Consider the following 47,522-nt stretch of genomic DNA (forward strand, 5'->3'; position numbering starts at 1 on the left):
GCTCGACGCTGGGGCGGATGGCGGGGGTTGGGGCGATCCGCATGTACCCGACTCAGGCAGCTGCCGCGAAAGACGTAGCGGCCGCGGTGCTCGGCGCGCGGTGGGTGTCGATTCTGGCGGCCCGAGGAAACGAACTGGTGTCCGGAAACCTGGATGGCTTGTGGGACAAAGTCGCGGCTAAGGAGCGAGTAAGTATCGTTCTACCCGATTTCACTCGGACGGATTCCCCTTCGTGGCTCACGCATCACGAGGAGGAAGCCGCTCGTTACGACCCGGGATTTGGTGGAAACTTACTGGCAGAACAGGTGAAGAGCAACAGCGAGTATCTGAGGAAGCGCACTCGCGGACGCACCAACGTACATTTGGTAAATGTCGACTTTCCCACCGTCGGCCGTTTAGTGATCACGGATAGAATCGCTTTTATAACGCTGTACAGCGAGAGTAGCCACGGCCGTGACGCACCCTGTCTGGCGGCAAGCCCGAGCAGTCCGTTCTATCACTTTGCGGTCCGCTTGTTCTCGATGGCTTTACGCGCTGATCAGTACAGCAACCATGTATCCGACGGCAAGGTTTGTTCGACGCAGGTCCGCGGAAGGATTTCCCGGCTTCCCGAGGCCGAAAGCCTGAGAAGGGGGATAGTCGATGATGACCTATAACTCCTCTACCGCCGGCTTCGGTCCCATCGACCTTCTATCCCCTGACTACTGTCAGGATCCGCATCCTTGGCTGGCTGCAGCGCGACAGCGCGGCAGCGTTTTGTATGCGCCAAGCCTTGACCTATGGATGGTGTTGGGTTACGAGGACGTTCGCGACGTTCTCATGAGGCCATCGGAGTTCTCTTCGGCCGGCACCTCACAAGACCCTGTCGTGCCCCTGTGTGAATCCGCTGAGGAGGTCCTGAACCAGGTTCACCTCGACACGGCGCCCACCATCTCAAGTTCAGACGGGGAGGGCCATGCGAGACTCCGATCAGCATTTGTTCGGACTCTCTCTCCCAAGCGAATCGCCATCATGCGGGAACGCGCGAAGCTGGACGCATCCAACCTGGCGGCCGCGATGCATGATTCTTGCGGTTTCTCCGAGTTTATCTCGCATTTCGCCTCACCCTTCACCTCGGAGGCAATCTTCTCGCTTATTGGATTCCCTAGAAATGATCACGAACACTTGCGGCGCTGGTGCCATGACCGGCTCATGCTGACCTGGGGTAGATTGGATGATGCGGGACAGGTGGCGGCCGCAAAAGGTCTCGCCAATCTGCGCGAATACTGTAAAGCATTCGTCGAAGATAGGTGGGTATTCGGCACCGGCGATCATCTTGTAGATGATCTCGTACAGCTCTCCAGAGCCAACCCCGACAAACTTGGCAAGTCGGAGGTGGTGGCTATCATCTCGTCGCTGTCGTTCGCGGGGCATGAGACGACAGCCCGGCTCCTGGGGAACATTGTCCTGTTACTTGGGACCACCGCAGGCACATGGGCAAGGATCGCCACTGATCCCGGCCTTGCCCCCCTCGCCATAGAGGAAGCTCTGCGGCTTGAGCCGCCGATCTTTGCTTGGCGGAGAAAGACCACACGAGTGTGCAGATTGGCGGGCACGACGATACCGGCGCAGGCAACTGTCTTGCTCAGTATCGGAGCCACGGGTCGTGACCCAGCAGTGTTCGAACAAGGACCGAAGTTCGCCATGGAGACCGCGTCGCGGAAACACCTGGCCTTCGGCCGGGGCATTCACTCATGCCCCGGCGCATCACTGGCTCGCGCCCAGGCGGCCGAGGCGCTTAGCGTTCTCTCGCGCGCATTCCCGACGCTCAACCTCGTCTCGAAAACTCCTCCCTGGACGTCCAATCTGTCATTTCGAGGACCATCTGCGCTTTGGCTGGAGTGGTGAAATCCGCGGATGACCGACGCCCGCGTAAGTGACGACGGGAAGCAACACACCCTTCTGGCGATGAACCAGCGGCGAACCGGATACGACGGTGATCGCCTGCTCGCATCCTGGAGCAAGACGTGCGCACCCGGTGCCGCCTGGCTGATCTACTGCACTGCTGCCAGGGCGACTCGCACCTCGACGCTTGGCCAGCATGATCGGATGCGCAGACATCGGCAGATCCGGTCGGGTCGGCAAGACGGCACGACTCGCGGCAGAAGCACGCACCTGACCTCATCGCTAAAGCTCGGTCCAGTAGCGCCGGACGGGGCCAAATTTGGTGTCCCGGATGCCCTCGAAGACGCCGCCGCACCGCTCGATCGTCTTCGCCGAGGCGACATTGTCGACCGCGCAGACAGCCAGCACCCGATCCAGGCCGAGCACCCGCGCCTCGTCGAGCATCCGACCCATCGCCCAGGTGGCCAGCCCCCGCCGGCGCGCGGACGGCCGGATGCCGTAACCGATGTGGCCGGCCCACAGCACGTAGTCGCTGTTACCGTGCCGCAGCGCGATCCCGCCGAGCACGCGATCGCTCTCCACAATCCATCGATACGCGCAAGGCACTTTGCCGGCGTCGATCGCCCACGCCGGGTCCGACTGGGCTGTCAGCCGCGCCACCCAGGCCGCGAACCCGACCGGTGAGTCCACCTCATCGGACGGCCGCAGCCCGAAACCGTCCTCGTGCTGCCCGGAACCCCACTCCGCGTGCGCCTCGAGCCAGGCGGGATGCAGGCGGACGGTGGGTGCGATCAGCTCGGGCATTCGACGACGATAACGCCAAGAGCATGTACTGACACCGGACCCGGCCCTCGGCCTCACCCTTCGAGGGCAGCCGCACTCATCTCGGCACGACCGGATGCGAGCACCCGCGAGCCGGTTACCGTTACCTCCAATGACGAGCGCTTCGCGGATGTGCTGATCTGACCTTGCCCTCGGATCGCCGGATGCGGGCACCGCGAGAATCGACGCGCGCCCCGCGCTGGCCCGCCTGCTCTGCCAATCCGAGAGCCGTACAGTCGCGTGGTGACCATGGAGCAGGTCCGGCAGGCATATGCGTCCATCGCGGAGCTCTACATCGAGCTGTTCGGTACAAGCCAGCAGGTACACGCCGACGACCTCGCCTTCATCGGGCGACATCTGGCGGGCCGACCTGGCACGGTGCTCGATCTGGGCTGCGGGCCTGGCCATATCACCGATTACCTCCGCTCGCTGGGCGTCAACGCAACGGGAATCGACATAGTCCCCGAGTTCATCGCCCATGCGCAGGCAGCCCACCCGAGTGGTAGCTACCAACTCGGGTCGATGGAAAATCTCGCCGTTGCCAACCACTCCATCGCCGGCATCCTGGCCTGGGGCTCGTTGATCCATCTGCCGCCGCAAGATCTCGACGGCGTGCTCGCTGAGTTCCGGCGAGTAATGGCCCCGGCCGGAACGTTAGTGCTTGGTCTCTTCGTAGGTGACGAGGTCGCCGCCTTCGACCACAAGGTCGTGACCGCCTATCGATGGCCCGTTGACGAGTTCTCCGAGCGACTGGCGCGAGCCGGCTTCACGGAAGTTGAGCGTCTGCAGCGGCCCAGCGAAGGCACTCAACGGCCACACGCCGCCATCGCGGCAATCGCGACCGAAGGGTGAGCTGAGTCGGCGAGCCGCCGTGCAATCACATCGACAGAAGCGGATGCACGGGAGCCGGCGGTTCACCGCGCACCCAGGGGACCGCCACCGCTCAAGCCCGCCTCGATCATGCCAACCCTCAATGCAACGGTGCCTGAAACTGGACCTGGCCCACCCGTGATCGGAACCACCGGTCACGCCAGTAGGACTGCGACCCAGACCGGCCTCGGTCAGGGAGTACGTTGACGCTCACGACATCGCCGGGGCCCTGCAGCATGGGCCCTTCCTCCTCAGTCAGACTGGGAACGTGAATGAGCCGACGCAACCGCTTCCGGCGTATCACTTCGCAAGCGACATCCATGGCGTACGCCACCTGATCGTCGACGACGACAGCGACTGCACAGGATGGCGCATCGAGGTGAGCGAGCCCGGCGGCGCACGCCACATCCCGTTCCGGCGGTCCGTCGTGTTCGGTGACGGCCCCCAGGTCAACCTGCTCGGCTACGGTCCCGCTCGGGAGGCATGGATGGCCGCGATCGGCTGGGCCGCCGTATCGGCGGAAATCCGCCTGCCTGACGAGTCACGTCACCCGGTGCGCGGGTTCGCTCTCTGACATCGGGCCTCGGCGTGACGGTTCATACGGATCGCGCGCTGGGCTGGTCTGCTGTTGCCCGGAACCACGCCGCCCACCTCTCGACGGACCCGCCTCGCACTCGCTATCTGGATGACCAGATCCTCGCCCGGCTACCAGCACCGGCCGTCATCCAGCGGGGCCGATCGGCTCGGGACCTCCTCGAACCCTGTACACGCAATGCCGGCGCGCTCCATCGCGGCCCGCCCAGACAGGCTTCATCGCTGCCAAGGCAGCAGCCATCCACTGGGCAACCTGAACGACAGCCCGAAGGCGCGCTCTGCCTGCTCGGTCGGGTCGGGGCCGGCTGGTGGGCCGTCCGCGGCGACCCAGCACCAGATCAATACCTGATCAGGGGCCTCCCGCTCGAGACGGTCCGGGTCGTCGTTCAACACCGTGATCTTCTCGCCGAGCACGCGCAGTGACGCGATCTCTGTGAGAAACAGGCCCGCATGCCGTCGCCATATGTGCGCGTCGGACCCAACTCGCACCAGGTAGATCCGACCCGGAACTCTCACCGCCGCCCACAAAGGCCGGCGATCTCGTACTTCCGTTGGAGGTTGCACCGTGAGTTGTTCCACCCTGATCGGCGTCACTGCCTCCGGTGGCGCCTACACTGCGCCCGCCGGCTGCACTCAGGCGGTGACCCGCGAAGATGCTGCTCCCGACCGGGTGCGCCTGGGCGGGCCGGGCGTGTTCGCCGGCGACCGGGCGTGGACACCCAACGTCGAAGGGGTCATGCGCATCTCGGTCGGCTTCGCCGGCACCCTGGTCGACATACTTTCCTGGATCACGAAGATCGTCTATATCGAGGCCTCTCGGACGCGAGGGCGCGGCATCCTCATCTAGCCGATGGCAGGACGGCCGGGGGCATGTTCGGCGCGATCTGCCCTCGTAGCGACCGGTTAGGCCTGGACTGGCGGCCCGTTCACCGCTCCCTCCCGTGTTCTGCCTCGACTCGGATGCCTGCGATGAGCAGCCCGAGTCCGTATCCGAACTGGTCGTCGGACCCGGTCACTGGCAGGGCGTCGTCAGGCAACGCGTCCGGCAGCGCGGCGATCGCGGCCCGTAACTCGCGCCAACGCGCGTCAGGTTCCCCGGCCTGTAGGCTCATCGCGAGGGCCGCCGCCAGATACGCAATGAGCGCCTGCGTCGCCCGGATCACGTCCGCCGGCGGCAGCCCGGCCTCCGCGAGTGCCCCGATGATCGCCGCAGCGAGTCGGCGACCATGACGCTGTAGAGGCGGGCGCCCGGCGATGTGAGCGGCGATGCCTGGATGGCGCAGCGCCGCCGACCGAATCGACGTGAGTACAGCGACGAGCCGCGCCTCCCACGACTCGCCGGGGTCGGGATCGCGGGCGTCGGCGAGGGCCAGGTCGGCGACGGCATCGAGCAGCGCCTGGCGATCCGGGAAGTGCCGGTAGAGAGACATCGGGTCGCAGCCGAGTTCAGCGGCGATGCGGCGCATGCTCATAGCCTTAACGCCTTCGCGGTCCCCAACCTTGAGCGCCGCTGCCGTGATGAGATCGGCGGTCAAGGTGGCGGGTCGAGGCATACGTCCATTCTGCCAGAACGCATCTACGCCGTAGACATAGCCGTGAACTTTTGTCTACGCTGTAGACATGACGACGCTCATGATCGGGCGGATCGCCGCCGTCCTGCTCAGCCTCGGCACATTCGGGTTCCTCTTTCCGACGAACTCCTGGCGCGCCGACAACCCCTTCCTCGTTCCCGACCTGATCCTGTGCGCAGCGCTGCTGGTCGCGGCCGCGCTGCCCGGCCGGATCGCCGCGCCGGCGCTCCTCGGCGCCTACTGCTTCGCTGCTGGAGTACTCGTCACCGCTGTCGCGTCCTACGCCGTCGACGACCGGATCGGCATCGGCAGCCTCATCGGCGCAACCGGCTCACTCATCATGGCCGCGGTGTATCTCCGCGCCCGACCCGGAGACCCGGCGTGACCCTCCGCCTGCGAGTCGTAGTCACACGCACCGGCGGGCTAGACGTGTTGGGCGCTCACGCCGATGACGCGCCCGAGCCCGCTCCAGGCCACCTGCGGATCCGCGCCGCCGGCGTCGCCCGCGCCGACCTGCTGATGCGCGCCGGCCGCAATCCCGGACGGGCGCCCGCGCCGCCGTTCACCCCTGGGTGGGACGTTACCGGCGTCGTCGATGCCGTCGGCCGCACGTCCCGACATGGTGGCGCGGCCGCCGGGTGGTCGCGCTGACGCTGGCCGGCGGCTACGCCAGTCACGTCTACGCACCAGCCGCCAGCGTGGTCGAACTCCCCGACAGCGTTCAGGCGATGCTGGCTGCCGGCCGCCGGTTCCGGCGGCGAGTCCGGGCCGGCGCATTCGCTGGCGCTGGCCGCGATGCGCGCCAAGGCGCCAGGGTTGGGGCTGGTGGGGTCTGCGGGTCGACCCTGACCGCTCGGGACGAGCCTCGGGCCTATATCGGGGCGACGCCGAGCAGACTGGCCCGGAGAGGCGTAGGCTGGGGGCTATCCCGGAATCGACGACATCCCCTCCCGAGGTGCCCGCCACGCCGGCTCTGCCCGAGGGGATGCCAGGTCCGTACCCGGCCGCGCCCGATCTGCAGTGGCCCGCCCGACCGCCCTCCCACCTTGAAAGCATCAGGACCGAGTCCCCACCTCCCACCGGCTCGGGTGCCGTTGGCCCGCGCCGGCGCAGCCCGGATCGGTTTCCGGGCTGCGGCGCTCGCGATCGTCGCCATGGTGATCGGCACCGTCCGCATCACCTAGCTGCACCGGCTCCACCGCTGAGGCTGGGCTGAGCAGTCGACGACCCGGCCCGGGTGGGGCCGGCGAACTGGCACCCCGCTCGGCGCATGACGCGATTCCGCGCACGACCCCACCGCTACGCAGCAGTCACGGCGATAAGGATCGGACATGACGCCACGTTCAAACCCCCACGTTCCCCCATCGCCGCCATCGACGTCGCGCCTACGGATCGAATCAACCCGGTCCCCGCGCACGCTGCTCGACGGGGGCTGGTGGCCCCGCTCGACTGATCCGCTCGTGGAGCTGCCCGGCCTCGTCCTCGCCATAGACCTGCTGCACGGGCCGATCATCCGGCTGGTCCTCAACGCCGGGATCTGGGACGGCAAGCCGCGCCTCCTGGCCGTCGGCGGCAGGGTCCTGCGGTTGGGCTACTTCACCAGTCAGCCCGCCAGCCTGCTGACCGCGATCTGCCTCAACGACGACCGGGTCGACCTGCTGATCGTCCCGCCGGAGACCGCGGTCGACCTGGCCGAGGCGGCGATGGCGCTCGCCGCCACCACCGGCAACCTGGTCCATACTCCGCAGCTGCTCGCCGCCGCGGGCAAGCTGTCCGACGCCAGGGTCGACAGCGCGGGCAGGCGCACCTGGGAGGGCGAGGGCGGCCGCCTCCGCACCGCCACCGCCGCCGTTGGCGCCGTCGCTGCCCCCATGACAGACGGTGCACGGGCCGGGACGTCTACGCCGGTGGAACCGGCGCCCGCGCCGACAGCACCTCTGCCGAGACAGCGGAGGACCCGCGATCTTTTCCACCATCATCACGAGGAGCAGACCATGACAATCGCCCGGCACACGATCGTCTCTGCGCTGCGTCGGCGCGGCCAGCACACCAGGGCCGACTGGGTCGAGCGGGAGCTGCCGGAGCAGGTCGACCCAGCTCGGCACGCCGGGCTGCTCGCGACCCTGCGTCTCGATCCGACCGAGCTCGCCGAGCCGACTACCCAGTGAAAGTGGCCCTGCTGGGACCGGTGGCCTGGCGGACCCCGCCGCCGGCACTACGGCCCGTGGGACCAGGTGACCGGTCTGCTCGCAGATTGGCTCGCCGCGCGGGGCGTACCGGTGACGCCCTTCGCCACGTTGGACTCGATCACCTCCGCCGCTCTCGACGGCGTCTACCCACGCGGGTACGTCGAGGATCAGAGCATGAACGGGCAGGTCTGGGAGGCGATGCAAGCCCCCCACGCGCTGGCCCGGTCTTCGGGCTCACTCACCGGACGGCAGTCATGGGATGCACGCCGCAGCCGTGTGGCCCGGCCCGCCGGTCGTCCACCTGGTCGCGTCGTGGCTTGAGCACGCTCGTCAGGTGAAGCTGCGCGTCTTCCGGAGCGCTGCTCATCGGCACCTCGTAGGTCGCCACCCGCTCCAGCCGGTCATGGGCAAGGTGGCCCCGGTCCGGATCGCCGACGAGGCCCCGAGCGCCCTTCGCCACGACGCGGGCGAGGAACGGCAGCATCCGGGCCGCCACAGACGGGTGGTAGAGCACGTCACCGGCCAACACCACATCCACGCCGTCGCCGTCGCCGTCAAGCAGGTCACTCGACGACAGGGTCAGCTCGACGCCGTTGGCGTGGGCGTTGGCGTTGATCGCCGCGATCGAGTAGGGGTCGATGTCGTTGGCGGTGACCCCGGCGGCGCCGGCGATCGCCGCGGCGATGGCGACCAGTCCGGAGCCGGATGCGACGTCGAGGACATGGCGACCGGCCACGATGTCCGGATGATCGAGGATGTAACGCGCAAGACCCTGCCCGCCGCTCCAGGCCGACGCCCAGAACGGCGGCGGGAGGACGTGCCCCGCCTCGGCTTCGAGCCGTGCCCAGAGGACGATCGCGTCCTCAGCCGTGAGCAGTCGCACCTCTGGCACCAGCGGCACCGGGGCCAGCCGGAGCCGGTCGATGCTGGCGGTCCCGGCCGCGCACTCGGGGGCGGACAGCGCGTGCAACACCAGCGGTTCGAGGCCTGGGAGGACCGCGGTATCGGAACGGACCGGCAGTCGCCGGTCTGTGGTCTCAGCCACCGCCGTGGCGACGGGCGAGGCCTCGCCGCCACGGCTTGGCGGAGTCAACGTCAGATCAGACGGATGTTGGCGGCCTGAAGGCCCTTCTGGCCCTGCTCGACGTCGAACTCGACCCGCTGGTTCTCGTCCAGGCTGCGGAACCCGCTCGATGAGATGGCGGAGAAGTGGGCGAAGACGTCAGCGCCGCCACCATCCTGCGCGATGAAGCCGAAGCCCTTGTCCGCGTTGAACCACTTGACTGTCCCGGTTGCCATGTCTTCTCCTCTGAGTAGCTGATGGAGCACGTACGGGCCCTCGGTTGTCGCCGCTGCTGTTCCGGAAGAACCGGCAGAACAAAAAGCGCCTGGCGGGTTAGATACCCACCAGGCGCTGGCAAAGTATGCGACAAACCGAAGGTTGCAACCCCGTGAGGCTAGCACGGACGCGCCGCCAGCGCGTGTCTTCGCTGTCAGCGCTGACCGCGCCGACTACCAACCCGCGTGCCGGAAGAGAATGCGGCCGCGCCCCGTGGCACGGATGTGGTTCCCGCACTCGCCCGACGACTTTCCGAGCCTCTCCCGCGCACTGCGCTGGCGGTCGATCCGCCCGTCGCTGTGCGGAGATCCGAGCGCCGCGTGGCGCTGTGGCCTCCTCCGTGATTCGGCGCCGTCGTCGCTACGGGAGGCGCCACGAAGCGGCGCTCGCCCGGGGCGAGTTCGGTGAGCAGCGAGTCGCCGGGCCCAAGCCGGGTGATCGTCGGGTTGATGCCGGCCTGGCGGGTGAGGTCGCGCACGTCGGTGACCTGGTCGTCGGTCATCAGGGTGACCACGGTGCCGCTCGCCCCGGCACGCGCGGTCCGCCCCGAGCGGTGCAGGTATGCCTTGTGCTCGGCGGGCGGGTCGGCGTGGATCACGAGAGCCACATCGTCGACGTGGATACCGCGCGCCGCGATGTCGGTCGCGACAAGCGTGCGGGCGTCGCCGGCGGAGAACGCCGCCAGATTGCGGGTACGGGCGTTTTGCGCCAGGTTGCCGTGCAGCTCGACGGCGGGGCACGCCCGAGGCGACCAGTTGACTGGCCAGCTTCTTGGCGCCCCGCTTGGTGCGGGTGAATACGAGCGTGCGCCCCGGGGCGGCCGTCAGGTCGATCAGGACGGGGAGCCGGTCATCGTGACGCACCCGGAGCACGTGGTGGGTCATCGCGGCGAGCGGGGGCATCGCCGAGTCGACGCTGTGGGTGACTGGGTTGGAGAGGTACCGCCGCACGAGGACGTCGACGCCCGCGTCGAGCGTCGCCGAGAACAGCAGCCGCTGGGAGCGACGCGGCGTCTTGTCGAGGATTCGCCGTACGACCGGCAGGAAGCCCAGGTCGGCCATGTGGTCCGCCTCGTCGAGCACCGTGACCTCGACGGCGTCGAGGATCGCGTGGCCGGTCGACACGTGGTCGGCGAGCCGGCCGGGACAGGCGATGAGGATATCGACTCCGGCACGCAGTGCACCGACCTGTGGCCGCGCGCTCACCCCACCGAAGATCGTCAGGGTCCGCAGCGACAGCGCGGTGGCCAGCGGTGCGATCGTCGCTTCGATCTGGGTCGCCAGCTCGCGAGTGGGCGCCAGGATAAGCGAGCGCGGGCGGCCGGGCAGCCGCGGAGACGTGGCGGCCGAGAGCCGGGCGAGGACCGGGAGAGCGAAGGCATATGTCTTGCCCGATCCCGTCCTGCCACGACCCAGCACGTCGCGTCCAGCGAGTGAATCCGGGAGCGTCTCGGCCTGGATCGGGAACGGCGCGCTGATACCCGCCTGCTCGAGCGCGGCGACCAGGCGGCCGGGCACGCCGAGGTCGGCGAAGGAGGTGGGTGTGACATGGGGTGTCATGCTGGGGCGACGTGCCGCCATGGGAGTCTCCGAACGTGGAAGGGGTCGCCCTGCACGGCGCTGACCGATTGGTCGCGGCGCGTGGTGGTCGATATCAGATGCAGGCCGTGGTCGGAACCGGCGGACTGGTTGATCAATCTACCCGCACCCGACCCAAGCCATACACGATGGCCTTTTGGGTTAGGGTTCGGCGGGCCGAGCGAAAGGGATCCAACGCCCCCGGCGAGCGGCCGGATACGCCCCGCTCATTTTCCGCACCCGCGTGCATGTGCGAGCGGGTGAGTCGCGCGTTGGCGCGCAAACTTGGAGCAGCTGTTGACTGATGTAACCGCGCATGACTCGAATTTGTTCCGTGAAGCACCGGGAGCAGATGCGCCTTTCGACCGCACACCGGCCGTCGACGTAAGTTCGGCTGCGATGACCCGCCTGCGCACTCCGTTCCGTGTCGAGGGTGACGCCGACCGGAAGCCGACGACCGCGCCCATCGCCGCTCGTTAGGCATCACGACGCCACGGAGCCCAGCCGGTAAGGGCTACCACGCGTGCCGGTTCGGCACGTCGCAGGCACCGACGTCCTGTACGGGTGGATCAACACGTGTCCACGACCGGACCACCGGATGGGGCGGCCGGCGGTGGACGGCCGCTCGGCCTTGCCCCCATACATCGTCGCGCCGGCCATCCCGATCAACGTGTCCCGTCGAGGGTGCTGCCGCGACCCGCGATCGCCGCACCATCGTGACCCCGGCCGGGATGGTCGCCCCAGTGCAACAGCCCACGGTGTGGGCGCTGCCCGTCTCGGCAGCGGCGATGAGAGTCGGACAGTTCATGACATGACCTGCTTGGGGTGTGACTAAATGGCTGGGAGGTACGCGCGCCGAGGCGGCCGAACGTGGTCGCCGTCGGCGCGCTGTTGAATCGCCTCGATCGGTCCGTGGATGCGCTCGCCGGCACCCGCTCAGAGAAGGCATACGCGTGCGTCGCGAAGGCTGCGCTCCGCGGATGCGTCCTGTGCCGGCCCGGTCAGGCCTCCCAACTCTCGTCCACAATTCGTGGTGTCCCGATCACACCGACCGTCTTCCCAAGATCATCTTGGTTCGTCTTTCCGCAGGCGTGCTATACGGTCAGCAGGTGAGAATCGAGCGTCACTGGTGGAACGGGGACCGGAGTCCGCGGGGGCGTCGCGACGTCTACATCCGCACCGACGGCCAGCGATGGGAAGTAGAGGCGCAGACCGGCGGCATCGCAGGCCGGTCGAAGCTACACCCCTGTCCGAGTCGAACCTCTGCCGAGATCCTCGCCGACGCATGGCTGGGTGGTCGTCCGGAGTGGCGGGAAATGGTGCGCCGTGACAGTGGACGTCAGGAGCACTCCTGGCAGACCTCCCGGCCGTCGGGCCGCGCGCCGAGCTGACTGCGGTGGTGCACCAGGAAGCAGCGCGCGCACCGGAACTCGTCCGACTGCATCGGCACGACCGCCACGGTCAGTTCCTCGCCGGACAGATCCGCGCCGGGCAACTCGAAGTTCTCGGCAGCCTCGGCCTCGTCGAGGTCGACTCTCGCTGACTGCGACGCCGCACCGCGCGCCTTGAGCTCCTCCAGGCTGTCGCCTTCAACCTCAACGGCGGGTCGGCGCGGTGCGTCGTAATCGATGGGATTGCTCATCGTGATGGCCTCTCCGGTTTGGTTCATGGGTGTCGCGACGGTAGACCGCGGGGGTCGTGTCGTGGCGCTCAAGAGAGCGGTGGAAGGGTAGCTCGCCCGACGAGGCGAGGGGCGCCATCGGCAGTGATCGCCATCTCAGCGGAGAATGACACCGCACTCCCCCGGCCATGGCCGGTCGCGAAGGTCGCTGACAGGGAGACGATGTCCCGGACCGGTCGTTGCCGGCTGTCGCCCTCCGGCGAATAGGTGATCCGTGACCGCGACGCGAAGCTCAGGCCCGCGTTCGTCGCGGTCTTCACCTCTGAATGCATCGACATTCGTGCGTGCCGCTAGCGCCGCAGGCGTACGCGGAGAGACGGGTGCGTACGGTACGGCACGAGTGCCTCGGTGGGCTCCTGATCCACCACGCCCGGCACTGCTGACGAACCTGGCCGTACGTCACGCACTACAACGAGCATCGACACGCACCAGGCTCAATATCAAAGCCCACCCAACGCCGCCACCTGCTCGCTACCGGTCGCCGGCCTCACCACCGTCCGCGAGCGCCGCAGGAAGAACCTTAACAAATTCATCAGCGAGTATTCGGGGACAGCATAGCCAGAACCGGATTTCGAGCGGCAGGCAGAAGGCGCCATTATTCGGTGCCGGTCACGACACCGGCACGGCCTACGGGCATTCGGGCGCGACGCAGAAGGTGCAGTACGGGGCTCGGCAGCGGCAACGGCAGGCCGCGCATCCGCATGGCGCAAGCAGCGACGATCATCCTTTCGGTTGGCTGAGGCCGTTGAAGTGCGGATACCGCGCTGCCCCCCATCCACCATCGCCGTGGACTGGCGGGAGTCGGGTGCCGACGAAGGCTCCATCGACGGATCAGCCGCTTCGGCGGTTACCCCACTGGCGCGGGCTCTGGACCGAGCCCCGGCCGCCGAGGCGCTGGCCCTTTCCATACGGTTGAGGCGAGGCGACCTTGCCCTTCGCGCGTCGGGCAGCCCGATTTGGATAATCGGCAGGCTCGTCGGTCTCAGTCTCGGCTGTGGTTGGCGTGTCGGCATCCTCGGCGTGGTTGTCTTGAACGGGCTCAGGCTCCGGCATCGGTATCTCCCTGGATTAGTGGGGCGCCCTTTGGACCATCGCCAGCCGGCGGACGCGGACTGCTCGACGCCGGTGTGGGCGCCTTGACGGTATCGCAACGCCGAGCCCGTCCGATCGGCGGTCCGTGGGGCCCCGCAGGTGGCAACCGCCATCAGATCTGTGGCAGCCGGTACGCGACCGAAGGCTGGCCGGAAAGGTGACGCCGCACCGGGGTCAGCGCCTTCGCCACCGACTGACCACTGACCTACCGCGAACCAGCATGACGTGTCATGACGGTTCGCGGTGGGTTATCCGGCGCGTGACTCGCGGACGTCCGCTACGGCCGTGGCCAGCCGGGCGAGGGCGACCGCCTCCTGGCTGCCCTCCTCAGCACTGAACACGTGCACGATCAAGCCCGTCTCGCCAGGCGCGGCCGGCACGTGCAGCGTCTCGTAGTCCAGGGTGACCAGTCCGGCGATCGGATGCCGCAGCCGCTTGCGCCCCGCCCCACACATCACCACCCCGCCGGCGGCCCAGATCCGCCGGAACTCGGCGCTGCACGCGGAGAGTTCGGCGATGAGCGCGACCAGTTCCGCGTCGTCGGGGTAACGCCCTGCGGAGACCCGCAGCTGGCCCACGGCCTCCCCTGCCCTGTCCTCCCACTCGGGGAAGACGACCCGGGAGGCGGCGTCGAGGAAGAGGTATCTGGCCTGGTTCCGATCGCGGCGGCCCGGGTCGGCCAGGCCGCCGAACAACTCGGCGCCCAGCCTGTTCCAGGCCACGATATCGAGGCGGTCGTTCGTCGCGAAGGCCGGAAAGTGGGCCATGTCGTCCAGGACCCGCCGCAGCAGGGGGCTGACCCGCGCCCTGGGCGCGGGGCCGCGCCTCGCGGCGGCCAGGGTGGCGAGGTGCTTGCGCTCTGCCGCGTCGAGGTCGAGGGCCCTGGCCAGTGCGTCGAGCACCTCGGGGGACGGCTGGGTGGCTCGACCCTGTTCGAGGCGTACGTAGTAGTCCACGCTGATCCCGGCGAGCTGGGCCAGCTCCTCGCGGCGCAGCCCGCGCACCCGCCGGCGACGGCCGCCGACGAGCCCGACATGCTCCGGCGCCACGCGCCCCCGGCGGGCACGCAGAAAGCCGCCGAGCGCCCGCCGCGTGTCGCCAACCCCGCCAATGCGATCAACGCGGCCGACTTGGTCGAGATTCTCACTGGGGTTGTCGACCCCGTCTGCGCGCTCGATGTGCTCCACGCCGTCCATAGAATCAAGTATGCGTGGCGTTAATGCTGGTCCTCGCAGTACCAGGACCACTGCTCCGCCGGTTGGACCGGGTGCTGGCTACCCGGCCACGCCAGGGGGAACGTGACAGCATGACCGAAGCCACGCCGGAGCAGCGGAAGAAGATCCTGATCGTCACCGCCCACCCCGAGCCCCGTTCGCTCAACGCCGCCCTGGCCGCCTTCGCGGTTGAGGAACTGCGCGCGGCAGGGCACGAGGTACAGGTGTCCGATCTCAACGCGATGAAGTGGAAGGCGGCGGTGGACGCCGACGACTTCCCCGACCACGCCCTGGACCGACGGCTGGACGTGCTGGCCGTCTCAGGACAGGCCACGCTGGCGGGACGACTGTCACCGGACATCGCGGCAGAGCAGGACAAACTGCGGTGGTCGGACGCCGTGATCCTGCAGTTCCCGATGTGGTGGTTCTCGGTGCCAGCGATCCTGAAGGGCTGGATCGACCGGGTGTTCACCTACGAATTCGCCCACGGCCCGGCAGTTCCCCCGCCCTACGGTGAGGGCGCACTGACAGGGCGACGGGCGCTGGTGTCGGTGACGATCGGTGCCCGGGAACCGGCGTTCTCCGACCGGGGCATCCACGGGCGGCTGGCGGACGTTCTCTACCCGATCCAGCACGGCCTGTTCTGGTTCACCGGCATGGTGCCGCTCGAACCGTTCACCGTGTACGACGCGCTCAACGTTTCGCAAGAGCGGTTCGCTGCGGCGAAGCGCGAGTACGGCCGACGGCTCGACCGGCTCTTCACGGACGAGCCGGTCGCGTATCGGTCGCTCGGCGGCGGCGACTACGGCCGCGACATGCGGCTGCTGCCGGGCGTGGAGTCGCCGGGGACGAGCGGACTAGATATCCACCTCCGCCCGCATGGCTGAGCGACCGGCTTCGCCGGCAGGGCACCCTTCAAGATCGACTCGCTCGAAGGGGGGGACCACCGCCTCTACCGCCTTGCCGAGACACTCAACCGGCCTGAGTTCGGGGCCCCTCAGTGGGCATCCGATGCCGGATGGTACCGATCTTGAACTGTTGTTACCGTCGGCCGGCTGAGACGCTGCCGCAGCGCTCCCGGACGATGATCCTCTGGGCGATGACCGACGTTACGTCGCGACGGTTAACCGGTGAGACAACGCCGCCCTGGCGCACCTGACCGAGAACCGCCCGTTCTATCCCGTCCCGACATTGCCGTCGTCGACCAGAACTTTCACCTGCGGGTAGGCGCCCCGAGCTGTTGGGGCAGGGACTCCCACTGGATGGCGGTGGGCAGCGCGAACAGGGGCACATTCGAATGCCCGGCATTGCGCGTGCTTCAGCCACGGCTCGGCGCCAACCTAGGCACTCGGAGTGAACGAGCCGATGGCCGGCCACCTGCAGTGACCGGCCATCGGGGTAGTCAGCCGAACCGATGCGAGCGGACGCCGTCAGCAGCCGGTCAGTCGATGCCCAGCTGGGCGACGTGAAGGGTCACCATCCGCCCGAGGGCCGAGTCACTATCCAGTGTGTCCGGGTCGGACGCGGCGTACCGGCCGGAAACGGCGAAGGTGTAGTCACCGGCTCCCGCGCCGACCGCGGCGAGGTCGATGAGCGCGGTCGCCGTGCCGGCGCCCTGGGTGAAGGTCTCTGTCGTCGTACCCACGACCCGGCCGTGCGGGTCGGTGACCGTGACGACGTAGCTGGCGCCGTTGATCCCCACGCTGGCCAGAGACGGGTGGGAGAGCGTTACCTTGAGTGCGGTCACCCCGGTGCCGACCGGGGCGACGTAGGTGTGGTTGTCAGTGCCGGCCACCGTCGCCCGGGGCGCGTCGTAGGTCCAGAAGTCGGCACGCAGTACCTGGCGGCCGTCCTCGGCGAGGACCCTCGCGTCAGCCTGGGCCGCGGCCGTGGCCAGCTTCTTGGCCCAGTTCTTCCCGGTCACCAGGGCGACCGCGTGGTCGAGGTTGACGTACCCGTAGCCGACCTGCCAGAACGGTAGCCGCGCGGCGCCGTCGTCGGTGGCGACGGGGGAGGCAGTGGCCTGGAGAGCGAGGCGCACCTGGTCCGGGGTGAGCGCGGGGTTGGCCTGCTTGAGGATGGCGGCGGCGCCCGCCACGTGCGGCGATGCCATCGAGGTGCCCGAGGCGGTGGCGTTACTGCCCGGCGTGCAGGGGCCGATGACGGTGCCGAGGGAGTCGCACGTCGAGGAGATGCGGACGCCGGGTGCGGTCACGTCAGGGTGTACGACGCCGATCCGGTCGCCGGTGTAGACGGTGTGGCCGCCTGCGGTTATCCCCGTCGGCTGGGAGTTGTCGTAGACCAGCCCGTTGGAGGAGAAGTCGCCGCGCTTGCGGTCGAGAGTGCCGGCCGCTACGGAGATGACCCAGGGCGCCTGCGAGAACGGGTTGAGGCTCAGCTCCGCGTTGTCGCTTCCCGAGTTGCCGGCGGCGAAGACGACGGTCACGCCCTGGTCGGCGACGGCCTTGGTTGCCACCGCCACCGGGTCACGCGGATCGAACTGCCGATAGCTGTTGCCCCATGAGTTGTTGATGACGTCGACGCCCCACATGCCGTCCTGATCAAGCAGGTAGTCGTACGCCGTTACGACGGCAGTCGTGAACAGGACCTCGCCGATCGCGAAGCAGTCCACGATGACATCCGGCGCCACACCATACCTGCTGCCATCGGTCACGCTGCTGGAGTCGGCGGCGATGATTCCGGCGACGTGAGTGCCGTGGCCACCGCCGATGTCGGTGTTGCTGTAGGGACCTTTGTCCATCGGGACGACGATCGTGTTGGACGAGTCGGGCGGAATGTTCGCGTACTCCGCGCTCACCAGCGAGACGTTGTGCTCGACGTGGTCGGCGAGATCCGGGTGGGTGGCATCGCAGCCCGAGTCGACGACCGCGACCGTTACTCCTTCGCCGGTCAGCCCGGCCGCGCGCAGTTGCGCGGTGCCCATGACGTCGGTTGAGGCGGTGTCGAGCAACTGGATCGGCTCGTCGGGATATACGTCGGCGGCCACACCGGTGGTCACCGCGGCACGCATGCCGTCCACTGAGCCGCTGACCAGCGCCAGCGGCAGATGGCGCATCGGCTGCACGGTCAGCCCGAGCGCGTTCAGCGCCTGCACCTGCGGGCTCGTCGGGACGGCATCGAACGTCGCGATCCCCCGCCCGGTCAGGTTGCCCGAGGCCAGCAGGCGGGACAGCCCGACCGGCACGGCCGCGGCGTCGAGGCTCAGGGTGTCGTTGCCGGGGGCCGCGCTAGCGGCCGGCATTCCCACGGCCCCCAGGGCTAGCGTGGCGGCACAGCCCAGCGCCGCCAGTCTTGTCTGTCGGGTTCGGAACACGGCTTCCTCCGTGGCTGTGAGATGGGTTGGGGATCGAGACTCAGCGTGTCCGGGAGCGGAACAGGCGGCCGACCAGCAGCAAGCCGGACAACAGCAGGATGAACCTTAGCCCGCCGGCCGCCACGGCGTACGGCGATGGGGGTTGGGTCTTCGTGCTGGACATGACGATGGCCGAAAGGATGGGCTTGGGTCTGAGGTGCTGTCGGTGTTGGGGAGGTCGACGGTGAGCACGTCGAGGCCCCGGGTCAGGTCGGTGGTATAGGCGTATTGGCCTCAGCCCGGTGGCCACCCAGTTCCGGTTGCGCTCCGGGACCCGGTAGGCATCCCACATTTCCGACAGCCTGCCGGTCCTCCGCCGCCACCACCTACCGCGACTGCGTGTACGCGTTCGCCAGAACCTCCTGGGCCAGATCGTCAGCTACCACCAGCTGTCGCCGGTAACGGTCAGTCGGCGGATACCGATATCAGTAACAGCAGGTTCGATGCCGGCGGCAAAGGTGGGTGGCGGTATGTTCAGAGGTCAATCTCGTGGCTCAGTGCGGCGGGCCGGCGCGCTGCTCGCGGCGATCCTGACAATGTCCGGCACCGCTTTGGTCGCGACGCCCGCCCGGGCGGCCGACGACTGCTCATTGGGCCTGGCCACCGCAGGGCAGGTCTCGCCCGTTGGCGGCGGGGGTTACCTCGTGTGTTCCGGGCGCGTGGCGAGCTTCGACGGCACGCCACTGGACGTCGACCTGTCCATCCCGGTCAACGTTCCTGGCCCGCTCCCGCTGATGGTCATGCTGCACGGCTGGGGTGGCTCGAAGGCGGACTACGAGTCCACGTCGCTGGCCGGCAACGGCAGGAACACCTGGCACTGGAACAACGCCTGGTTCGCCAGCCACGGATTCGCCGTGCTCAACTACACCGCCCGCGGCTTCGGTCGCTCCTGCGGCCAGGATCCGGCGCATGGTTACACCTACGCCGCCGACCCGCGCTGCGCCGGCCGGGCGAGTTGGACGCACCTGTCGGACCGGCGTTGGGAAATCCGCGATACCCAGTACCTGACCGGCCTGCTGGTCGACGCCGCCATCGCCAGGCCCGACCAGGTCGTGGTCACCGGCGGATCGTACGGCGGCGGGCAGTCATGGCTGCTCGCCATGGCCCAGGACCGGGTTCTCCAGCCCGACGGCACGACTCGTTCGTGGTCCTCACCGCGGGGAACACCGATTCGGCTGGCCGCCGCCGTGCCGCAGTACGGATGGACCGATCTCGCTCAGGCGTTGATCGACAACGGGCGGGCCGCCGACGGGTTGTCCGGCACTGCGGCCGATCTGCCACACCAGGACCCGGTCGGCGTCGCCAAGCAGTCCTATGTAGACGGCCTATACGCGGCCGGCCAGATCACCGCGCAATACGCGGCGCACGACCCGAGCGCGAACCTGCCTGGCTGGTTCGCCGCCATCACCGCCGGCGAGCCTTACCAGGCCAATCCGCTCGTGGCTCAGGCCATCGCGCAGTTGGAGCAGTTCCGCTCGGCTTACGCCATGCCGGTGCCGCCAGCGTCCGCGCAGGTGCCCGTCTACGCCATCCAAGGGCTGACCGACCCCCTGTTCCCCGGCATCCAGGCCACCCAGATGCTCACCAGGCTGCAGAAAGCCCGGCCGGGCTACCCCGTGTGGGCCCTCTTCGGCGATGTCGGCCACTCCTATGCCGGCAATCCGCCTGAGGTTTGGCAGACCGCCAACGACGCCGCCAACCGGTGGCTGCACGAAATTCTCGCCGGCGCCGAGCCGACGGCACCGAAGGTCACCCTGAATCCGGTGCAGTGTGCGGATAACCGAGACGTCAGCAGCTATTCCGCCGATCGACTTGCCAACCTCGCGAACAGCGTGTGGACGTTCCGCGACGACGCGCGGGTCACGACCGCGAACACCTTCGTACCCGGACCGGAGTCGGCGGGGTTGGACCCGATCCTGAACTCAGGCTGTCGCACGGCCGCCGTCGGCAGCGACCCAGGCGTGGCCACGTGGACGTTTCGCCCGCCGACTGCCGGCACGCTCGTGGGCGCCCCGGTGGTACGTGTGACGGCGACACTCATCGGTACGGACGCCGAACTCGCGGCTCGACTGTTCGACGTCGACCCGGCCGCCGGTACGCAGACTCTGATCACGAGGGCGGTACTTCGGGTCACCGGCAGCACCGGGCTTGCGCAGGAGGTCACCTGCCAACTGTGGCCGACCGGTTGGCGACTGCCCATCGGTCACCAGCTCAAGCTCGAACTGACTGCAACCGACACACCGACCTGGCGCGCGAACAATCAGCCAGCCGCTCTCGCACTGAGCAACCTCGAGGTCACCGTGCCCCTGCACGCGACCACACCATCCGGGCCCAACTCGATGAGGTAGGTATCAGCCTCGATGCTCCGCGCGGGCCCGTCGTGGCGGTGCCGGAGGCCACCGGGACGAGCCCGCCGGAGAGGAGTTTGAGTTCCGGGTGGTCCGCGTTGGTGTCTGTCACGGAGGTCATACTTTGGGGTATGGTTCTTCTGCTACCACCGTGACCGGCCCAGCTCGGTGGGGCTGCGCGACGAGTTGCTGAAAGATCATTGGTCCTACATGGACCGATACTCGAGAGAAATGATCGCTCGCGGCCCGACCCTTGCCGTCGACGGCGACACGCCCACTGGCAGCCTGCACATCGTCGACCTGCCCGATCCCGCCGCCGCGCGCGCGTTCGCTTTCGACGAGCCCAACTATCAGGCTGGCGTGTACCGGGACGTGCTGCTGCGCCGGTGGCGCAACACTCTGGGCCGTACCATGTGGGACTTCCCCGGAGGCCGGACCGGTGGTAGTCGGTACCTGGTGCTCGGCCTCGGCGCGGGGCAGGCCGCCGACCTCGCTGTGCCGCCCGACCGGGACGAGTTGATCGCGTATGGGCCGCTGCTGTCCGACGACGGCGCCACCTGGCTGGGTACGGCGGTGCTAGTCCGGGCGCCGGATCCGGACAAGGCACGCGCCGTGCTGGCCCCGGGTCGGTACGCCCACATCGAGGTGCACAACTGGCAGTTTGGCGGGCGGCCGTCATGACCCGAGCCTGGCCGTGGACTTGGTCCAGCGTGTCCCGACTTTGACCACCGCTTGGCAGCGCACGCGTCGACCTACGTACAGCGCGACGGTTCAAAGTGGTGCGGTAGCTGGTTGTCGAGGAATCGGGTCATGCCGAGCAGACGATGGCCGCTGAGTGTGAGCACGATCAATCCGGCGGGTTGGTCGACGGTGGTGATGTCTGGGGCCTCGGTGAGGGGTATGTACCGCACGGCCGGGTGGGGCGGAGCTGCCGCACTCGTGGCGGACAATCCGAGGAGGCTGTACGAGGCGTGCCGGTTTCATTCCGTGTCGAGCGTGGCTGGGATGTCAAGATTGGCGAGGAAGGCGGTCGCGGCCGGCGTGCGGCTGAAGCGGCTCCAGATGACGTACTCGACGCGGGCCGGCGCGTCAGCGACCTCGATGGTGATTACGCCGGTGAGCTGAGGCGTGTAGGCGGAGGGGAGCATGGCCACGCCGAGGTTCTGCCCGACGAGTCGAGTGATGAAGTCTGCGGTGGTCACTTCGAAGGCGACGTCACGGCTGAGACCAGCGGCTGAGAAGGCTTGGTCGGATTGGGCACGTCCGGCTGTCCCGGCCGGAAGGTCCACGAATACCTCGGTAGAGAGCCTGCGAAGGTTGACCACTGGTTTGTCGGCGAGTGGATGGTCCGGCGCGACCACAGCGACGAGTCGGTCACGGGCGAGTTCGTGGGCGGCGACACCTTGGGGTCGCGCTGTGGTCGGCAGCCCGAGGAAAGCCACGTCGGTGGCTCCTTGCTTGACCTGCTCGACGAGGTCCTCGCTCGCACCCACCCGCAGGCTGATGCGCACATGCGGGTACTGCTGGCGGAAGTCCCGCAGCGCACCCGGGATATCGACCGCGGCGACAGTAGGGATCAGGCCCACGGCGAGCCGTCCGCGGATCTCTCCGACAGCCGCGGCGACCTCGGCGGCTGCGCGCTCGGCGGCGTCCAGACACTGGCGGGCGGCGGGGAGGAACGCTTCACCGGCCGGCGTCAGCCGCACCCGGCGGCTGGTGCGTTCGAAAAGCCTCGCGCCAAGTTCCCGTTCCAGCCGCGCGATTTGGTGACTCAGGGCGGACTGGACAACCAGACATCGTTCGGCGGCCCGGGTGAAGCTGTTCGTCTCGGCGACGGCGACGACGTAGCGCATCTGCTGGAACTCCATCGATCAATCTTGCAGCGTGATCGATGAGGTGACAAACATGTGTTGGACTCATTGATCATTACCAGGTGAGACTGCGAGTGTGACAAGTCCAGCAGCACCGAGGGGTTCCAGCGGAGCCAGCAGAGGTGCTCCCCATGGAAATCTGCCTCGCACCGCCCTGACCGCGCTCGCTCCCGCGGTGTGGGGCACGACCTATGTCGTCACCACCGAGCTTCTCCCGCAGGGACACCCACTGTTCGCAGGACTCCTGCGTGCGTTGCCCGCAGGCCTGATCGCGCTGGCGATCACCCGGACGCTGCCGCCTGGAGCGTGGTGGGGGAAAGCCGCGGTGCTCGGCGTGCTGAACATCGGTCTGTTCTTGCCACTGCTGTTCATCGCGGCCGAACGCCTGCCAGGAGGCGTTGCCGCAACCTTGGCGGCGGCCCAGCCGCTCGTCGTCGCCGTCCTGGCCGTGACAGTCCTCCGTGACAGCCCCTCCGTCTGGCGCCTCTTCTGGGGCGTGGCGGGCGTCGTCGGCGTCGGCTTGGTGGTGATCGGGCCGAACGCGGCACTCGACATCGTCGGGATCGTGGCGGGGCTGGCGAGCGCGGCCACGATGGCGCTTGGCGTGACGCTCACCAAACGCTGGGGACGGCCCGCCGAGGCCAGTCCCACCGCTTTCGCCGGCTGGCAACTCACCGCAGGAGGTCTATTCCTGGTGCCCGTCACATTTCTTGTTGAGGGACCACCTCCCGCAATCAACCCGACCGCCGCCCTCGGCTACCTCTGGCTGGGTCTGGTTGGCGGCCTGATCGCCTACGCCCTGTGGTTCCACGGCATCACCACCTTGCCCGTCACCTCTGTCGCGGTTCTCGCCCTGCTCTCGCCGCTGGTCGCCGCCGTTCTCGGCGCCATCCTGCTCGGCCAGACACTCGGCCCGATCCAACTCGTGGGGTTCGGGCTCTCACTCGCCGCGATCGTCGCGGGACAGCTTCCCGCACCCGCCCGCTCACCCGACTCTGTGCCTCATCGTGACCACGGCGAGTCCGGACCTGCTGAGCAGCATGATCAAACGCTGGCCGAGACGGTGATGCCGATTTCCACCGGTCGATCTCGATCGGGCCGGTCTGGAAGGTGGGGGCGTCGCAGGGCGGCCCCGTGATCGGCTTACCCGGAGCATCCCCCACCCCAGCCGGCTCCGCACGGGGCCGGCTTCACCATGACATCGTTGGAAGGATCTCGCAGTGTCGAACAAGAAGACCGTCCTGGTCACGGGCGCGACTGGCGGCCAGGGCGGTGCCGTTGCCCGCAGGCTGCTCGACAACGGCTGGGTGGTGCGCGCCTTCGTCCGTGACCCGGACAAGCAGAAGGCCAAGGACCTCAAGGCGCTCGGCGCGGAACTGGTCACCGGCGACCTCGGCGACCCGCAGTCGCTGCGCGCGGCAGCGCAGGGCGTGCACGGCGTCTTCAGCGTGCAGCCCGCCGACTTGGCCGACCCACACCCCGAAGTCGAGGTGCGGCAGGGCAAGAACGTCGCGGACGCGGCCAAAGCCGCGGGCGTCGCGCACCTGGTCTACAGCTCCGTTGGCGGCGCCGAGCGCAAGTCCGCCGTCGCGCACTTCGAGACCAAGGCGGAGATTGAGGCGCACATCGATGCCGTCGGCGTGCCCGCGACGGTGCTGCGGCCGGTGTTCTTCATGGAGAACTGGGCGAACATGGTGCCGGAAACGGAGAACGATGAGCGGGTTGGTTCGATCGCGCTGGACGCGGACACCTCGCTGCAGATGATCGCGCTGATCGACATCGGCCGGATCGCCGCGGACGCGTTCGACAAGCCGGCCGAGTTCATCGGCAAGAAGATCGAGATCGCCGGCGACGAGCTGACCGTGCGGCAGATCGCCGAGGTGTTCACCAAGGTCGACGGCATCCCGACTCGCTTCGAGCGGCAGCCCATCGAGAAGCTGCGGATCGAGGCCGAGGAGGTGGCGAACATGTTCGACTGGTTCAACGAGAAGGGGTACCAGGCCGATATCGCCGCGCTCCGCGAGCGGTACCCGCAGTTGCTGACCCTTGAGGCGTGGCTGAGCAAAAACCGGTAGGAGAGATCCAACCGCCCTCACCTTGCTCCTCGCCGGATGTCAAAGAACCGATCTCCTGCTTCGACCTGTCTGTCGCAACCGGCCCGCCCGGTGCGCGGACCATCCGGTGAACTTGGAAGGAACTGCCATGAACGACACGACCCCGGTGAGGGCCGGGCGGCGGAATGGATCAGGCTCGCCGTGCTCGCCCTGCCGACACTGCTGGTCTCCATCGACGCGTCCTGCTCCTCGCGCTCCCCCACCTGACGGCAGACCCGGGACGAGGTGATCGGTCGGCAAGCGCTGTGCCGCCCAGAAGACCAAGTGCCGGAGCACGCGTGGCGTGCTCCGGCACCGGTCGGGAGCCGGCCGGCACCGGCTCGCCGTCATCAACTCACAGGTGGGCCCGTAGGTAGGCGCCCGCCGCGAGCAGCTGCGTGCGGGCCGACTCGTCGGTGGCTGTCCTTGCCGCCGCCGCGAACCGGTCCAGAGCAGCCTTGGCCTGCTCCGTCCGGCCCGCCGCCGCCGTGCGCTGGGCCGCCTCGAGCTGGCCGAACAGGTCGTCGGCGAGCTCGTCGCTGAGCAGACCCTCCGCCTGGTACCGCCGCACCAACGCCTGGGCGTTGTCGAAGGTGGCGACGACCTCGAAGGCGACGGTCACCTCCGTGGCGTTGCCGGCCATGTCGGTCGCCACGACGGTCAGCTTGTGACCGCCCGCCGTGGGCTCGGCACCCGCACCGCTCTCGATCGCCTCCCCGTCCAGACGGAGGGCCACCGAGTCGACGCCCGACGTGGCGTCCCGTGCCGTGGCGGCGATCGGCAGTGACGTACCAAGGTCGTACTTGCCGCCGTTCGCCACGCCGTCGACGGTCACGACCGGGGCCGTGGTGTCGACGAGCAGGGACACCGCTTCCGGCGCGGAGGTGTTGCCGGCCTCGTCGATCGCCCGGAACCGCAGCGACCCCGGGCCATCTTCGGTCACCCGGACCGGCTCACGGTACTGCGTCCAGGCGCCGTCGCCTTGGGCGAACTCGATGCGGACCGGGCCGCCGCGGTCATCCCTTGCCGAAGCGGTGACCGTCGCCGGCGAGGTGTACCAACCGCGCTGGCCGTTCGGCTGCGCCGGGTCGAGCGACACGGTCAGGCTCGGCGCCGTCGTGTCGAGAACCCGGAAGTAGTCGAACGCGACGGTGACCGGCTGCATCTGCTCCGGACCCATCGCCATCAGGCCGAACGAGGTCATCGCGGCGTCGTTGGTGACCGGCTGGCCGAGCGAGGTCCAGTTGACCCCGCCGTCGCTGATCTGGGCCGAGTAGGTGTTCCCACTCCGGCTCAGCCGCAGGTAGTACCAGCCGCTCTCGGACGAGTCGGCGATGTCGATCGACCGGTTGCCGCCGTTGCCGAACTGCGCGTTGCGTTCCGAGACGAGCTCGGCGTGCAGGTTGGTCGGCGTTCCGGCGTTGTTGTTGGCGACGACGTCGAACTTCACGTAGTTGTCGTCGTTGTTGTAGACCAGGAAGCCGGCCAGCTGCCACTTGTGCAGCATTGTCGGCGTCAGCCTGGTCTCGATCGTCCAGTTGCCGGCGGCGACGTCCGCAGGGATCTTCTGCAGGATGAAGTTCCGCGGCGAGGCGCTGTTGGTGCCGTCGATGTCGCCCGGCTGGGTTTCGATGCGCAGCGCGCCGCCGCTCATCGCGACCTTGGACGAGTCGTACCGCACCACCGCGTTCCACCGGCAGCCGTCGAGAGCGCTGCCGTCGAACTCGTCGCTGGGCGCGCGGACACCGTCGTCCGTGCCGTCCGGCGTGATGGTGAAGTGATCGAACACGGCGTTGACCTGTGACGTCCCGGTGTCCCCGGCGGCCACGAGGCCGACGGTCGCGTTCGGGATGACGGTCCCGGAGCCGGCGAGCGCGGTCCAGGTCTGGCCGTCGGCCGAGTACGCGGCGGTCAGCTTCTGACCGTCGCTAACCAGTCGCAGGTGCGCGGTGGACGGGAAGTCCGCCGGGACACCCACGTTGGCGTGCCACGACCGCGTCCCGCCGGCCTCGGTCTGGAACTCCATGACCCGACTCCCGGACGAGGTGCGGGTGAACGCCACCTTGACGTAGTCGTTGTCGGTGCCGTGCATGAGCAGGCCGGCGTGTTGCCACTCGCGGTTGTGCGGGATGGCCACCTTCGTGGTGATCGTCCACGGCCCGGTCTTGGCGCGCTGACCGACGTAGCTGATCGGCCCGGTGGCGTCCTCGTTGATGTCACCGTTGGTGACCGGCAGCACCAGTCCACCGCTGGTGACCCGCGCCGGCAGGTTCGGCGCGGTCCGCACCGTGGTCCACCGGGTGGTGTTCAGCGTGCCGCCGTCGAAGGTGTCCGAGCCGCGGATCGCGCAGCCCGGAGCGGCCTCCGGCGGTGCCGGGTGGATGGCCTTGTCGACCAGGGTGAAACCGGTGAACTTCACCTCGCTGGTGGCCGATGTGCTGTGTGCGGTGACCGCGAGGCCAATGTCCTGCGGGCTGACCGCGCCAGGCAGCGTCACCGGGTCGCCGACCAGCGTGAACGACTTCCCGTCCTTGCTCCAGTAGCCGTAGTACCTTCCGCCGTCACGCACGATCCGCACCCAGGCCGGGTAGCTGGTCGTGCTGGCGCCGCTGCTGGCGTCGAGCTGGCCGTTGCCGTTGGTGTCGCGCAGCCACTCGAACCCGAGGCCAGCCCGCATCGTCATCGCCGCGTAGCCGGGCGACGTGGCCGGCTGGGTGACATCGTTACGGACGATCAGACCGGCCTTGGCGGAGTTGTTGGTGTTCGTCTGGCTCTCGATCTTCACCGTGGCGGTCCAGGTGTCGCCGGCCGCCGCCGGCAGGTACACCGAGCCGTACTGGTCGGTTCCCTGCCACATGTTCGCGCCGCCGGCGTTGATGATCCAGGTGTCCTGGTCCGGCCGGTCGAACGCGGCGGTGGTGTTGGTGTAGGTCTGCCAGGCTCCGTAGAGATCACCGACCTCGACCTGCACGACCCGGGACTTCGTGTGGTAGCCCTTGTCGTTGGTCGCGACCGCGGTCAGCTGGTAGCGCATCTCGGTGGACGCGTTCCAAGTCATGGAGTACGGCGCCGTGGTGTCGATGCCGATCGACGTGCCGTCGACGAAGAACTCGACCTTGGTGATCGTGTTCTCCGCGTCGCTCGCGTCGGCGGTCACCTGGATCTCGCCCGGCTCCAGCTCGTCTGCCGGCGTCGGGGAGGTCACCGCGACCTTCGGCTTGCTCGTCGGCGAGACACCCTCGCCGTCGGCCTCGATGAAGTTGAGGCGCCGCTCTCCCGCACCCGGGAACACCGCGTACAGGGTGAACGTCTCGCCGGGGTTGGACACCTCGACCGGGACGTCCACATAGCCGCCGCTGGTGGTCGCCGGCACCTGGGCGGTGCCGAGCAGCTCACCGTCCGGCGCGCCCCGCCGTAGCTCGATCGTGCTCGCGCTGGGGGCCGACACGCGCAGGACAAGCCGGTCCACCTTGTACAGGTTGACTGGGTCGTACGACGCCCAGGCGCCGTTCTGGCCGGCGATGGAGTTGCCGTGGCCCTCGATGTCCCGCGACGGGCCAACCGTCACGTTCGACGAGTTGTCGAAGAACTCCGCCTCCCGCTGCTTGGGAAACAGCAGGGTGGTGTCCGAACCGGTCAGGCTCGGGGTGCCGCCCGCGCCGCCGGAGTCGGCATAGCGGCCGTCAAGCGCATAGAAGACGTTCATGTCCTCGCCGTGCCCGCCGCCGAGGGCGGTGACCACCGAACCGGTGCGCCCGTGCAGCGGTTCGGCCGGGTGCGCGTGCTCGTCGTGACCCATCGCCGGCTGGATCACCACGTCGGCGTCGTCGATCTGGGTGTCCTCGGCGTCGCTGACCGACAGGTCCCAGCTGACTTCATCACCGAAGTCGAAGAACGCACCGTTGGGCGGCAGGGTGAACGTCACCTCCGGCCGGGTGTTGCCGACCGTGATCGGCACCGTCGCCGTCCCGGTCTTGCCGGCCGGGTCGGTCACCGTGAGCCGGGCGTTGTAGGCGCCGTTCGTGGTGTAGGTGAAGGTGGGCTTCAGCTCGGTCGAGTCGACCACGCCGTCACCGGTGAAGTCCCACTCGTACCGCAGCTGCTCGTTTTCCGGGTCGGTGCTGGCCGAGCCGTCGAAGCGGACCTGCAGCGGTGCCTGGCCGGAGTCCGGCGACGCGCCGATCTTCGCCGTCGGCGAGCGCGAGCCGGAGATGTAGTCGATCCGGTACAGCCCCGAGTTGGGGTTGTCGCGGCCGAATCCGCCACCCCAGTCCAGCACGTACATCGAGCCCTCAGGACCGAACTTGGAGTCGATCGGCGCGAGGAACTGCTGCTGCGGCAGGAACGGGTTGACCTTCTCGACCCCACCCTGCCCGTTCGGAATGATCGAGTACATCTTGTTCCGCGACCACTCGTAGAAGAACGGCCTGCCGTCGTAGTACGCCGGGAACTTAGTGTCCGATTGCAGGTTCGGGTCGTAGCTGTAGTACGGGCCGCCCATCGGGGCCAGGCCACCACCCTGCGGGATGACCGACGGCACCGAGGAACGCTTGTAGCCGTACCACATCTTGGCCGGCTTGGCCGGCGGCAGCTCGGTCAGGCCGGTGTTGCGCACCGAGTCGTTGATCGGGTGGTCGCAGTCGAAGGACGGGCCGACCGTCACCGGGTTCGTCCGGTAGTCCACGTCCCGGAACGGCTCGTTGTTACCCATGCACAGTGGCCAGCCGTAGAAGCCGGGCTCGGTGATGACGTTCCACTCGGCGATGCCGGCGGGTCCACGGTCCGGGTTGTCGTTGCTGTTGTCCGGCGAGTAGTCCGCCAGCCCGATGGCCCCGGTCTTCGGGTCGATCGAGAACCGGAACGGGTTGCGGAAGCCCATCGCGTAGATTTCCGGCCGGGTCTTCGGCGTGCCCGCCGGGAACATGTTGCCCGCGGGGATGGAGTAGGTGCCGTCCGGCTCGGGGTGGATCCGCAGGAGCTTGCCGCGCAGGTCGTTGGTGTTGGCCGAGGTGGCCCGCGCGTCGTGGAACGTTCCGTCCCGTTCGGACAGCGGCGCGTAGCCGCCGGACGGCTCGGAGTGCGGGTTCACATCGTCGCCGACGCCCAGGTAGAGGTTCCCGTCCGAATCGAACGCGAGACCACCGCCGGTGTGACCGGGCTCGTCGGGGAGCCGTCGCGCTGGCACTTCGAGCAGGATCTTCTCCGTGGCGCGGTCAATCTGCGACCCCGGCCCGACAGTGAGACGGGACAGACGGTTGACGAAGTTCGCCGGGTCGCTGTCGTTCGTGCTCGCCGGCGCGTAGTAGATGTAGAGGTAGTTGTTCTGCGCGAAGTTCGGGTCGAGCGCGATGCCGAGCAGGCCGTCCTCACCGCCCGAGTAGACCGGGATGGTGATCGCGGTGGAGGTGGTCTTGGTTCGCGGGTCGTACACCCGGATCTGGCCGCGCACCAGCTCGGTGAAGAAGACCCGGCCGTCCGGCGCGACGTCCATGGCGAACGGGGCGCTGGTGTTCTGGTCCAGCGGGACCCGCTCGTACTTGTCCCACGTGGTCGCGCCGCAGTCAGCCTCGACCATGCCGGCCGCCCACTTCACGCCACCCAGGATGTGCTGCACCAGCCACGGCTCGCCGGTGTAGTGCGCGCCGAAGTGGCCCATGCCGGTCATCCAGGCACGGCCGCCGTCGTACGGCTTGCACCAGGAGATCGGGTGGTCGTAGCCCATCGCGTTGCTGCCCGGGACGTACGTCGTCTCGTCCATCGTCGCGAGCACGTGCGCGTCGCCTCGGACGTTGAGCGCGTAGTTGTACCACTCGTCGGCGCGCTCCCACCGCTGCGGCAGGTGCTCGGTGGACGGGTGGACCTGGTCCTCCACCCGGACCGTGCCGGGCTGCCCGGGGCTGGTGCCGGTGGCGGCATGCCCGGGCATCAGCGTGCCGATCATGTTGTCCCACCACGCGTAGTTGCCGCGCATGTCGGTCGCATTGTGGATGGCGACGATGCCGTGGCCGGACTTCATGTAGCGCTCCATGGCCGCCTTCTGGTCGGCGGTCCACGGGTCGCCGGAGGTCTGGAACATCACGAGCGCGTCGAAGTGCGCGAGGTCCGCGTCGTTGAAGATGGACGAGTCCTCGGTGTGCTGCGAGGTGATGCCGGCCTCGGCGAAGGCGGTCTGCAGCACGGGAACGCCCTGCTCGATGGCCTCGGTGTGCCGGAACTGAGTGGTCTTGGTGAAGATCAGCACGTGGGCTTGGCCGTGCGCGCCCTCGTGCGCGACCGACTGCGATGAGCTGATCATGGTCAGCGCGAGTGCGCTGGCTACTGGTATCGCGAACAATCGTCCCCACCGGGGACGCCAGGTCACGTTCATGAGATGCGGTACCTCCCTGGGGACGCAAGGAACTACTGGTGTGGCCGTGACCGTGCGGCGTGCCGGCGCCGTCGGACTGGTGTGAAATTGACTGTCGGCTCTAGGGCATCACCGCCCGCAGGAACTTCAGTCCGTCCACGGCGATCGCGTCCTGGCTTGCGGCGAGCGGACGCCAGATGGAGGCGGCTGTCGCGATCGTCGCGTTCTCCGCGGTGAACGACTCGATGCACAGCGGGCCGGCGTAGCCGGCCTCGTCGATCGCGGCGAGGATCGCCGGCCAGTCCATGTGATCGGCGCCGGGCGTGCCGCGGTCGTTGCCGCACACCTGGACGTGTGCCACCCGGCCGGCGGCCGCGCGGATCGCCGCCGGGATGTCCGTCTCCTCGATGTTCTGGTGGTAGAGGTCGAGCGCGACCCCGCAGTGCGGCAGGTCGCCGATCGCCTCGAGGGTCTGGCCGATGGTGTTGAGCAGGCTCGTCTCGTAGCGGTTGAGCGGCTCGACGGCCACCGTGACGCCGGCCGCGCCCGCGTACTCCACGACGGGGGCGAGGCTCTCCCGCAGCTGCGTGTACGCCGCGGCCCGCTCGGCCGGTGACAGGCGCCAGGTGCGGCCGACCGAGGCGTACGCCGGCCCGGCGATCACCGGCGAGCCGACCGTAGCCGCGGCGTCCACCACGCCGTACAGATAGTCCTGAGTGGACCGGATGGTGGCCGGGTCCGCCGCGGCCAGCTCACGACCGGGCGGCATCACGAGGCACACGGTGGCGCCGAGACCGTGGTCGGCGAGCACCTGGGCGGCCCGCCTCGGCTCCCAGTCGCCCGGGTTCTCCACCGGGAGCTCGAGCACGTCGAAGCCCCACCCCGCGACCTTGCCCGCGAGGGCGGCCAACGTCGCGTCGGTCAGCGGCGAGGCCCACACCCAGGTGTTGACCCCGAGCCGATGTCCGCTCACCGCCACGGCCCCGGGTACCCCGGCATGTCCTCGCAGCCGCACATCGCGTAGTGCAGTGGCGGCATGTCCTGCTTGACGTAATCCTTGACGTTGTCGCCGGTGATCCGCGGCTGCGGCAGCACCCACTCCTTTGGCACCTGCTCACCCTTGAGGATCTTCAGCGCGGCGATGACCGGGGTGCGCCACTGGTAGGTGGGATAGGTCGGCGCGACCGCGGTCAGGCCCTCGTCGACCCACAGCCGCAGGAAGTCCTGCTGGTCCTCACCGACGATGGCGGGCACGTCGACCCCGGCGTCCTGGAACGCCTCGACCGCGGCGACGGCGGTCGCGCCGGCGTCCATCCACACGCCGTCGATCTGACCCTCGCGCTGGATGTAGTCGGCCACGATGCTCTTGGTCTTGGCCGCGTCGCCGTCGGTGAACTCCACACCGACCACGTCGAGCCCGCTGCCGGCGAAGATCTCATTGGCGGCCGCCCAACGCTGCTCGAGCACATCCACGCCGGGCAGGATCCGCAGGGCGAGGACCTTGCCGCCCGGCTTGACCTTCTCCTTCAGGAACTCCGCGCCGTCCGCGCCGAAGGCGAAGCCGCCGATGGGGTGGATGAAGGTGACCGGGCAGCTGGTGTTGACGCCCCGGTCGAACACAATCACCGGCACGCCGGTCGCGCACGCCTGCTCAACGGCCGGCGTCAGCGTGGCGGTGGTGTTCGGCGAGATGATGATCGCGGCACAGTTCTTGGTGGACAGCGACTGGATGTCGCTGATCTGCTTGTCGTCCTTGGCCTCCGCATCCAGCACGGTGAACGTGGTGATCTCCGGGTGCAGCTTCACCTCCTGCTGCATGGTCTTGTAGCCCACCTGCCGCCACGGGTTGTTCACGGCGGCGTTGGAGAAGCAGAGGGTGTAGTTCCCGCCGGGCTTGGCGAACCTTGCGGTGTCGACCAGTTCCGGCTCGAGCATCTGCTCCCACGGCTTGCCGTCCGGGCCTTGCGGCCTGGCGTCGCGGAACGCCAGCTGGCGGTTGTATTCGGTCTGGTCGAAAAACTTCGACTTGCTTGCGTCAGAAGTGGGTGAACCGCTGGCAGTGGTCGTCTCGTCGGGCAGGTCGCTCGAGCAACCGGCGACCGCGAGCGCGCCCGCCACGACCACCAAGGCCCATCTCTTGGTCATTCGTTGATCTCCTTACTAACCTTGGGGACTTCAGGAGGAGGCGGGTTGCGCGGGTCGCGCAACGTTCCGCTGTTTCGGCCACAACCGCAGCCGCTGCCGCACGCCGCTGCCGAGGGAGGCGTAGGCGACGGCGACGATGATGATCACGCCCTGCACGGCCGACTCGAGGGCGCCGCTCACGCCGAGCAGGTTCAGTAGCGTGAACAGGGCCTCCAGGGACAGTGCGCCGGCGGCGGCCGCCACCACCGATCCGCGCCCGCCGCCAAGGAGCACGCCGCCCAGCACGACGGCAGTGATCGCCCGGAACTCCAGGCCGTTGCCGACCTGCGCCGAGACGCCGGCGAACCCGCCAAGCAAGATCGCGGCGACCGCGGCGAGCAGTCCGGAGAGGACGAACGCGAGCAGCCGGAGCCGGTCGACCTGACCGCCGGACAGCCGTACGGCGGCCTCGTTGTCGCCGACCGCGACCAGCGCCCGGCCGGTGCCACCGCGCATGAACAGCGCCGCGGCTACCAGGATCGCCAGCAGGATGAGCACCGACCACGGGACCTCGCCGAGCACCGGGACATCCACGGCGCCGCGCCCGAACATCCGGAACCCGGCGGACAGTGCGCCGCGTGGGGCGCCACCGGTCCACAGGAAGATCGCCCCGTCGAGCACGAGCAGCATGCCGAGCGTGACGATGAACGACGGCACCAGGAGCTTCGTCGTGACCAGCCCGTTGACCAGGCCGACCAGCAGGCCGAACCCGAGCACGAGCAGGATCACCCACGCCGTTGCCGACTCGCTCCCGTCGATGAGCCGGGCCGCGATGACCACCCCGGCGGTCACCAGCGCGCCAACCGACAGGTCGAACCCGCCGGAGACGATGACGAAGTACTGCCCGATCGCGAGAATCATCAGCGGCGCGGCACGCTTGAGCAGCGCCAGGTAGCCGGACGGCTCGTCGTAGGCCGGGCCGGCGATCGCGAGGCCGATGAGCAGCAGGAGCAGGACGACGAGCACCGGCGCGGTGCCCTCGGCCAAGCGGGGGCGCCAGGTCATGTCAACCTCCCGCGGGTGCGGTTGGCGCTCATGCGCCGGGCGTAGAGCGCGACCGCGGTCACGAGTACGACACCGCGCACCACGTCCTTGAAGAACGGGTCGACCTCGAGGTCGTCGAAGATCGTGTCCAAGGTGGCCAGGATGAGGACGCCACCGATGGTGCCGGCGACGCCGCCCCGGCCACCGGCGAGCAGCGTCCCGCCGAGCACGACGGCGGCGATCGACTCCAGGTCGTACCCGGCGTCGGTGCCGACATACGGGGCACCCGACCCGAGCCGGCTGGCGAGATAGATCCCGGTGAGGCCGGCGGCGACCGAGCACAGCACGTGCGCGGTGACGATGATCCGGCGGGTCGGCAGCCCGGACAGCCGGGCCACCTCGATGTCACCGCCGACGGCGTACATGTGGTAGCCGGAGCGGGTCCGCGACAGGTACCACCAGGACAGCACGGCGACGGCCAGCATGAGCAGCGCCGCGACCGGCACCGGGCCGATCCGGTCATAGCCGAGGTGCTGGAAGCCGCGCGGTACGTCCCCGGCCGGGCCGGTGTAGTTCTCCTCGAGGTAGCCGCGCAGGATCAGCGCCACGCCGAGCGTCGCGATGAACGCGTTGGCCTTGAGGACGGTGATGACCAGCCCGTTGACCAGGCCGACGCCAGCGGCCACGGCGAGCGCGAGCAGCACGCCGGGCACGACCATGCCGTCCCGCCCGGCCATCGTCTCCGCCGCGATCAACGAGGTGAGGCCGACCAGGTAGGCGACGGACAGGTCGAGGGACCCGGTGAGGATCACCATCGTCTGTCCTATTGCGACGAGACCGAGCGCGGTGGCCCGGGTGAGGATGTTGAGGATGCCGCCCTGGTCGAGCAGGACCTCGCCCCGCAGCCCGACGAGCACGCTGCCGACGACGAGCAGGGCGACGAGTGCGATGTAGACGATCACGACCGGGGTGAGCCACCGCTGCGCCGCCGGCCGCGTGGCCTGCTGCCTGACCGGTAGGGTGTTCTCCTGAAGGGTGCTCACGCCACCTCACCGACCCCGTGTCCGGTGGCCAGCGCCATCACAGCCCCCTCGCTCGCACCGGCCGGCAGCTCACCGGCCAACGCACCGTCGTGCATGACGAGGATCCGGTCGCTCATCCCGATCAGCTCGGGCAGTTCCGAGGAGATCATCAGCACCGCCACGCCCCGCCTCGCGAGGTCGCGCAGTATCTCGTGCACGGCCCGCTTCGCGCCGACGTCGATGCCGCGCGTCGGCTCGTCGACGACCAGCACCCTCGGCTCGACCGCCAGCCACTTGGCGAGCACGACCTTCTGCTGGTTGCCGCCGGACAGGTAGCGCACCTCCTGGTGCTCGCCGCGGGCCACCACGGTCACCACGTCGAGCAACGCCGGCACGTCCGACCTCGCCCGGGAGCGTGCGCCGCGCAGCGCGGCGCGGCGCACCAGCAACGTGTTGTCGCGCACGGACTGGCGAAGTGCCAGCCCATCCCCCTTGCGGTCCTCGGTGACCAGCGCGATCCCGAGGCGCACGGCGGTGCGGGGCCGGGTCACCCGCTGTGCCACCCCGTCCACCTCCAACAAGCCGCGGGTGAACGGCTCGACGCCGAACACCGCGCGTGCGACCGCCGAGCGGCCAGACCCTTGCAGCCCGGCCAGCCCGACGATTTCCCCGGCGCGCACCTCGATGTTCAGGTCGCGCACGCGGTCGTTGCCGGCGCCGCGCAACGCGAGGCGGACCCGCCCGAGGTCGTCGGGGACCGCCCGGTCCGGGTAGTACTCGCCCAGGTCGCGGCCCACCATATGCCGGACAAGATCCTCCGAGGTCAGCTCGCCGGTTGGGGCGCAGGTGACGAACCGGCCGTCCTTGAGGACGGTGATCCGGTCGGAGAGGTCGAACACCTCGCGCATCCGGTGCGAGACGTAGAGGATCGCGATGCCCCGCTCGCGCAGCCGGCGTACCAGGTCGTAGAGCAGCTCGACCTCGTGATCGGCGAGCGCGGCGGTCGGCTCGTCCATGCCCAGCACCCGAGCGTCGGTCGACAGCGCCTTGACGATCTCCACGACCTGCCGCTGGGCGACCGACAGCGACGACACGTTGTCGGCCGGATCGATCCCGTCCTCGCCGAGCCAGTTCAGCAGCTCGCGGGTGTCGGCCACCATGCGCCGCCGGTCGACTTGCATCCGCCGCACGGGCTCGCGGCCGAGGTAGACGTTCTCGGCGACGCTGCGATGCGGCAGTAGGGTGAACTCCTGGTGGATGATCGCGATGCCGGCCCGCTGCGCGTCGGTGGGGCTGGCGAAGGACACCTCGGCGCCGTCGACCTCGATGGTGCCGCCGTCTGGCCGGTGCACCCCGGCCAGCACCTTGAGCAGCGTGGACTTGCCCGCGCCGTTCTCGCCCATCACCGCGTGCACCTCACCGCCCCGCAGCTCCAGGTCCACCCCGCGCAGCACCGGCACGCCGAGGAAGGACTTGGTGATCCCGGTCAGCCGCACGCTCGTCGCTATGCCGGGCGTCATACCGGCACCTCTCTCCACGCGCCGTCCGCGGCCGCGGAGGCCAGCACCGCGTCGGTGATCCGGACGGCGCGCAAGCCGTCCGCGAACGTGGGCAGGCCGTCCGGGACGTCCTCGCCGCGCACCGCCCGGTAGGTGTCGGCGACGAACGCGTCGAAGCAGTCCTGGTAGCCCTGCGCGTGCCCGGCGGGCAGCCGGACGTAGCGCGCCGCGGAGGGGTGCAGCGTTCCTGGGTCACGCAGCAGCGTCTGGCCACCCTCGCGCCGGCCGACCCACAGCCGCTCCGGGTCCTCCTGGTCGAAGCCGAAGCTCGCCTCGGTGCCGGAAAGCTCCAGGTGCAGCCGGTTCTTGCGACCGGCGGCGACCTGCGACACCACCAGCGTGCCAACCATGCCGGCGGCTGTGGTGAAGTGCACGGCGGCCAGGTCCTCGGTGGGCTCCCCGTTGCTGCGGGCGCGCTCGTGCACGACCGCGGTGCGCGCGGACAGGCGGGCGATCCGGTCGCCCGTAACAAACTCGAGCAGGTCGCACCAGTGCGAGCCGATGTCGGCGAACGCCCGCGACGGCCCGCCGAGCGCGGCGTCGACCCGCCAGTCGTCGTCGGACGGGCGGGACAGCCAGTCCTGGAGGTAACCGCCGGTCACGCTGGCGACGACGCCGGCCTCGCCCGCGGCCAGCCGGGCCCGCAACTCGCGCACCATCGGGTGGAAGCGGTAGACGAACGGCACCGTGGCCACCCGATCGCCGGCCGCCTCCACCAGCGCCACGGCCTCGGCGCTCCCCGTGGCGAGCGGCTTTTCGCAGATGATGTGCGCGCCGGCGGCGAGCGCGGCGGCGGTGACGGGGGCGTGCGACGCGTTGGGCGTGCACACATGCAGCACGTCGATCTCGGCGTCGTCGAGCAGGGCTGCCAGGTCCGGGTAGCCCTCGTCCGCGCCGACCGCGCGAGCCGCGGCGGCGGCGCCCTCGGGGCGCGACGCCACCGCGGCGACGACGGTCGCCCCGGCGCGCCGGGCCGCCTCCGCGTGCACCTGCCCCATGAACCCCGCGCCTACAACCGCCACGCGCAGCGTCTGCTGCTCGGATTCGAGCCCACCAGGCGCCGTTGTTAGATCGGTCACAGACATGTGACGACGGTAACGCCTACTTATGACGATGGTCAACCAAAAGCTACGTCGATGCCGCCCATCCTGAGGTGATCAACGTCCAAAGTCCTCGTGTCGGCCGACGGAACGCGGCCGTTTCGCTTTAATTGGGGGATGAACCTCGGGCAAAGCGCCGCTCCGACGTCGCCCGGCGAGCTGCTTCGGCTGCTGCGCGACGGGCAGGCGCGCACCCGTGCCGAACTCGCGACCGAGACCGGACTGGCCCGGTCGACCGTGCGCCTGCGTCTCGACGCACTCATGGACGCCGGGCTGGTGACCGACTGGGGAAGCGACGCCGTCACCGGCGGCCGGCCCGCGAGCAGGTTCGTGTTCAACGCCCGCGCGCGGGTGGTACTGGCGGCCGACGTCGGGGCCACCCACGCCGCCGTCGCCATCGCCGACCTGACCGGTGAGCCGCTGGCCATCGAGAGGCTCACGCTGGATATCGCCGACGGCCCCGACGCGGTGCTCGGCCTGCTCATCGACACCTGGCGACGGATGCGCGCCAACCACGGCCCCACCGCCCCCGTCGCCGGCGTCGGCATCGGGCTGCCCGGCCCGGTCGAGCACTCGACCGGCAAGCCGACCCACCCGCCGATCATGCCGGGCTGGAACGGATACGACGTGCCCGCGCGGATCGCCGCCGACTTCCCCGTGCCAGTCCTGGTGGACAACGAGGTCAACCTGATGGCGCTCGGGGAGCACGTCCGCTGCTTCCCCGACGAGGCGCACATGATCTTCGTCAAGGTCGCAACCGGCATCGGCTCCGGCCTGATCAGCAACGGACAGCTGCACCGAGGCGACGTCGGCGCGGCCGGCGACCTCGGGCACATCCTGGCCCCGCACGCGGGCGACGTGCTCTGCCGCTGCGGCAACAGCGGGTGCCTGGAGGCCGTGGCCAGCGGCCCCGCCATCGCCGCGAAGCTGCGTGCCGCCGGCCTCGACGCGACGAACAACGCCGACGTCGTGGCCCTCGTGCAGGCCGGCAGCCCGATCGCCGGCCAAGCCGTGCGGCAGGCTGGCCGGGACATCGGCGGGGTGCTGGCCGCCGGCGTCAGCCTGTTCAACCCCTCGCTGATCGTGATCGGCGGGGCGCTCGCCCAGGCCGGCGAGATGCTGCTGGCGGGCGTGCGGGAGTCCATCTACCGTCGCTCGCTGCCGCTGGCCACCGAGCGCCTGCGCATCGTCACCTCACAGGCCGGCTCGAACGCGGGCGTCGTCGGCGCCGCGGCGATGGTCGTCCAGCATGCCCTCTCCCCCACCGTGCTCGACCGCGAGCTGGCCTGAACCGCGCGGGGGGGCGTCGCGCAACGCCGTCGACAGTCCCACCGCGCGGACTGTCGGTATATCTACAATGCTCTGAGTGGCGGGGCAACCGGTGCTCCGCGTCTCCGGCCCGCGAGCCCGACCACATCCTCGACAGCCACATCGGCCAGGGACTCCCGAAGGCCCTCGGTCCCGGCGAGACAGGCAAGGTCACCGTCGACCAGTGGTACGGGCTGATGTCCTCCCGGTGCTCCCCTCTCCGCGTACCGCCCGGACATCGACGGGGTTGCCGCAGGGCCTCGGGACTCCTACGCTGATTCGGCCACATTCTTTCTCCTCTTCACGGGGCCTTCATGCGCAGGATCCGCAGGGTCCTCGGCGTGCTCGTCGCCGGGGTCTGTGCAACGGCCGTGGTGCCCGGGGTGGCGGCCGCACAGCCCACCTCGCCGTTCACGGTCCTCACCGTCGACGTGGGCGACGCCTACGGCAAGCCGGTCGCCAAGTCAGGTGTATACGACGGGAACGGGTCCACGGTGACCGGTCGGGCGTACGCCACCGGCGGCGTGAGCATGGGCGTAAGCGGCCTGCCCAACGGCTCCACCATCGCGGTCCGGGCCACCCCGCCGGTGGGCCAGAGTTTCGTCGTCGGGAAGGTCTACCAGACCGCCGGCTCCGCGGACGCCACCCGGGCCGGCCTCGACATGTCGTCCGACTCGACCGGCTGCAACGGTGCGCAGAGCTACGGCTCGCTGACCGTGCGGGACGTCTTCCACGACGAGGCGACCGGCGCGGTCGTCTCGTTCGCCGCCGCGTACGAGTTCCACTGCTCCGCCAACGACGGCGCGGTGACCGGCGAGATGCGCTGGAACTCCGGCTTCACCTACATCGGTGTCGTCTCGTCGCCCGCGCCGCTCGACTTCGGCCGGGCCGCCGTCGGGCAGTACGCGGACAACCGCACGGCGTCCTTCGTCGTCAAGGGCACCGAGGACAGCAACTTCGAGGCGGCCCGGATCACCGGGCCCAACGCGTCGTCGTTCCGCATCCTCGGCAACAACTGCTCCGGCCGCAGCTTCTGGCCGGGCGAGTCCTGCGGGGTCACCATCATGCCCGAGCCGCTGCGCGCGGGGAACCACATCGCCAACCTGGAGCTGACCGACAACAGCGCCTACGGCAAGCGCGTGGTGCCGCTGAAGGTCACCGCGTACGACACGGTGATCGGCATGTACTACCCGTTGGCGCCGCAGCGCCTGATGGACACCCGCAGCGGCCTGGGCCGGCCCGTGCCCGGCCCGATCGGTGCCGGGGCGGCCGTTGAGCTCCAGGTGGCCGGGCGGGGCGGAGTGCCGGCCGACGGCGTCGGTTCTGTCGTGCTGAACGTGACCGTGACCGGGCCGACGGCCAGCAGCTTCCTCACCCTCTACCCATACGGCGAGTCGACGCCGACCGCCTCCTCGATCAACTTCCCCGCCGGCTGGCTCGGGTCCAACAACGTGACCGTGAAGCTCGGCGCCCAGGGGAAGGTGTACATCTACAACCGCAACGGCTCCACCCACGTGGTGGTCGACGTGGTGGGCTTCTACGCCGCCAGCGACACGGTGAAGAGCAGCCTGGGCTGGGGTGGCCACTACCGCCCGGTGCAGCCGAGGCGGCTCATCGACACGCGGCCCAGCCCTCTGGAGGCGGGACAGCGCATCGAGAGTCAGGCCGACTTCGGCCCGGCCAGCCCGCACGTCAAGGCGCTGGTCCTCAACATCACTGCGGTCAACCCGGCGAAGGCGGGCTTCCTCACCGCCTGGGCCGGTAGTCCGGAGGTGCCGACCGCCTCGACCGTCAACTACGGCGCCGGAAAGGTGGTGCCCAATCTGGCCTTCGTGCGGACCCGTCCGTGCACCGACTGCGGTCCGGCGTACGCGGTCCCGAACTACTCCATCTACACCTCACAGAAGGCTGACATCGTGGTGGACCTGGTCGGGGTCATCGACGACGGCTCGCTACCGGACGGGCTGCGGTTCACCCCGCTGAGCCCCACCCGAATCGCGGACACTCGCGTCAATTTCGGGACTGGGGCGCTCGCCCCCGAGGAGACCGCGACGATCACGGCGCCGTCGACCGTGGTCCGGCCGGACACCGAAGTGCTGGCGATGAACGTGACCGCGATCGCGCCGTCGAAGAACACCGTGCTCACCGTCTGGCCGGCCGACACCGAGATGGCCAAGCCGGGCGTGAGCAACCTGAACCCGGCCGCCGGGCAGATCGTCTCCAACGCCGTGATGGGCGGGATCGGCCCGAAGGACGCGTTCAACGTCCACAACCTCACCGGGACCGTCGATCTGGTCGCCGACGTGGTCGGGCGGTTCTACCTGTACTCGGGCACGGCCAGCACGGGCACCCTCGCCGAGCCGCGGCCGCTCACCGCGCGCGGGACCGGGTATCCGACTGACACTCCCTGAAGAGGGCGCTCCGGTGACGCCCGGGGCGCCCTTCCACGTACAGGCCGGTTGCGTACAACGGCAGACGCGCTCGATTCCGCCGATTTCGCATCATCCGCAGAAGCTCTGGCCGCTCAGGCCACTCGACCGGCCCGCGATACCGCATGCCTCGGGACTCAACGGAGGGGCAAGGTCGACTCGCGCATCACGAGGCGGCCGGGGAACTCCTCCGAACTGGATACGGCGCCGTCGATGGCTTCGAAGAGTCGCTGGCCGGCCACGACGCCAAGGCGCTTGAGGTTCATGTCGATGCTGGTCAAACGCGGGCGGGAGTCCGCGGAGATCGCCTCCCAGTTGTCAAAGCCGATCACGGAGATCGCGCCCGGCACGTCACGTCCGAGGTCACGCAGCGCATCCAGGACACCACGGGCGATCTGATCGCTGCCACAGAAGATCGCATCGACCTCGGAGTGCCGCTCGACGACCATGTGTGCTGCGGCTCGCCCCCAGGACTCGTCCCACGACCCGAAGTACGGCCGATCGCCGACCATTCTCAAGCCGGCGTCGGCGAGTGCCGCCGCCGCTCCCTCGGCACGGTCCCGTGCCGCCTGGAACCCGGCCTCACCGGTGATGTGGGCGATGTTGCGCCGCCCGCACGCCAGCAGGTGCTCGATGGCGAGCCGTCCGCCTCCCACGTTGTCGACGGTGATCGAGATGTCGTTCGGGTTCGCGGAGGGGGCGTAGACGTAGACGACCGGCACGGGGAGGTTGCCGGCCAGCGGCGGGCGAGGGTCGGTTCGGGAGCCCACGACGATCAGCCCGTCCACGCGACGGGACAGCAGCGCCCGCACGTGGTGCTTCTCCCTGATCGCGTCGCCGCGCGCGTCGCACAGGAAGACCGAGACCTGCCCCGCCCCGAAGGCGTCCTCCGCGCCCATGAGGATGGGGATCGAGAAGCGTCCCTCCAGATCGCTGGTCAGCAGGCCGACCGTCCCGGTCCGGCCACTGAGCAGGCCGCGGGCGAGGGCGTTCGGCGCGAAGGACAGCAGTTCCGCAGCCTCCAGCACCCGGACTCTCGTGGTCGCCCTGACCTCGCCGCGCCCGTTGATGGCCTTGGACGCGGTTGCGACCGACACTCCGGCAAGCTTGGCGACATCGGTGAGGGTGGGTGTCCGGTTGGCGGGGGCCTCGGGCTCAGTGGTCATGTGGTGTTCCCTCCCAGCGACCGGCACATGTGTGGTGCGCGGCGACAGGCCGCCTCGGAAGTGCCCTTGACGGCCACCCCGAGCGGAAGTAGACCTCTAAAACGTTTTCGACGATGTTTCGGTGCGATTGCAGGCCGGTAGAGCGTCATCGAGCCTCTTACCTAGGCCGAACATACACGGAAGCGCCAGCCGCCCCGGTGGCAGGAAGGGACCCGCCCGTGGGGCTTTCGAAACGCCCTCGAAAGGGTCGCCGCGACGCGCCGGGTAGTGGGCGGTGGCGGCGCCGGGTAGGACGCCGCCACCGCATTCAGAGCTAGCAGCTGGTCGCGTCGTACGGAGCCTCGATCTGCGCGGTCACCGGCGTACCGTCGACCATCCCGGTGATTTTGACGATCGCGGTGCCGGCCGAAACCGAGGCGCTACGGGTGTTGAACGCCTGGTAGGCGGCCTTCCCCGGGGCGACGCCAGGCACCGTCCGCGAGCCGTATGGCGTGATCAGTTCGATGGTGAGCGGCACCTTGTCGGCGTTGCGGGCGTTGACGGAGAGGTAGGCGTTGGCGCCGGTGCACTGCGCGCGAGCCTGGACCTCGACGTCCCACGTGGATGCCGGCTCGAGTTCCTTGTTCGATTGTGCGGCGTACGAGACGATGAGATCCTTTTCCGCTTCGGTGAAGGTGCCCGCTCTGACGAACGCCTCGGCAGTCTCGGTGACGGTCGACACGAACTGGCCGTGGTTGGCGAAGGGAGCCTGGTCCCAGACCAGATCGAGGAAGGTCGGACCGTCGGTGCCGGGCGAGGGAACGCCCGACACCGGGATGTCGTAGTTGGGCAGGCTGTCGTTGCGCTTGTGATTGGGCACACCGGTGTCGATGGATCCGAACACGATCGTCGGCTCGACCCGCCGGAAGTACGACGAGGCGGCCTGCGTGTCGCCGATGTAGTACGGCCTCAGAGTGAAGCCGTGCGTGGTGAAGAGAAGGTCGCCCGCCGCCGTGGTGCTCGCGTGAGTGATCGCCGAGTGCGAATAGTCGCCGTCCCGCTTCAGATGCCGGAACAGGGACAGCTCGCGGTAGTTACCAACGCCCGGGTTCCCGAGGATCTGCATGAGGACCGGACCCCAGAAGATCGACTGCGTATCGGGGCGATCCGGCGCCCGCTCGATCCGGATGCTGAAGGGCATCCGGATCTCGATGGTGTCGCCCGGCGTCCAGGTCCGGCTCAGCGTCAGGTAGCTTCCGGGCTTGGGGGTGACGTTCTGAGTGGCGCCGTTGATCGTGACGAAGAAGCCCTTTTGCACCCAGCCCGGCACCCGTAGCTTGATGTCGAGCGGGCCGCTGCCGTTCACGGTCAACGTGGTGTGGTCCGCCCGCGGGTAGTTGGTCTCCTGGGTGATGGTGAAGCCTTTTTCGGCCCAGGTCAGCGTCGATGCCGCGTACAGGTTGACCCAGAGTGTCCTCCCGTCGGCGGACTTGAAGTAGATCGTCTCCTGGTACTTGGTGTGGTTTTCCACGCCCGTGCCACCGCAGCAGGTGCCGAGGTTGCCGTAGCTGCGGGTGGCGCCTGGGGTCAATGGCTGGAAATACGTGACCTGTGGGTTGTTGACGTTCGTGTTGTCGGCGCGCGAACCGAGGATCTGATTGAGCAGGCCCCGCTCGTAGTAGTCCATGTACGCCGGGTTGTGCTCGTGGAAGAACAGGTTCCGCGCCAGCTTGATCAGGTTGTACGTGGTGCAGGTCTCCGCGCCGCCCTGGGCGATCGAGTTCGCGATGTTGCCACGGTTCTGGAACAACTCGATGTTGTTGTTGGAGCCCGGGTAGTTACCGCCCGTTCCACCGTTGCCGTACATGCGGTGTGGGACGACCATGCCAAAGAAGTTCTTGGCGGCCTGGAAGTATTCGGGATCACCGCTGTGCTCGTACACGCGCAGGTAACCGACGAATTGCGGCACGTGCGAGTTGGCGTGCAACCGATCTGGACGGCGGCGGCCGGGATTGGTCTGCGGCGTCGTGACGAGGATGTCGCGGTTCTCGACGCAGGCGTCGAAGAGTGACTCCCGGTTGTCGAAGAACTTGGCGGTGGTCAGGTGCTTCGCGTCGCCGGTGAGCGCGTAGATCTCGGGGAATACCTCGTTCGCACCCCCGGTTTCGCCGGCGATGTAGAGGTCCCACATGTAGTTCAGGTTGTCCCGGGTGATGGGGCCCGTGTACGCGGGATGGTTCTTGTCACCGACGGTCAGTGCGAGGTGAGCCCAGCTTGCCATCTTGACCACCATGTCGAGGGCCGTCTGGTTGTCGGTGTGGTAGTACGCGTCGAGCAGACCACGCATGATCTTGTGCTGCGTGTACCACGGCGCCCAGGTATTGGTGGCCGCGTTGCTGCCGTAGACGGCCCACCTCGGCGGGCCGAGTCGGAGCACCGCGTCCTCCGGGATCGCCCCCAGATAGCCCGGGTGGGTCGGTATCCAGAGGGCGCTTCCGCCGCTCTGGGTCGCCACGATGCCACCGTCTCGGCCGTTGGGCGAGGCGTCCCTGATCGTCGACCCATCCTCCTCCTCGAACCGGTACCAGGCGATCGACCCGCCGCCGGTGCTCCCGGACGCCGAGTCCAGCAGCGACCGGACCTCCTGCTCAGTCAGAGCTCGGTCGAAGATGTGGAACTCGTCAACGGTCGCGTCCAGGTACGGGTCGCCGTACTGCGACCGCCCGATCCATCGATTACCTGGGTTCCCGAGGTCGGCCGGGCTGAGGGTCATGTTCGAGTTCCGGCCAGCCCGCTGACCGTTCACGTACAGCGTGCCGGTGTTCTGCGTCAGAGTGACGGCCAGGTGCACCCACTGGTTGGTCGGCAAGGCCGCAGTGCCGTCGATCCGCTGCTCCCCGCCGCTACCGCTGACCGTGATCGCGAACCTCGGCACGTTGCCCGCGACGCCGGCACGCGGGGTCAGGAACATGTTGATGGTGGTGTTCTGACCGAAGTCGAACAACCGGCTCCAGCTCTGGGTGGATGCCAGATTGACCCACGTGGCGATCGTGAAGTCGGTCAGCTGGCTGATCGCCTCCTGCGGAAGCGTCCCGTACTGCGCCCGGCTGGGGCCGTTGAGACGCAGTCCGGTTCCGAAGCGGCCCGGCACCCGGTCGATCGGTGGCTCCTCCGGGTCCTCGCCGCCGCCGCCGTCGCCCATCCGCGCGGTGATCGCGGCCTGGCACGCCGCGAGTTCGTCGACCATCCAGTCGAGTTTGCTCTTGAAGATCGGCTCTCCGTGGTCTGCGTAGCTCTGTGCCAAGGCCGTCATGAAATGGCCGGCCCAGTGACCGCTGAGCAGCCCGCCGTCCTCCCAGCCACCCGGTACGGGAACGCCGGGCGGGTTCGGCCGACCGGCCTGGTTGTTGAACAGCACCAGGAAGCGCCGCTCGTCGAACTGCCGAAGGTAGTTCTTCATGCGGTCGCGCTTCTCTTGGAGCAGGCCGTCGCCCAGCGTCACGTCGCGTAGCCGGAATGGCCTCACGGGGGCGGTAGCCCCGGGGCCGAGGTCGGTCGGGCTCGCGCCGAGGGCGGTCGGGCCGGCTGTCGCGCTGGCGGCTGTCGCGGCCTGGGCAGCGTTCGCCGGGAGTGTGCCTTCGGTGACCACCACAGCGGCGGCACCGATGGCTGACGCCTGAAGAACGTGACGTCGACTGACAGGGAACGTGTTGGATTGGACCACTTCGAATCGTCCTTCCAGGTGGGCGTAGGTGCTGATGGCCCGGCCAGCCTCCCGCTCGGTCGCCGGGTTAGATCAACTGATCGGACCGGTTCGTGGCCGGCTAGCCACCCGCGAGAGCGGATTTCCGGGCTTCTTCGCGACCCTCGCTCCGAGCGCGGGCGAGCAACTGGGCGAGCCGCCGGCGGCGCCGCCGGGCGGTGGTCCGGTACGCGAGGACGAGCACGACGAGGATGGCGGCGAGGGCGAGCTGCGGCCAGGGCACCACCCACACCGTGGCGGTGGCGCTGGCCGGCCGGATCTCGGCACCGGTCCGGTCACCGCCGATGGCGGCGGGAGTCACGTCGACACTCGTCCGTAGCGGCCCCAATCCCCAGACTCCGGCGACCCGGGCCTCGACCTCCCGGCTGCCGCCCGGTAGTAACTCCCCCACCTCACCCGGGGCATCCCCGCTGACCAGACCGAACAGTTCCGCAGTCGTCACCCGGCCGCTGCCGGTCACCGCGACGTTGCCCCCGTTCGTCGCGGTGTACCTGACCTGGATGGTGCCGGCCGAGAAGGGATTCCACGAACGTCGGTACGTGACGGCCAGGTCGCTGACCGACAGGGCCGTGGTGACCGTGCCGCTGGCGCGCAGCATGACCCGGAACCCGACCCGACTCTCCACCGCCACCGTGCCCCCGGTGCTGGTCACCGTCGCCGCGATACCGGCGGGATGATCGCCGGGCGTGGCGTCCTCGGGCACGGTGATGGTGAACGGCACCACCGTCGTTGACCTGGCCGCGACCGTCACTCGCTCCTGCACCCGGATCCAGGTGCCGCCACCCACCGACTCACGGTCGGACGACAGCATGTTGAATCGCCCCTTGTCCGTCAGGTAACCGTCGGCCGTCTTCAAGGCGAAGACCACCGGGGAGTCGCTGAAGTTACGGACCGCCAGGTGCTCGGTCACCACCTGCCCCGGATCGAGCGTGACCTCGATCCACCGGCGACCGTCCGGGCCCAGCTTGTTGGCCGGCTGCACCGCCCAGGTGACCGTCGGACTCGTCGGCTCCGCCGCAGCGGGGAGCGGCGCGATCGACACGGCGACGAACACCGCAGCCAGCACGGCGAGCGTCCGCAGCGACACCTGCGAAGACACCCACGACACGGTTCGGATCATGACGCAGTCCTTCGACGCAGAAGAGGTGGTGGGGGTGGTGGGGG

Annotated in this window: 34 protein-coding genes and 1 pseudogene; 15 read left to right on the forward strand and 20 right to left on the reverse strand. The window is 68.9% G+C overall.

Translation table 11 applies throughout. The features are described from left to right. The coding region (locus C1I99_RS32235) for a hypothetical protein (RefSeq protein ID WP_233512359.1) at positions 1-656 on the forward strand (656 nt) is incomplete at its 5' end. Next, positions 643-1,887, forward strand: a complete 1,245-nt coding sequence (locus C1I99_RS06100) for a cytochrome P450 (protein WP_111133226.1) — start codon at positions 643-645, stop codon at positions 1,885-1,887. The genes C1I99_RS32235 and C1I99_RS06100, both read left to right, overlap by 14 nt. Before the next feature lie 279 nt (positions 1,888-2,166). On the opposite strand, the gene C1I99_RS06105 is transcribed toward C1I99_RS06100, so the two are convergent. Beyond that, a complete protein-coding gene (locus C1I99_RS06105) occupies positions 2,167-2,688 on the reverse strand; it encodes a GNAT family N-acetyltransferase (protein ID WP_111133227.1) in 522 nt (173 codons plus the stop codon). Between the two features lie 261 nt (positions 2,689-2,949). On the opposite strand from C1I99_RS06105, the gene C1I99_RS06110 reads away from it, so the two are divergent. Together C1I99_RS06110 and C1I99_RS06115 are read left to right on the forward strand one after the other, a co-directional pair. Next, the gene (locus C1I99_RS06110; RefSeq protein WP_111133253.1) at positions 2,950-3,558 is read left to right on the forward strand and encodes a class I SAM-dependent methyltransferase; all 609 of its coding nucleotides are present in this window, start codon (positions 2,950-2,952) and stop codon (positions 3,556-3,558) included. 286 nt (positions 3,559-3,844) lie between these two features. Then, the gene (locus C1I99_RS06115; protein ID WP_111133228.1) at positions 3,845-4,150 is read left to right on the forward strand and encodes a hypothetical protein; all 306 of its coding nucleotides are present in this window, start codon (positions 3,845-3,847) and stop codon (positions 4,148-4,150) included. A 236-nt stretch (positions 4,151-4,386) separates the two neighbouring features. On the opposite strand, the gene C1I99_RS06120 is transcribed toward C1I99_RS06115, so the two are convergent. Beyond that, on the reverse strand, positions 4,387-4,584 hold the full coding sequence (locus tag C1I99_RS06120) for a hypothetical protein (RefSeq protein WP_111133229.1): 198 nt from the start codon (positions 4,582-4,584) through the stop codon (positions 4,387-4,389). Positions 4,585-4,735: 151 nt separating this feature from the next. Between C1I99_RS06120 and C1I99_RS32240 the strand changes: the two genes are divergently transcribed. Beyond that, on the forward strand, positions 4,736-5,017 hold the full coding sequence (locus C1I99_RS32240; protein WP_146603903.1) for a hypothetical protein: 282 nt from the start codon (positions 4,736-4,738) through the stop codon (positions 5,015-5,017). Between the two features lie 79 nt (positions 5,018-5,096). Here C1I99_RS32240 and C1I99_RS06125 read toward each other — a convergent pair whose 3' ends face one another. Continuing rightward, a complete protein-coding gene (locus tag C1I99_RS06125) occupies positions 5,097-5,705 on the reverse strand; it encodes a TetR/AcrR family transcriptional regulator (protein WP_158554006.1) in 609 nt (202 codons plus the stop codon). 85 nt (positions 5,706-5,790) lie between these two features. Here C1I99_RS06125 and C1I99_RS06130 point away from each other — a divergent pair, with 85 nt between their 5' ends. The 3 genes from C1I99_RS06130 to C1I99_RS06140 all read left to right on the forward strand — a co-directional run bounded on the left by C1I99_RS06130 (position 5,791) and on the right by C1I99_RS06140 (position 7,909). Next, positions 5,791-6,126, forward strand: coding sequence for a hypothetical protein (locus tag C1I99_RS06130; protein ID WP_111133231.1), 336 nt, complete (start codon positions 5,791-5,793; stop codon positions 6,124-6,126). A gap of 44 nt (positions 6,127-6,170) precedes the next feature. After that, positions 6,171-6,392, forward strand: coding sequence for an alcohol dehydrogenase catalytic domain-containing protein (locus tag C1I99_RS35155; protein ID WP_438941385.1), 222 nt, complete (start codon positions 6,171-6,173; stop codon positions 6,390-6,392). A gap of 680 nt (positions 6,393-7,072) precedes the next feature. Continuing rightward, positions 7,073-7,909, forward strand: a complete 837-nt coding sequence (locus tag C1I99_RS06140; protein ID WP_233512360.1) for a DUF5994 family protein — start codon at positions 7,073-7,075, stop codon at positions 7,907-7,909. 259 nt (positions 7,910-8,168) lie between these two features. Here the strand turns inward: C1I99_RS06140 and C1I99_RS06150 are convergent, their stop codons facing one another. The 5 genes and pseudogenes from C1I99_RS06150 to C1I99_RS06175 all read right to left on the reverse strand — a co-directional run bounded on the left by C1I99_RS06150 (position 8,169) and on the right by C1I99_RS06175 (position 14,815). Beyond that, positions 8,169-8,903 carry a class I SAM-dependent methyltransferase gene (locus C1I99_RS06150; protein ID WP_438941384.1) on the reverse strand — a complete coding sequence of 245 codons (735 nt, stop codon included), beginning with the start codon at positions 8,901-8,903 and terminating at the stop codon, positions 8,169-8,171. A 122-nt stretch (positions 8,904-9,025) separates the two neighbouring features. After that, positions 9,026-9,229, reverse strand: a complete 204-nt coding sequence (locus C1I99_RS06155) for a cold-shock protein (RefSeq protein WP_111133234.1) — start codon at positions 9,227-9,229, stop codon at positions 9,026-9,028. 194 nt (positions 9,230-9,423) lie between these two features. Continuing rightward, a pseudogene (locus tag C1I99_RS06160) lies at positions 9,424-10,849 on the reverse strand (DEAD/DEAH box helicase). A 1,336-nt stretch (positions 10,850-12,185) separates the two neighbouring features. Then, positions 12,186-12,515, reverse strand: coding sequence for a DUF4193 domain-containing protein (locus C1I99_RS06170; protein ID WP_267897479.1), 330 nt, complete (start codon positions 12,513-12,515; stop codon positions 12,186-12,188). A gap of 1,352 nt (positions 12,516-13,867) precedes the next feature. Next, positions 13,868-14,815, reverse strand: coding sequence for a helix-turn-helix domain-containing protein (locus C1I99_RS06175; RefSeq protein ID WP_111133235.1), 948 nt, complete (start codon positions 14,813-14,815; stop codon positions 13,868-13,870). Positions 14,816-14,925: 110 nt separating this feature from the next. Here C1I99_RS06175 and C1I99_RS06180 point away from each other — a divergent pair, with 110 nt between their 5' ends. Beyond that, a complete protein-coding gene (locus C1I99_RS06180) occupies positions 14,926-15,720 on the forward strand; it encodes an NAD(P)H-dependent oxidoreductase (RefSeq protein ID WP_111133236.1) in 795 nt (264 codons plus the stop codon). Between the two features lie 554 nt (positions 15,721-16,274). Here the strand turns inward: C1I99_RS06180 and C1I99_RS06185 are convergent. Then, the gene (locus C1I99_RS06185) at positions 16,275-18,095 is read right to left on the reverse strand and encodes a S8 family peptidase (RefSeq protein WP_146603904.1); all 1,821 of its coding nucleotides are present in this window, start codon (positions 18,093-18,095) and stop codon (positions 16,275-16,277) included. Positions 18,096-18,703: 608 nt separating this feature from the next. Here C1I99_RS06185 and C1I99_RS06190 point away from each other — a divergent pair. Together C1I99_RS06190 and C1I99_RS06195 are read left to right on the forward strand one after the other, a co-directional pair. Then, a complete protein-coding gene (locus tag C1I99_RS06190) occupies positions 18,704-20,554 on the forward strand; it encodes a S15 peptidase family protein (RefSeq protein ID WP_158554008.1) in 1,851 nt (616 codons plus the stop codon). 105 nt (positions 20,555-20,659) lie between these two features. Continuing rightward, positions 20,660-21,235 carry a YciI family protein gene (locus C1I99_RS06195; RefSeq protein ID WP_111133239.1) on the forward strand — a complete coding sequence of 192 codons (576 nt, stop codon included), beginning with the start codon at positions 20,660-20,662 and terminating at the stop codon, positions 21,233-21,235. Positions 21,236-21,534: 299 nt separating this feature from the next. On the opposite strand, the gene C1I99_RS06200 is transcribed toward C1I99_RS06195, so the two are convergent. Further along, positions 21,535-22,422 (reverse strand): LysR family transcriptional regulator, encoded by an 888-nt coding sequence (locus C1I99_RS06200; RefSeq protein WP_111133240.1) that lies wholly within the window; start codon positions 22,420-22,422, stop codon positions 21,535-21,537. A gap of 157 nt (positions 22,423-22,579) precedes the next feature. On the opposite strand from C1I99_RS06200, the gene C1I99_RS06205 reads away from it, so the two are divergent. Together C1I99_RS06205 and C1I99_RS06210 are read left to right on the forward strand one after the other, a co-directional pair. Beyond that, positions 22,580-23,563, forward strand: a complete 984-nt coding sequence (locus tag C1I99_RS06205) for an EamA family transporter (protein ID WP_267897480.1) — start codon at positions 22,580-22,582, stop codon at positions 23,561-23,563. Between the two features lie 82 nt (positions 23,564-23,645). Next, positions 23,646-24,500: an NmrA/HSCARG family protein gene (locus tag C1I99_RS06210; protein ID WP_111133241.1), complete on the forward strand. Its 855-nt coding sequence runs from the start codon at positions 23,646-23,648 to the stop codon at positions 24,498-24,500. A gap of 373 nt (positions 24,501-24,873) precedes the next feature. On the opposite strand, the gene C1I99_RS06215 is transcribed toward C1I99_RS06210, so the two are convergent. The 7 genes from C1I99_RS06215 to C1I99_RS06245 form a co-directional block, all read right to left on the reverse strand. Beyond that, positions 24,874-30,813, reverse strand: a complete 5,940-nt coding sequence (locus C1I99_RS06215; RefSeq protein WP_158554010.1) for a ThuA domain-containing protein — start codon at positions 30,811-30,813, stop codon at positions 24,874-24,876. Positions 30,814-30,985: 172 nt separating this feature from the next. Beyond that, on the reverse strand, positions 30,986-31,837 hold the full coding sequence (locus tag C1I99_RS06220; protein ID WP_111133257.1) for a sugar phosphate isomerase/epimerase family protein: 852 nt from the start codon (positions 31,835-31,837) through the stop codon (positions 30,986-30,988). Continuing rightward, positions 31,834-33,009, reverse strand: coding sequence for an ABC transporter substrate-binding protein (locus C1I99_RS06225; RefSeq protein ID WP_111133243.1), 1,176 nt, complete (start codon positions 33,007-33,009; stop codon positions 31,834-31,836). The genes C1I99_RS06220 and C1I99_RS06225 overlap by 4 nt, the downstream gene beginning before the upstream one ends. A 30-nt stretch (positions 33,010-33,039) precedes the next feature. Further along, positions 33,040-34,053, reverse strand: coding sequence for an ABC transporter permease (locus tag C1I99_RS06230; protein WP_111133244.1), 1,014 nt, complete (start codon positions 34,051-34,053; stop codon positions 33,040-33,042). Then, entirely contained in the window at positions 34,050-35,075 is a 1,026-nt protein-coding gene (locus C1I99_RS06235; protein ID WP_111133245.1) for an ABC transporter permease, read from the reverse strand. The genes C1I99_RS06230 and C1I99_RS06235 overlap by 4 nt, the downstream gene beginning before the upstream one ends. Then, positions 35,072-36,574 carry a sugar ABC transporter ATP-binding protein gene (locus C1I99_RS06240; RefSeq protein ID WP_111133246.1) on the reverse strand — a complete coding sequence of 501 codons (1,503 nt, stop codon included), beginning with the start codon at positions 36,572-36,574 and terminating at the stop codon, positions 35,072-35,074. The genes C1I99_RS06235 and C1I99_RS06240 overlap by 4 nt, the downstream gene beginning before the upstream one ends. After that, positions 36,571-37,698 carry a Gfo/Idh/MocA family protein gene (locus C1I99_RS06245; RefSeq protein ID WP_111133247.1) on the reverse strand — a complete coding sequence of 376 codons (1,128 nt, stop codon included), beginning with the start codon at positions 37,696-37,698 and terminating at the stop codon, positions 36,571-36,573. Before C1I99_RS06245 ends, C1I99_RS06240 begins: the two co-directional genes overlap by 4 nt. Before the next feature lie 132 nt (positions 37,699-37,830). On the opposite strand from C1I99_RS06245, the gene C1I99_RS06250 reads away from it, so the two are divergent. Further along, the gene (locus tag C1I99_RS06250; protein ID WP_111133248.1) at positions 37,831-39,003 is read left to right on the forward strand and encodes an ROK family transcriptional regulator; all 1,173 of its coding nucleotides are present in this window, start codon (positions 37,831-37,833) and stop codon (positions 39,001-39,003) included. Between the two features lie 332 nt (positions 39,004-39,335). After that, positions 39,336-41,432: a hypothetical protein gene (locus C1I99_RS06255; RefSeq protein WP_146603905.1), complete on the forward strand. Its 2,097-nt coding sequence runs from the start codon at positions 39,336-39,338 to the stop codon at positions 41,430-41,432. Between the two features lie 155 nt (positions 41,433-41,587). On the opposite strand, the gene C1I99_RS06260 is transcribed toward C1I99_RS06255, so the two are convergent. From C1I99_RS06260 to C1I99_RS06270, 3 genes are all read right to left on the reverse strand, one after another. Next, positions 41,588-42,616, reverse strand: a complete 1,029-nt coding sequence (locus C1I99_RS06260) for a LacI family DNA-binding transcriptional regulator (RefSeq protein ID WP_111133250.1) — start codon at positions 42,614-42,616, stop codon at positions 41,588-41,590. 313 nt (positions 42,617-42,929) lie between these two features. Further along, entirely contained in the window at positions 42,930-46,097 is a 3,168-nt protein-coding gene (locus tag C1I99_RS06265; protein ID WP_233512362.1) for a beta-L-arabinofuranosidase domain-containing protein, read from the reverse strand. A 322-nt stretch (positions 46,098-46,419) separates the two neighbouring features. After that, positions 46,420-47,478 (reverse strand): hypothetical protein, encoded by a 1,059-nt coding sequence (locus tag C1I99_RS06270; RefSeq protein WP_111133252.1) that lies wholly within the window; start codon positions 47,476-47,478, stop codon positions 46,420-46,422. Positions 47,479-47,522 lie beyond the last annotated feature (44 nt).

The sequence above is a fragment of the Micromonospora deserti genome, from assembly GCF_003236335.1.
GTDB lineage: Bacteria > Actinomycetota > Actinomycetes > Mycobacteriales > Micromonosporaceae > Micromonospora > Micromonospora deserti.

Coding starts and splice junctions, on each gene's coding strand:
- C1I99_RS06180 (WP_111133236.1), top strand. CDS start 14,926: ATGACCGAAGCCACGCCGGAGCAGCGGAAGAAGATCCTGATCGTCACC.
- C1I99_RS06225 (WP_111133243.1), bottom strand. CDS start 33,009: ATGACCAAGAGATGGGCCTTGGTGGTCGTGGCGGGCGCGCTCGCGGTC.
- C1I99_RS06255 (WP_146603905.1), top strand. CDS start 39,336: ATGCGCAGGATCCGCAGGGTCCTCGGCGTGCTCGTCGCCGGGGTCTGT.
- C1I99_RS06260 (WP_111133250.1), bottom strand. CDS start 42,616: ATGACCACTGAGCCCGAGGCCCCCGCCAACCGGACACCCACCCTCACC.
- C1I99_RS06200 (WP_111133240.1), bottom strand. CDS start 22,422: ATGGAGTTCCAGCAGATGCGCTACGTCGTCGCCGTCGCCGAGACGAAC.
- C1I99_RS06105 (WP_111133227.1), bottom strand. CDS start 2,688: ATGCCCGAGCTGATCGCACCCACCGTCCGCCTGCATCCCGCCTGGCTC.
- C1I99_RS06230 (WP_111133244.1), bottom strand. CDS start 34,053: ATGACCTGGCGCCCCCGCTTGGCCGAGGGCACCGCGCCGGTGCTCGTC.
- C1I99_RS06240 (WP_111133246.1), bottom strand. CDS start 36,574: ATGACGCCCGGCATAGCGACGAGCGTGCGGCTGACCGGGATCACCAAG.
- C1I99_RS06250 (WP_111133248.1), top strand. CDS start 37,831: ATGAACCTCGGGCAAAGCGCCGCTCCGACGTCGCCCGGCGAGCTGCTT.
- C1I99_RS06130 (WP_111133231.1), top strand. CDS start 5,791: ATGACGACGCTCATGATCGGGCGGATCGCCGCCGTCCTGCTCAGCCTC.
- C1I99_RS06245 (WP_111133247.1), bottom strand. CDS start 37,698: ATGTCTGTGACCGATCTAACAACGGCGCCTGGTGGGCTCGAATCCGAG.
- C1I99_RS06100 (WP_111133226.1), top strand. CDS start 643: ATGATGACCTATAACTCCTCTACCGCCGGCTTCGGTCCCATCGACCTT.
- C1I99_RS06170 (WP_267897479.1), bottom strand. CDS start 12,515: ATGAACCAAACCGGAGAGGCCATCACGATGAGCAATCCCATCGATTAC.
- C1I99_RS06175 (WP_111133235.1), bottom strand. CDS start 14,815: ATGGACGGCGTGGAGCACATCGAGCGCGCAGACGGGGTCGACAACCCC.
- C1I99_RS06140 (WP_233512360.1), top strand. CDS start 7,073: ATGACGCCACGTTCAAACCCCCACGTTCCCCCATCGCCGCCATCGACG.
- C1I99_RS06155 (WP_111133234.1), bottom strand. CDS start 9,229: ATGGCAACCGGGACAGTCAAGTGGTTCAACGCGGACAAGGGCTTCGGC.
- C1I99_RS06215 (WP_158554010.1), bottom strand. CDS start 30,813: ATGATCAGCTCATCGCAGTCGGTCGCGCACGAGGGCGCGCACGGCCAA.
- C1I99_RS06185 (WP_146603904.1), bottom strand. CDS start 18,095: ATGCCGGCCGCTAGCGCGGCCCCCGGCAACGACACCCTGAGCCTCGAC.
- C1I99_RS06270 (WP_111133252.1), bottom strand. CDS start 47,478: ATGATCCGAACCGTGTCGTGGGTGTCTTCGCAGGTGTCGCTGCGGACG.